The organism is Achromobacter sp. MUI-25009338, assembly GCF_057359325.1.
Genome location: NZ_CM170627.1, coordinates 3488283 through 3541985, shown reverse-complemented (window position 1 = coordinate 3541985; position 53703 = coordinate 3488283). Strand labels below are relative to the sequence as shown.

Sequence of the window (53703 nt, the reverse complement as noted above, 5' to 3'; positions counted from 1 at the left end):
GGCGGCCGGCTCGCGCTCGGCGATGATGCCGCGCACGCGCGCCAGCCCGGCCGCCGCGCTGTAGAGCCAGAACGCGGCCACCATCAGCAGCATCGCGGTGACCATGATGCCGGCCATGCTGGGCGCGGCGGTCAGGTTGATGGAAGCGCCCTGGTGCAGGGTGTTCCACCAGCGCACCGAGAAATAGATGATGGGCACGTTGATCACGCCGGCCAGCAGCAGGATGGCGCCGCCGCGGTCGGCGCGCTGGGCGTCGTCGCAGGCGGCCTGCAGCGCCATGAAGCCCAGGTACAGGAACAGCAGGATCAGCTCGGACGTGAGGCGCGCGTCCCAGACCCACCACGTGCCCCAGGTCGGCTTGCCCCACAGCGCGCCGGTCCACAGCGTCAGGAAGGTGAAGAGCGCGCCGGTGGGCGCCAGCGCCCGCATCATCATGAACGACAGGCGGGTGTTGAAGACCAGGCCCAGCGCCGCGTACAGCGCCATCACCAGGTACAGGAACATGGACATCCAGGCCGCCGCCACGTGGATGAACAGGATGCGGTAGACCTCGCCCTGCTGGCTGTCGGTGGGGGCCACGGCCAGGCCCACGACCAGCCCGGCGCCGCCCAGCAGCGCCGCGGCCAGCGCCAGCCACGGAATCAGCCGTCCGGCCAGTGGGTAGAACAGCGCCGGCGAGGCGTAGCGCAGCCAGGACGCGCCGGCGGCGGGATATGAGTTGAGGGGCGGATTCTGCATGGCGTCAGTCCAGCGCCACGCGCAGCGCCGCCGAGGCGCTCCAGGGGCACAGCAGTATGGCCAGGCACAGGCCCGCGCCCAGCAGCGACAGCTGCGGGCCGGCGCCCATGCCGTCATGGGCGGCCGACACCGCGCCGGCGCCGAAGATCAGCACCGGCACGTACAGGGGCAGCACCAGCAGGGGCAGCAGCGCGCCGCCGCGCAGGCCCAGCGTCAGCGCCGCGCCCAGTCCGCCCACCAGCGCCAGCGTGGGCGTGCCCAGCAGCAGCGACAGCGCCAGGATGCCGATGGCCTGTGGCGGCAGGCCGAACTGCAGGGCCAGTACCGGGCTGGCCAGGATCAGCGGCAGGCAGCTGCTGAACCAGTGCGCGGCCAGCTTGGCGCCCACCAGCAGCGGCAGCGGATGCGGCGACACCAGCAGCTGTTCCAGCGCGCCGTTCTCGTAATCCTGCGCGAAGGGACGGTTCAGGGTCAGCAGCACGCCGAGCAGCGCGCAGACCCACAGCACGCCCGGCCCGATGGCCGCCAGCAGCGCCGGGTCGGGTCCTACCGCCAGCGGGAACATCGAGCCCGCCACGACGAAAAACAGGGTGGCGCCCAGCGTATCCGCCGGCCGTCTCCAGGCCTGCCGGATCTCACGTAACGCCAACTGCGACAGCGTGCCCAGCATCCGCGTAGTCATCCATGTCCAGGGTTTGGGTTTGCGCCGCGGCCGTGCCCGGCTCGCGGTGCGAGGCCACCACGGCCGCGCCGCCGGCGGCCAGATGGGCTTGCAGCGCGGCGTGCAGCTGCGCCAGGCTGGGCGCGTCCAGGCCGGCGTCGGGCTCGTCCAGCAGCCACAGCGGCTTGGCGCCCAGCACGATGGCCGCGAGCGCCAGCCGCCGGCTCTGCCCCTGGGACAGGCGCCGGGCGGGCACGTCGGCGCAGCGCTCCAGGCGCCAGCCGCGCAGGGTCTCGGCAATGCGCGGCGCCGCCTGCGGCGTGCCGGCGACGTGCAGCGCGTAGCGCAGGTTCTCGGCCGCGGTCAGTTCGGCGCACAGGCCATTGCCATGCGCCAGGAACGCCATGCCGGCGTGGTACGCCGGCAGGTCGCGGCGCGCGTCGGCGCCACGCCACAGCACGCTGCCGGCCTGCGGGCGCAGCAGCCCGGCCAGGGTGCGCAGCAGGCTGGTCTTGCCGCTGCCGTTGGCGCCGCGCACGTGCAGCAGCTGGCCGGCGTACAGCTCGAAATCCACCGGCGCCGCGCCGCCGCGGCGGCCGACCAGGCCGCGCGCGCCCAGCATGGGCGGCGGCGCGTCAGCGGGACGCACGCGCGACCTCTTTGCCCGCCTCCGGGGCGGCCCCCATCGAAGCGCCGCCCGGCCCCATGTTGGGCAACTGGTGGGCGATGCCCTTGTGGCAGTCGATGCAGGTCTTGCTCTTGTCGGCCAGATAGGTGGAATGCATGTTCTGCGCGCGCACGCTCTGGCGCGTGAAGTCCATGTAGTCGTAGTTGTGGCAGTTGCGGCATTCCAGCGAATCGTTGGCCTTGAAGCGCGCCCATTCGTGCTGCGCCAGTTCGAGCCGCTTGTCGACGAACTTCTCGCGCGTGTCGATGGTGCCGAAGATCTTGCCCCACACCTCCTTGGAGGCCTGCATCTTGCGCGCGATCTTGTCGGTCCAGTTGTGCGGGACGTGGCAGTCCGAGCACAGCGCCCGCACGCCCGAGCGGTTGGTGAAGTGGATGGTGCCCTTGAGCTCGGCGTATACGTTGTCGCGCATCTCGTGGCAGCCGGTGCAGAACTTCTCGGTGTTGGTGAGCTCCATGGCGGTGTTGAAGGCGCCCCAGAACAGGATGCCGCCGATGAACCCGCCCACCGTCAGGAAGCCCAGGCTGAAATGCACGCTGGGCCGGCGGACGATGTTCCAGTAGCGCTTGATGAGTTTGACCATGGCAGCCTCCCGCGCCTTACTTCTTGTCGGACGCCGGAGCCGTCAGGCGCTTGAGGATCACGTCTATGTCCTGGTAGGTGTTGCTCACCAGCGGCTTGGCCTCGGCCTGCGGAACATGGCATTGCACACAGAAGTAGCGGCGCGGCGACACCTCGGCCAGCACGTTGCTGTCGCGGTCCATGTAGTGGGTCACGCTCAGCGGCGGCGCCTGGGTCTCCTCGGTGTTGACGCGCGCGTGACAGGCCAGGCAGCGGTTGAAGTTCTTGTCGATCTGGTAGCCGTCGATCTTGTGCGGGATGGTGGGCGGCTGCATCGAATACGTGCGCATCCGCTTGATGTCCTTGTTCTCGATCGGGCTGATGAGCGGCGGATCGGTCTCCTGGGCGACCGGCGTCGGCCCGCGCATCGGGTCTTCCAGTTCCAGCGGCGGCGCGGCCCAGGCGGCGGTGGCGAGGACGGCGCACAAGGTGAGGGTGAGGGCGCGTAGCTTCATGGCTGTCTCCGGTTCGCCTTTCAGACCTTGACGATCTTGACCGCGCACTTCTTGAAGTCGGTCTGGAACGAGATGGGGTCGGTGGCGTCCAGCGTGACCTTGTTGATCAGCTGGCTGGCGTCGAACCAGGGCACGAACACCAGGCCGCGCGGCGGCTTGTCGCGTCCGCGGGTCTCCAGGCGCGTGCGCATCTTGCCGCGGCGCGACACGATCTCGACCTCGACGCCGCGGCGCAGGCCCATCTCCTGGGCGTCGTCCGGATGCATGAAACAGACCGCGTTGGGAAAGGCCTTGTACAGCTCCGGCACGCGCCGCGTCATGGAGCCGGAATGCCAGTGCTCCAGCACCCGCCCGGTCGACAGCCAGAACGGATATTCCTTGTCGGGCGACTCCGCCGGCGGCTCATAGGGCAGGGCATAGATCACCGCGCGGCCGTCCGGATTGCCGTAGAACTCGAAGCCGGCGCCCGGCTTCACATAGGGGTCGCTGCCTTCGCGGTAGCGCCACAGGGTCTCCTTGCCCTTGACCACGGGCCAGCGCAGCCCGCGCACTTCGTGATAGGTGTCGAACGGCGCCAGGTCGTGGCCATGGCCGCGGCCGAATTCGGCGTATTCCTCGAACAGGCCCTTCTGCACATAGAAGCCGAAGGCGTCCGACTCCTGGTTGGCGTAGTCCTTGGCGCGCTCGGTGTTGGGGTAGCGGTTGACCTTGCCATTGGCGAACAGCACGTCGAACAGCGTCTTGTCGCGGTACTCGGGCTTCTTGGCCAGCAGGTCGGCGGGCCAGACCTCCTCGACCTTGAAGCGCTTGGAGAACTCCATCAGCTGCCACAGGTCGGAGCGCGCCTGGCCGGGCGCGTTGACCAGCTGGTGCCAGAACTGGGTGCGGCGCTCGGCGTTGCCATAGGCGCCTTCCTTCTCGACCCACATGGCCGCCGGCAGGATCAGGTCGGCGGAGATGGTCGTGACCGTGGGGTAGGCGTCCGACACCACGATGAAGTTCTCGGGGTTGCGGTAGCCCGGCAGGCCTTCGTTCATCAGGTTGGCGGCGGCCTGCATATTGTTGTTGACCATCACCCAGTAGGCGTTGATCTGGCCGTCCTTGAGCATGCGGTTCTGCAGCACCGCGTGCGCGCCCACCTTGCTGGGTATGGTGCCGTCGGGCAGCTGCCACAGTGCTTCGGCATGGGCCCGATGCTTGGGATTGGTCACCACCAGGTCGGCCGGCAGGCGGTGCGAGAAGGTGCCCACCTCGCGCGCCGTGCCACAGGCCGAGGGCTGGCCGGTCAGCGAGAACGGGCTGTTGCCCGGCGTGGAGATCTTGCCGGTCAGCAGGTGGATGTTGTAGACCATGTTGTTGGCCCACACGCCGCGCGTATGCTGGTTGAAGCCCATGGTCCAGAACGAGGTCACGCGCACCTTGGGATCGGCATAGAGCTCGGCCAGGTCCTGCAGCTGCTTCTTGGGCACGCCGCTCAGCTTGGAGGTGTAGTCCAGGTCGTACTTGGAGACGAACTTGGCGAATTCCTCGAAGGTGATGGGGTGCGAGCCACCGGCCTTGTCGGCGTTCTTGGCGGCTTTCTGCAGCGGATGGTCGGGGCGCAGCCCGTAGCCGATGTCCGCGTTGCCCTGGTGGAACACCGTGTGCTTGTCGACGAAGTCCCGGTTCACCCGCTTGGTCTCGATGATGTAGTTGGCGATGTAGTTCAGGATCGCCAGGTCGGTCTGCGGGGTGAAGGTCAGCGTCAGGTCGGCCAGCTCGTACGAGCGGTGCTCGAAGGTGGAGAGCACCGCCACCTTGGTCTTGGGCGCGGACAGGCGGCGGTCGGTGACGCGGGTCCACAGGATGGGGTGCATCTCCGCCATGTTCGAGCCCCACAGCACGAAGGCGTCGGCGTTCTCGATGTCGTCGTAGCAGCCCATGGGCTCGTCGGCGCCGAAGGTGCGCATGAAGCCCACCGCGGCCGAGGCCATGCAGTGGCGCGCGTTCGGGTCCAGGTTGTTGGAGCGAAAGCCCGCCTTCATCAGCTTGAGCGCGGCATAGCCTTCCCAGACGGTCCATTGCCCCGAGCCGAACATGCCCACGGCCTCCGGGCCTTTCTCCTTGAGCACGCGCTTGAACTGTTCGGCCATCACGTCGAAGGCCTGGTCCCAGGACACCGGCGCGAACTCGCCATCCTTGGCGTACTTGCCGTCCTTCATGCGCAACAGCGGCTGGGTCAGCCGGTCGTTGCCGTACATGATCTTGGACAGGAAGTAGCCCTTGACGCAGTTCAGGCCCTTGTTGACCTCGGCGTTGAAATCGCCGTGCGTGGCCACGACCTGGTTGTCCTTCACGGCGACGTTCACGCCGCAGCCGGTCCCGCAGAACCTACAGGGCGCCTTGGACCACTTGAGCTTGGCGGCCTCGGATTCGGTGACGATGTTCTGCGTGTAGCCGACGATGGGAATGCCGGCGACGGTGGCGGCCGCCGCGGCGGCGGATTGCTTGATGAAGTCCCTACGAGCCATTGCCATCGTCAATCTCCTCGTTCATCGCGTCCAGCGTGTCGGAATGCTGGTAGACCAGCGCCGAGGCCAGCACGCCATCGAGGCGCTGGATTTCCGATATCCGCGCCATCATGTCGTCGGTGGAGGGAGCTTCCAGCGTGACCACCAGTTTCCCGGTATCGGAAGCGGCATGGATTTCCGCGCTGGCGATCCCGAGGATCGCGGCACGGACTTCGTTGATGCGCGGGGGCGCCGCGTGCACCACCATGCTGGCGATATGCAGCTCTGGCGGCGCCGCAGGGGGCGCTGAATGGGGGAGCGCGGACATGGGAGCGGTGCCGTCGCGTCTGGTCAGCTGCCGGGCGGGCCGGCGAACAGCTGATAGAACCAGACGAGGAAACCGTAACCCGCCACGATAATGACCGACAGGACGGGGGCCATGACTGCCGTCAGGAACAGGAAACTGCGTAGCTCCTGCGGCTTTGTGTAGCCATCAGACTCGTTTTGCACACACCACCTCGCTACGACGTTGGGGCATTGCGTTTAACGTGCGGATGTCGCAGTTTTTAGCAGATGCCCTTGCGGGGCGTCAATGTTGCGCCGCGGTGTTGCGCGGGCGCCGGCGCGCGGCCGGCGCAGGGTATTCAGCCCAGTCGTCCGTAGATGCGGCGCGCGGCGGCCGCGTCGGCCAGCGGCCGGCCCAGCGCGCGCGCGCCTTCGGCGGCCTGCGCGACCAGCGCCGCGTTGCCGGGCGCCACGCTGCCGTCGCGCAGCTTCAGGTTGTTCTCGAAGCCCACGCGCATATGGCCGCCGAACGCCGCCGCCGTCGTGACGCAGGCGTTTTCCTCGGGGCCGAAGGCGCAGACGGCCCAGGGCAGGGAATGGTCGTACGCCGACAGGAACGGCAGCAGGTCGTAGGCCGATGAAGTCTGGCCCGCGCTGTAGCGGCCCAGCACGAACAGCACCGACCAGGCGCCGGGCGGCACCAGCCCGCGCTGGCGCAGGGCCAGCCAGCGCCGCACGTCGCCTTCGTCGTACAGGATGATCTGCGTCATGATGCGGCGCTCGGCCAGCCAGGCCAGGAAGGCCGCCAGCTCCGTTTCCGGAATGTCCGGCACGGCGATTTCGCGCAGCCCGATGGAAACCGCCTCGGGCTGCAGCTCGCGCACCACGGCGATCTGTTCGGCCGCCTTGTAGACGCCGGCGGCCTCGCTGGTCACCTGCACCAGCAGCTCGTCGCCGACCGCGCGCCGAACCGCCGCCAGCGCCTCGCGGTAGGCGTCGGCGCACAGCAGGTGGCTGCCGTCGGGCTTGCGCACGTGCATGTGCATCATGGCCGCGCCCGCGTCCAGGCAGGCGCGGGCCTCGCGCGCCAGGGCCTCGGCCGTCAACGGCACGGCGGGATGATCGGCGGCTTTCTTATAGGCGCCGTTGGGCGCCACGGTGATGATGGCCGGCGTATCGGCCAGCGCCGCGCGCGGCAGGGCGGCTGCGTTCATGGCTGGATCTCCGGCAGTTCGGGCGCCATCAGGTCCAGGCCGGCGCGCAGCAGGCGGTCGTAGCGCTCGCGCTCGGCCGCGATGGTCTCGGGCGTCCAGGCGTAGAAGCCCTGGCCGGCCTTCATGCCGTGGCGGCCGTCCTGGGCGCGCTCGGTCAGGCAGCGCGCGGGCCGGTCTGCGTTGCAGAACGTGGGGTACATGGTGGCGCCGGCCGCGGCGTGCACGTCGATGCCCGCGTGGTCGCGCTGCATCACCGGCCCGGCGGCCAGGAAGCGGAAGCCGAAGCCGAAGCGCACCGCCGCGTCCACGTCTTCCGGCGACGCGATGCCGCGGTCGATCAGGTCGAAGGCCTCGCGCGACAGCGCGTGCTGCAGCCGGTTGGCCAGAAAGCCCGGCAGGTCCTGGGCCACCTTCACCGGCACGCTGCCGCAACGCCGCATGAAGGCGATCAGCGCGTCCGCGCAAGCGCCGTCGCTGCCCGCGCCCAGCACCACCTCGACCAGCGGCACCAGGTGCGCCGGCATGAAAAAGTGCAGGCCCAGCATGCGGCCCTGGCTCGCCAGCCCCTGGCCGATCGCGCTGATCGGAAAGCTGGAACTGTTGCTGGCCAGGATGGCGTCCGGCCGCGCGCGCCGCTCCAGTTCCGCGAACAGGGCCTGCTTGATGTCCAGGCGCTCGGGGATGCACTCGATGACCAGGTCCACGCCGGACCAGTCCACCGCGTCCAGGTCCGGCGCCGTGGCCACCAGCGCCGCGTTCTGCTGGCGGCCGATGACTTCCAGATTCGCGGCCACGCGCGCCGGCACGCCGGCGGCGCGCTCCGCGTTCGATTCGATCACCGTCGTGCGGCACGAGGCGCGGGTCAGCACCACGGCGACGTCCGCGCCCATGGTCCCGCCGCCCACCACCACCGCGTGCGCCGCGCCCGGATTGGGCAGCGCTTTCGCGTCCGTCTGCATGCATAGCTCCTTGTTTCTAGGTTGGAGCCGAGTGTAGAGAAGCCGCTTTGATTGATGAATCAGATTTTTTGGATAGAATGATCTTTAAATCAGATCAATGTAGACCCATGCAGATCAATCTCTCGATGCGCGACATCGACACCACGCTGGTGCTGGGCCGCACGCTCAATTTCCGCCAGGCGGCGGCGCAGCTGCACCTGTCGCAGTCGGCCCTGTCCACGCAGATCCAGCGCATCGAGGACGCGCTCGGCGTGCGCCTGTTCGACCGCACCACGCGCACGGTCCGGCTCACCGCGGCCGGCGAAGTCTTCATGCAGCAGGCCGCCAGCCTGCAGGTGGCGTTTCGCGACGCCGTGGCCGCGGTCAGCGGCATCGTCAACGCCGAGCAAGGGCAGGTCTCGGTGGCCGCCTTGCCCTCGGTCGCCGCGCGCCTGCTGCCGCGGGTGCTCATGGCCTACCGCCAGGCCCACCCGCGGGTCGCCCTCAAGGTGCGCGACACGCTGTCGGGGCCGGCCTTCGACCTGGTGCGCGCCGGCGAAGTGGACTTCGCGCTGACGGCGGCCGATCCCCAGCACGCCGACCTGCACTACGAACCGCTGATGTCCGACAGCTTCCTGCTGCTGATCCCCGAGACCCATCCGCTGGCTCGCGCGCGCGGCCCGCTGCGCTGGGCCGACAGCGCCGACGCCGCCCACGTCTCCATGGTGCAGCCCAGCAGCGTGCGCCAGTACACCGAATGGGCTTTCCTGCAGAACCGCATCCGCTTCACGCCCGCGTTCGAGGCCGAACACCTGACCACCATCGTGGCCATGGTCGAATGCGGCTTCGGCGTCGCCGCGCTGCCCGAAATCGCCGCCGGCGCCGTGGCCCAGAACGGCATCGTGCAGCGCCCGCTCATCGGTCCGGTGGCGGAACGCTCCATCGGCCTGGTCACCTCGCGCAACCGCAGCCTGTCGCCCGCGGCCGCGGCGCTGGTGCGGGTGTTGAAGGATTATCTGGCGGGAGAGTGGCGGTAGCGGAATGGCTTAGCTGATGGCGCCGGGTTTTTCCTTGCTTGCAGCGCCGAAAAACTCGCCATCGAGTTTCAGCGTCGAAGAGATCCAGGCTGCAAGCGGATAGGAAAACAAGCCTATCAGCACGCCGCCGCTGAAGTCCGTGACGGTCAGCACCACGGGCGAGCCGATCCCCTGCGTCGTCTGTCCCAGCAAAAGCGCGATGGCCGACAGCAGCGCGCCGCGCAGGCCCGTCAGCGCGGTCACGAAGAGATTCCGAATCCATCGCTCGCGTACCCGGGGATTCTTGAGCAGGCGTTCCACCCAGACGAATATCGCCAGCAGCATGGCGCCGACCGCGCCGCCGATGAAGATGCTGATTTCGCTGGCCTGGACTGGAACCATAGGAAAAAATCGGAAATTCGGGGAACGTTTGCCGCTGGAAGCTTCTTTTTCGAGGGTGACATTTACCGACAGCCGAAGATTGGCGCTGAACAAGCGGTCGTACCAGGACGGGTAGATCCATCCGCCATCGGCTGGCGTCACGGGTTGAGCAACGCCTTTATCGTTGCCCTGCTGTTTTTTCACCACGGGAAATCGACAGCTTTGGCTGTATATTTCTCCAGGTTTTAGTGTTATTTCGCCGGTGCCATCGAGATCGCAGGGATCTTCCCCGTTGAAGCGGCTGTTTGCGGAGGCATCGATGGCTATGCTGGCGTTGGTAATTATCTGAAGACTGGAGCTTATGTTCTTGAATGTAAGGACTATGAGCACCGGGCTGCCAACCCGGTTCGTCGGATCGCCTGCGGCGCTGACTTCTAATGGTTGCTTCTCGATTTTTATCTCGGGCGGCTGGTTGTCGTTTTTGACTTCAGTCGGCTGCGTGTGATTCGGCTGCGAAGCGGGCTCAACGGCTTGCACCGGGATAGAGATCAAAAGAAAGGCCATTCCGGCGAGACGCGCACATATAGATGCATTAATCATTCAAGCATCCTCCGTCTGCGGTGAGACGCCGAAGGACGGCGATCTCCCTTCCTGTCTTGGAAGAAAAGAGTTGCGATTTCATTTCGTCCACGGATGCGAGGAAATCGGAGATTGTCTTCTGGCAGATCTGTCTGTCCTTGACGGCGCATAGGTTTACGTTTGGATCGCCATCGAATTTGTCGCAGGAAGACACCGCTTGCAGCCATGCGCGGACAGCTTCATGGTCAATAATATTTGTTGGCTTTTGGGAAAGGTATTCGGCTATTTCGGCGTACTTTTTTCTCTTTACATATGCTGTGGCCATGGCTGACAGATGCTTGACAGTGGCCCGCTGTAGCGATTCAGACTTTCGGGTCTCGTCATCCGCGGCAAGGACCTGCTCTATGAATTTCTCTCTTACGGCTATCTCTTTGTCCAGATAACTGTTGGCGATGGCAACATAGCCCTCTGCCAAGCGCTTAAGGTAAGCTTGCCTGTGGAGATCGGCCACTTCAAGGAAAAAGCTGATTAGCACTTGATCGGTTAGCGAAGGTTTATCGAAATTGATACCTTCTGCCCAGCCATATCCGCACTCTGCCCCTGCGGGAGCGCGACCGCTTTTTCCCAGGTCATTGATGACATTACGCACCTGCACCAGGCTCGCGTCTCCGTCCGGACAGGCTTCTGCCATGACGGCGAACGCCCAAAAGAACGAAAGCACAGCGGCAATCATCCGGCCGCCTGGCGAAAACACACGGATGAACCTTGGTCGATCCACACACTTTGGAATCTTCATGATCGCAACTCCGGTGTGATGCTGCACGGACGTCTCGGACGGGTAGCGCGCCGTCGGATTATGCGAGCGCTTCCCGCATTTCCGCATACCCAATTTGAGGTATGGCTGAACAACGGCTGAATCGGGGAAAGTTGCCGGCAGCGCTTCCGGGCAGCGGCGATGCCGCCACTGCGGCGAGGGCGCCGGACCAGTGAGGCCATCGTGAAACCCGATCAAGAATGGAATGCCCTCGTACCGCCGGACAACAGAATAAAAACGAACAATTCCAATGCGAGAAGACCCCGGGACAAGGTTCCCACCCATATCGTCATTCACGTCACGGGAACCAAGGATTTTTCTTCGGTCCGCAGGACGTTCACCGCGCCGAAATCGGTCAGCTCGCACTATCTGGTTCACAGCGACGGCGGGCTTTTCCAGTTCGTGCCCGATGCGGGCCGCGCCTACCATTCAGGCATAGATAAAAGCACCGCGTCCTTGTACAAAAAGGGCGGCAAGGAATGGCAGAAGTACCTGAAGTACTTCTCCTGGTACAAGAATTACCCGCCGGGGTCCATCTATCTGGATGGCGACCTGAATCCCGTCTGGGACAAGACCGAGGCGGTTTTCGTTGCGCAGCCGGACGGCGGCGCCTGGGACAGTTTCCGGTACTTCAACGAGCGCTGGGCGACCGACAAGCCGGTCAATTTCGAGAACGATCCGGACCCGAACAACTACTCCATCGGCATCGAAACCCTGGGCGTCGGCTCGGTGAACGCGGACCCTTCCGTCTATCCCGATGCCATGTACGCATCGTTGCGCAAGCTGGTCGTCCTGCTTTGCGGCAAGTACGGAATCCCCAACAAAAAGGGCTTCGTCGTCGGCCATGAAGACGTCAATCCGATCGGCCGATTCGGATGGGACCCGGCGCGGGGGTTCGATTGGTCGCGCATACACGATTGACCGAGAAAAGGGAGAATCCCGATGAGCGAGAATCCGCTGGCCCCATACCATCCCATCATCTATGTGCGGGGCTTTGCCGCTATGCAAAGCGAGATCGAAGATACGGTCGCCGACCCGTACATGGGCTTCAATATCGGTTCGACCAAATCCAGAATGGCATGGACCGGCGACGTCAAGCGCTACTACTTCGAGTCGCCGCTGGTGCGCCTGATGAGCGAGCACGGCTATCGCGACGTGTTCGAGGACGGCGAGGACATGGTCGCTTCCGAGCGGCCCGATTGCGAGATTCCGTACCGCAGCGTCGTCATCTACCGCTATTACGACGAGGCCAGCCAGGATTTCGGCACGGGCAAGACGCCTCCGATCGAGCATTTCGCGCAAGGCCTGGGCGAGCTGATACTGCGCCTGCGGGACAAGATCTGCGCCAATCCCAGGAGCGGGGTCGCCAAAGAGCACTTCCGCGTGCACCTGGTGGCGCATTCCATGGGCGGGCTGGTGTGCCGCGCCCTGTTGCAGAATCCGAAGCTGGGCAGCGCGCAGGCGCGCGCGGCGGTGGACAAGCTGTTCACCTACGCCACGCCGCACAACGGCATCGACATGCGCATCGTGCGCAACGTGCCCGGCTGGCTGTCGTTCGGCGACGCCAACAACTTCAATCGGGACCGCATGGCCGACTATCTGGGCCTGTCGTCGAGCGAGGACGTCTCGGTGGTGAAGAATTTCCCGCCCGAGCGCATCTTCAACCTGGTGGGCACCAATCCGCGCGACTATACGGTGGCCGCGGGGCTTTCCGCCTGGGGGGCGGGCGACGCGAGCGATGGCCTGGTCCGCATCGACAACGCCACCACGCACGGTCCCGGCGCGGACGGCAAGGACGTGAGTTCGCCGCGCGCCTTCGTGCACCGCAGCCACTCGGGCCACTATGGCATCGTGAATTCCGAGGAGGGTTACCAGAATCTGACGCGATTCCTGTTCGGCGCGCTGCGGGTCGACGGCATACTCGACGTCGACGACATCACGCTGCCGGCCGAAGTGCAGAAGGAGTTCGATGCGGGCAAGGAGGTGCAGGCTTCATATCAGTTCGAGGTCACCGTGAGCGTGCGCGGCTGCCAATGGCAGATGACCCGCCGCGAGGTGCGGGAATGTTCCGCCATATTCCGCACCTACGATGAGCTGTTCCCGGGCAAGAAAGGCACCATGCGTCCGCCGGACCGCGCCAGGAGCCCTTATCTGTTCTCGGTATTCCTCGATCCGTCCAAGAGCGTGAAGGCGTCGAAATCGGTGAGCTTCGCGTTCGACATCAAGGTGCTGGTTCCCGACTACAGCGTCGACGGCCTGCTTTTCATGAAGCGCCACTACGAAGGCGGCTACATCATGCGCGAGCTGATCCTGGTGGAAGCGTTCCCCGACGCGGCGGCGCTCGGGGGATGGCGCATCAAGTACGGCTATCAGGACGACAACCCCGGCAAGGCGACGCTAAGCGTCGAAACCCACGCGCTTGGCGACGGCACCGGCTTCGGTTTTGAGCTTGCCATCGCGCAGAAGACCCGCCCCGGCCTGAAAGGCACGTTGCGGATCGAAGCCCGGCCGGTATAGCCGGAAAAGCCTAGCCGTCCTCGTCGTCCCTGGGCTGCCAGGCGCCCGGCGGATGGTGCGCCAGCGTCAGCAGCGCGACCGTGGGCGCCTGCGCGTGCAGGCTGTGGGGTTCGTTGCCCTGCAACATCACCAGCTGTCCCTCGGCCAGCGTGCACTGGCGTTGCGGGGTTTCGACATCGACCCGCCCGACGAGGCACTGCAGCGTCAATACGCCCGGCACCTGGTGCCAGGGGAGCCGGTGCCCCGCCGGCAGCACCAGGCGGATCAGTTGCAGCTCCTTCGTGCGCAGCAGGCTGACGCTGGCCGGCGGGTCCGGCTCCAGGGACGGCCGCGGATGGAACAGGTCTATGACTTCCAAGGGCGTTGCGTGCTTGAGCGCCATGAGCGTCTCCGGTGTGGTGTGCGTGCACCTGATGATTGTATGTCCCGCTGCGATGCCCGACTTCAAGTATGGTTCGGGTTCTTCATTCGGGAGGCCCATGATCGATCCGTCCAAAACCTTGTCCGTCGGGGAGGTGGCCCGGCGCAGCGGCGTTTCCGCCGCCACGGTGCGCTTCTATGAGGAACTGGGGCTGATCGCATCGTCGCGCACCCAGGGCAACCAGCGGCGCTACACCAGGGAGGTGCTGCGCCACATCGCCATCATCAAGGTCGCCCAGCGCGTCGGCATTCCGCTGGAAGTCATCAAGCGGCACCTGGACAAGGTCCCGCGGGGGCGTCCCGTGACCGCCCCGGAATGGAGCGAAATGACGGCGGCATGGCGGCGCGAACTGGACGAACGCATCGAGCGCCTGATCCGCCTGCGCGACGAGCTGTCGAGCTGCATAGGTTGCGGCTGCCTGTCGCTGCAGGACTGCCCGTTGCGCAACCCCGGCGACGCCCTGGGCGTCGACGGCGCCGGCCCGCGCATCCTGGAGCGCGGCCTGTCGTCAGCATCGGAAGAGGATGCTTGACTTCAAGTTAACTTGAAGTCTTAGGCTACGCGATTTGCCTACTTCTGGAGCAAACCGCATGCGCAACATCGTCGATTCCATCCTGGCCAGCCGCGGATTCTGGCTGCTCGCCCGCATCCTGCTGGCGGTGGTGTTCGTTTCTTCCGGCCTGGCCAAGCTGCTGGACTTCGAGGGCGGCATGGCGGAAATGCGCAAGGCCGGCCTGGCTCCGGAAGCCTTGTTCAACGCCGCGACCATCGCGCTGCTGCTGGGCGGCTCCGCGCTACTGTTGCTGGACCGGGCGCTGTGGCTGGGCGCCGCCGCGCTGGCCGTATTCCTGGCGCTCACCATCGCCATCGTGCATCGTTTCTGGGCGCTACCCGAGCCGCAGGCCATGCTGGCGCTGTACGTGGCGCTGGAACATGTCTCGGTGATCGGCGGCCTGTTCGCGGCCGCCGTGGCCAGCCATCTGCGCACGCAGCTGCGGGCCGCCCGCGCCTGACCGGCGGCATGCCGCTTGCTGCCTGATTGCCGCGGCGCGCGCGGCCCGGCGCGCCGCGCAGCCTCTGCCGGGCCGCGAACCAGGAGCAATCATGGCGACACTCAAAGACCTGACCATCGCAATACTGGCCGTCGACGGCTTCGAACAGGTAGAACTGACCGGTCCGCGCGACCGCCTCCACGAGCAGGGCGCGCGCACCGTGCTGGTCTCGGCCCGCACCGACCCCATCCAGGGCGTGCACCACCAGAAGCCCGGCGACCGCTTTCCCGTGGACCTGACTTTCGCGCAGGCCGCGTCGGAGCCGGAAGTCTTCGACGGCCTCTTGCTGCCGGGCGGCGTGTTCAACGCCGACGACATCCGCATGCAGCCCAAGGCGCAGGAGCTGGCCCGGGCGCTGCTGGAGGCCGGCAAGCCCGTGGCCGTCATCTGCCACGGCCCCTGGCTGCTGGTGTCCGCCGGCCTGGTGCGGGGCCGCAGGATGACGAGCTGGCCTTCGTTGCAGGACGACCTGCGCAACGCCGGCGCCGAATGGGTGGACCAGGAAGTCGTGATCGACGCAAACCTGATATCGAGCCGCAAGCCCGACGATATTCCCGCGTTCAGCCGGGCGTTCATCGAGGCGCTGGAGCAGGGGCGCCGGTGACGGATCCGGCCCCGTGACCCCGTGATCCTTCGGTCCCTACTTGCCGGTCCCGATCAGCGCCAGCAGCCCGTCGGACAAGGTGCCGCGCCAGACCAGGTAGTCGTGGCCGCCGGCCACCTCGCGGTGTTCGACCCAATAGCCCTTGGCGCGCAGCACGTCGCGCAGATGGCGGTTGGTTTCGAGTATGCCCGGCTGGCTGCCGCGCCCGGATTCGAACAGGCCCGCTCCCAGGAAGAAGCGGACCGGCAGCTTGCGCACGGCGGCGAACTGCCGCGTCAGCCACTGGTCCTCTTCGCCGGCCGGCGACCACCAGTACGAGCCCGATTGGCTGAGCACGTTGCCGAACACGTCGGGATGGCGCAGCGCGGCGTAGGCCGAGGCCAGGCCGCCATAGCTCGATCCGCCGACGATGGTGCGCGCCGCCGGCGCGCCCAGGCCTTGCTTGCGCGCCCACGGCATGAGCTCGCGCGCCAGGAAGTCGGCGAACGCCGGGTTGGGCGGCAGTTCCTGGCTGCGCGAATCGGCCGTGGGATTGTCGATGAGCAGGGCCGCGGTCGGGGGGATGACGCCGGCGGCGATCATGTTGTCCAGTATGGTCGGCGTGGGCACGCGGCCCAGGTAGGCGCCGGCGTCGAACAGCACCAGCACGTGGTTTTGCGCGGCCTCAGGCCGCCAGCCCGCCGGACGGTACAGGTGGATCTTGCGCGTGTTGCCCAGGATGGCGCTGTGCAATTCCCGGGTTTCCACCGTGCCGGCCGGCACGTCCGCGCGCGCCTCGACCCAGGGCTGCGCCGGGGCGTCGGCCAGTTCCAGAACCGAGTAGGTCTGGAACGGGTCGATGCCGCGCCGGGGATAGGCGCGGGGATTGTACGGGTCGGCTTGCGCGGTCGCCAGGATGGCGCGGCGGCGCGCCATGCCGGAGCCCGGCAGTTCCGGTACGTCGGGCGCCAGGCGGTAGGACAGCCGCGTGGAGCGGGGCACGACGAAGCTGACGTACCAGACGTCGGAGTCGCCCAGCCGGGTCAGCTGCGCATGGTCCGAAGAGGGGCCGCCGAACAGGCGGACATTGCGTTCGGCGCCGCGCCACAGGAACGTGACGCGGTCGCGCGAGGCGTCCACCGGCTCGACCAGCGGGGCGCCGGTCTGCGCCACCTCGTCCCAGAAGGACGCCGTGGCGCCGCCCGAAGCCAGCGTCTGCGCCAGGGCGGCCAGGCGCGGGCTGTCTATCTTCGCGGCGGGCGCATGCTGCGCCGACAGCGGCAGGCGTTCGGTGACCGTCCACCGGTACGCGCCGCGCCCCTGGGCCCGCACCGTAAAGGTGCCGTCGGCCGGCGCCACCAGCATCAGCGTGCCGGCGGGTTTTTCATGGTCGCTCAGCCGGCGCACGTGGCGGCCGGCGGCGTCCAGCAGGTCCAGCGTCACGCCGCTGTCGGCGGCCCAGGTTCCGGCCAGGAACTCGCCTTTCTGCATGGAGATCCGTTCGTCGGAATAGGCCTGCGGCGTGACCGTGCCCTGAGCGGATTGCGCGGCGGCGACTTGCGGCGCCGCCGCCGCCAATGCGCCCGCGAGCGCCGCTGCCGATGCGCGTGCGCGCCATTCCAAACCTTTTTGTTTATGCATGTCCATCCATTTCATCGGCATGGCGCCGATAAGTCATCGAGAGAAAATCTGAGCGCCGCGGCGGCTATTCGGTGCTGGCAAGCGGCAGCCTGGGCGCCCATACGCTGTCGGGCTCGCCGCGCGCGATGCGGCGCGCGCTGGCCTGCGCCAGCCAGGCGAACCCCAGGGCCATCGCCAGCGCCGTGGCGTCCACGGCCAGGGTCGCCGCCGACGCGTGCGCCCAAAGGCCGGACGCGGGAAACAGGGCGCCCAGCAGCGAGGTCGCCGGGATCGCCAGGGCCAGCGCCGCGGCCAGCCTAAGCAGATGCACGCCCGCCGCCGCGCCGCCGCGCAGGAAGGCCCAGGCGATGCACGCGAAGAAAGCCAGGTAGTACAGCGCTTGCAGCCAGGCGTCCAGGTCGCCCACGCGCCCATGAAGCCACTTGGACGCAAGCATCATCAGCGAAATCCCGCATACGCTTCCCAGGCAGACGCCGACGGTGGCCGAGGCCATCAGGCGCGTGTCCAGCCGTTGCGCGGGTATTGCGCCGGTCCGCCGGTCGGCGCGCTTGCGGCGTGTTTCGATCCACAGCAGGTTGCCGCTGTAGAACAGCCAGGCGCCCGCCAGCCCGAGCAGGAAGTACAGCCATTTCACGGCCGCTCCGCCGAAGGACGCCATATGCAGGGCGAAGAAGCTGCCGATCCAGAGATTGGGCGTGTCCTGCCCGCCCGGCAGGTAGTCGGTGCTGAGGACCTTGCCGGAATACGGATCGAGCGCCAGGAAGCCGCCCATTGCCCTGGGCGAAACGGCGCGCTCGTTCTTGCCCCATACGCGCACCAGGGCGCGAGGGCCGGCGATGCGCTGGTATTGCAGCGTTTCGGGTTCGAAGCCGGGCGCGAACTCGCGCGCCCGGGCCACCAGCTCCCGGGGCGTGAGCAGGGCCGCCGGATCGCGCGGGCCGGCGGTTTCGGGCGGACCCGCGCGCTGGAACACCGCCGCCAGCTTGCCCTCGTACATCAGCTTGTCCTGCAGGTCGTAGATGCCGTCGTGAAACGCGAACACGACCGAGCTGAGCGCCATGACGATATGGAAGGGCAGGGAAACGATGCCCACCACGTTGTGCGCGTCCAGCCACATGCGTTTGAGGTTGCGGCCGGTGCGCAGGGCAAAGAAGTCCTTCACCAGCGACGGCAGCAGCACGATGACGCCGGAGACCAGCGCAAGCGCGTACAGCGACGCGACCACGCCCATGAACCAGCGGGCGGGATCGCTGTCGACGGGCAGGCCCACCACGCGGTGCAGCACGTCCACGAAGGACGCCAGCCCGCTGGGCCTGGATTGCTCCACTTGCAGCCCGCCCGCATCCAGGTAGGCGATGTAATGGCGCTTCGACGCTTCGTCGCCCTCATTCCCGTCGGCCTCATCCCAGCCCATGCGGGCCGGCACGTGCTCGGCGTTGCGCAGATGAATGGCGAAGCCGTCGGCCACCTCGGGCCGCGCCGCCAGGACGCTGGCGATCAGGCCGGGGGTCTCGTCCAGCGGCAGGTACGAGACGGTCGGATTCGGGGTGGCCCAGCGGACGATGGGCTCTTTGAAGACCGTCAGCGCGCCCGCGTAGAACGCGATGAACAACGCCATGCCCGTCAGAATGCCGGTCCAGGTATGGACGGATTTGTAGATGCGTATCAGGTCGGCTTTCATGGCGTGTCTCCGTCAAAGCGCGCCGGTCAGGAACAGCGCGGCATACAGCGCCAGGCATGCCCCGCCCAGCCAGGCCCAGGCGCGCGCGCCGCTGGTGAAGAAATAGACGGTGCCGAGCACGCCGAGCCAGACGGGCGGCACCAGCCACATGACGAGCTGCGAGCGCGTCACCAGCGGGATGCCGGCGGTCAGCGCGGCCAGCGCGGCGCTGGCGCCGATGGCAAGCGCGAACCCCAGCAGCGCGCCCGCCAGGCTCTTGGATATCCAGTCGCGCCGGATGGCGGCGGGCTTACCGGGTTTCATGCCGGGTTTCATGGGTATCGCTCCCGTGCGATCCCGCGAGAGCGCCGAGGTAGGGGATGAGGCTGAAGAACAGCATCAGGGCCGTGCAGAACACGAACACGGCCGCGACGCGCGTATGGGTGTACAGGCAGCCCCAGCCGCCAAGCGCCAGCAGGACGAGGCCCGCCGTGCGCGCCGGCAGCGTGGGCCAGGGCAGGGGCCGCCAGCGCTGGTTGGGCGAGGCGCGATAGATGCAGAAGCAGCCCAGGAATATGGCGGCCAGGCTGAGGGCGATCAGCGTTTGGATAATCATCTTGGCAAGGTTTCCGCTGGCGCTCAGAAGGTGATGCTGGCGGAGGCTGTGACGGTGCGCGCCGGGCCCAGCGTGGCGATCGGGGTGGTGTCGCTGAAGCTTCCGGCGTAATAGTGCTTGTCGAACACGTTGTTGACGTTCAGGCGCAGCACCACGTCGCGGCCGTTGACCTGCATGGCGTAGCGCGCGCCCAGGTCCAGCTGGCCCCAGCCCGGCAGCCGCAGCTTGTTGGCGGCGTCGGCGTACTGGCTGGAGGTGGCCTGCACGCGGCCGCTCAGGGTCAGGCCGGGCACCCACGGGGCGTCCCATTCCAGCCCGGTATTGGCCTGCCACCGCGGCGCGCCGACCGCGGTATTGCCGTCGTAGCGGCCGAAAGCGGTCTTGACCTGCTTGCCCTGGGAATAGGTGACGCCGCCCAGCACGCGCAGCCCGGGCGCGAGTTCGCCGAAGGTGTTCCATTCCACGCCGCGCACGCGCTTTTCGCCGCCGTCGGCATACGTGGGGCTGGAGGCCGACCCTTGGGCGACCAGCATGGGCTTGTCGATCTGGAAGACGGCCAGCGTATTGACGAACGCGCCCGCGTTCCACTTGACGCCCAGTTCCTTCTGCTCGGTCTTGTAGGGCGCGAACACCTGCCCGTAGTTGCTGGCGGTGGTGTCGGTGACGCTGTCGCCCTTGCTCAGGCCCTGCACGTAGTTGGCGTAGAGCGAGACGTCCGGCCCCCACGGTTTGACGACGATGGCGGCCGCGGGCGTCACGGCGTCCTTGTCGTAGCGGGTCGTCGTCTTGCCGGCGCTGTCGAAGTTCGTGGTCTTGACGCGCTGGTTGCGCAAGCCGGCGGTCACCCGCAGCTTGTCGTCGAGAAAGGACATGGTGTCCACCAGCGCCAGGCTGGACAGGGTGTTCTCCGCCGTCTTGGGCGCGCTGCCCGGCATGGCCGGCATGACCGGCGTGACCGGATCGTAGATGTTGGACTTGAAGGTGGAGCGCGCGCCTATGGACGAACCGTCTTCCAGGTCGAGCCGGGAGGCCTGCAGCACCAGTTCGTGGCCGACGCCGCCCGTTTCGAAGCGCGTGCGCAGGCCGGCCTCGGCCGACCTGGCGTCGGTGTAGGCGCGCTGGCCGACGATGACGCCCGTGAAATTGCCCTCGGCGTCGATCTGCCGCGCGTGGGTGCCGTTGATCAGCCCCGATTGGTGGCTGGCGCGCCAGCCCACGCCGGCGAAGGCCGACACATGGTCGTTGAAACGGTATTCGGCCCGCCCGATGACGGCGTTGCTCTGTATGTTGCCGTAGCCGGTGCTGAACAGGTTGGTGCGGGGATCGGGGGCTTCGGGAACGACCGAGCCGCCGAACCAGAACATGGCCGGCGTGCCGCCGCTGAACGATTCCTGGCTATGGTAGGCGTCTATGGATGCGGTGAGCGCGCTGCCGCGATAGTCCAGGCCGGCGGAGAAGAATTCGCGCTTGCGGGATTGGCCGTCCAGCGTGGTGGCGCCGTCGCTGAACGAGCCGTTGACGCGCGCGCCCCAGGCGTTGCCCGCGCCGAAGCGCCGGCCGGCGTCGATGGTGGCGCCCAGCTGGCCGTCGGCCTGCCAGTTCACGCCGTAGGTGGCGGCGGGCGTGTCGCCGGCGCGCTTGGGCACCAGGTTGACGCTGCCGCCGACCGCGCCGCTGGGCGCCATGCCGCTGAACAGGGCGTTCGGCCCCTTGAGCACCTCGACCCGCTCGACGAATTCGAGCGGAGTGCGTCCCATGGGTGCCAGGCCGTACATGCCGTTGATGGCCACGTCGTTCTGGTTGACGTCGAAGCCGCGGATGCGGAAGTTTTCGTACGCGTGCCCGCTGGACGTGGTGAAGCGGATCGACGGGTCGTTGGCCATGACATCGGCCAGCGTGCGCGCCTGCTGGTTCTGGATGAGTTCGGCGGTGTAGCTCGTGACGTTGAAGGGCGTGTCCATGACGCTCTGGTTGCCCATGAGACCCAGGCGCGCGCCTTCGGCCACCTGGCCGCCGGCATAGGGCGGGGGCAGGTCCTCGTCGCCCAGCGAACCCGCGGTGACCGTGACCGGCTGCAGCATGGCCGGCGGCGGCGCGGTCTGCGCCCAGGCGTTGGGCAGCGGCAGAAGCATGCTTAGCGCGAGGCCGGGCGCGAGCCGCAGTGTTCGCGAGTCGAGTTGGTGTAGCCGCTGGTTGGACAATTTCCGCTCCATTTCAAAATGCAAATGAGAATGATATCGAATAAATATCTTTTAAGACTAGCCCTGTTTGCCAATCTGGGACGCTTGCCGCAACGCCGGCTTGATCCATGACAAGCCGTGCTAGAGTCGATTTCCCCACTGCCAGGCGACCGACATGTCCTCAGACCTCGATTCCGATTCCGCCATCGCGCCCGCGCGCACCGCGCTGCTGGTCATGCATTACCAGACGGACATCATGGCGTTGTTTCCTTCGGCCGCGCCGGCGCTGCTGGCCAACACCCGCGCGCTGTGCGATGCCGCGCGGCGCCGGGGCGTCGCGGTGTATTTCGTGCGCATCGGATTCAGCGCGGGCTACCCGGAGGTCAGCGCGCTGAACAAGAACGGGCAGGGGATCAGGCGGATGGGGCTGTTCGTCGACGACGAGATCGCGCCGCAACTGGGCCGGCGCGAGGACGAGCCCTTGATCGTGGCGCACCGGGCCAGCGCATTCTTCGGCACCGGGCTGCAGGAGCGGTTGTCGGCGGCGGGCGTGGATACCTTGATGATGGCCGGCATCGCGTCCACCGGGGTGATGCTGTCGTCCATCGCCTATGCCAGCGATGCGGACTTCCGGCTGTTCACGGTCAAGGATTGCTGCTACGACCCGGACCCGGTGGTGCACGAACGCCTGTTCGCGACGGCGTTCGAGTCCCGCAGCACGGTGTTGTCCCTGGAGCAGGCCCTGGCGCTGCTCGCCTAGCCGCCCAGGCGCGCCTGCAGCGAGGCCAGGTAGGCGTCGCGCGAGGGCTGAAGATGGTTGCGGCACACGGTCATCAGCGTGTCGCGGTCGCCGTCGCGCAATGCGTGGATCAGCGCCCAGTGTTCCTGGCGCGAGCGTTCGCGGCTGGCGGCCGAGGTCAGCGTGCCGAAGCGGATGGGATGGGTGCGGCGGGCGTATTCCTCGATGGCCTGGGCCAGCACCGTGTTGTCCGGCAGGCTGAAGAATTCGCGGTGAAAGAACTGGTTGCTGCGGAACACGCGGCGCGCGTCGCCGTCGGCGACGGCCGCGTCATGTTCGCGCTGCACCGCCACCAGCGCGGCCAGCCTGGCCGGCGGCACGGGCAGCGGGATCAGGCTGGCGGCCTGCACCTCCAGCATTTCGCGCAGCGCGTAGAGTTCGCGGACTTCGCGCGCCGGGAAGGCGCGCACCACGGCGCCGACGTTGCGCTTTTTTTCGACCGCGCCCAGCAGTTCCAGCCCGGCCAGCACCTGGCGCACGGCATGGCGCTTCATGGAAAAGCGCGCCATGAGTTCGTCTTCGGTGAGCCGTTCGCGCGGGTGCAGCCGGCCGAAGACGATGTCTTCTTCCAGCGCCTCCATGGCGGCCTGGACGGCGTCGGGGGCCTGCGCTTGCAGGCTGTCGGGCGCGATCGCGTTCATGGGCCGGCTTACTTCCCGGGCACGGTGTCGCGCGTGACGGCGGCGCGCAGGAAGTCGAAGTCCACGCCCTGGTCGGCCTGCGTGACCGTCTGCAGGAACAGCTTGCGGTAGCCGCGCTCGGCGACCGGGCGGCTGACCGGCCGGGCCGCGGCGCGGCGCGCCAGTTCGGCCTCGTCGACCAGCAGCGAGATCTCGCGGCGCGACACCGACAGGCGGATGCGGTCGCCGTTCTCGACATAGGCCAGCGGCCCGCCGATGGCGGCTTCGGGCGTGACGTGCAGCACGATGGTGCCGGCCGCGGTGCCGCTCATGCGGCCGTCGGAGATGCGCACCATGTCCTTGACGCCGGCGCGCGCCAGCTTCTTGGGAATGGGCATGTAGCCGGCTTCCGGCATGCCGGGCGCGCCGGTGGGGCCGATGCGCTTGAGCACCAGGATGTCGTCGGCGGTCACGTCGAGCGCCTCGTCGTCGATGCGCCGGGCCATGTCCTCGGCGTCTTCGAACACCACGGCGCGGCCCTCGTGCTCCATGAGCTGGGCGTTGGCGGCCGACTGCTTGATGATGGCGCCGCCGGGGGCCAGGTTGCCGCGCAGCACGGCCAGGCCGCCCACGGGATAGATGGGCGAGGCGGCGCTGCGGATCACGTCCTGCGCGAAGGCGGGCGGCGCGTCGTCCAGCTCTTCGCCCAGCGTGCGGCCGGACACGGTCAGCGCGTCCAGATGCAGGTAGGGGCGCAGTTCGCGCAGCAGCGCGGGCATGCCGCCGGCGTGGTGGAAGTCTTCCATATAGTGCTGGCCGGAGGGCTTCAGATCCACCAGCACCGGCGTCTCGCGGCTGATGCGGTCCAGGCCGGCCAGGTCGATGTCGATTCCCAGGCGTCCGGCGATCGCCGTCAGGTGCACGATGCCGTTGGTGGAGCCGCCGATGGCCAGCAGCACCCGCAGGGCGTTTTCGATGGACTTGCCGGTCAGGATGCGGTCGGGCGTGAGCCGCGCGGCGGCCATGGCCACGGCGGTGGCGCCGGTTTTCTCGGCCACGCGCACGCGGTCGGCGGTGACGGCCGGCGCCGAGGCGCCGCCGGCGACCATCATGCCCAGGGCTTCGGTGATGCAGGCCATGGTGCTGGCCGTGCCCATCACGGAACAGGTGCCCACGCTGGCCACCAGCTGGTTGTTGACGTCCGCGATCTCCTGCGCGTCGATCTCTTCGGCGCGGTAGCGGCCCCAGTAGCGGCGGCAGTCGGTGCAGGCGCCCACGCGCTCGCCGCGGTGCGAGCCGGTCAGCATGGAGCCGGTGACCAGCTGGATCGCCGGCACGCCGGCCGAGGCCGCGCCCATCAGCTGGGCGGGCACGGTCTTGTCGCAGCCGCCGATCAGCACCACGGCGTCCATGGGCTGCGCGCGGATCATTTCCTCGGTGTCCATGGACATGAGGTTGCGCAGGTACATGCTGGTGGGCTGCGAGAAACTTTCGTGGACCGAAATGGTGGGGAAGTCCATCGGCAGGCCGCCGGCCAGCATCACGCCGCGCTTGACCGCTTCGATCAGCTGCGGGGCGTTGCCGTGGCACGGGTTGTAGCTGCTGCCGGTGTTGACGATGCCGATGATGGGACGCGACAGCGCGTCGTCGGTGTAGCCGGCGCCCTTGATGAAGGCCTTGCGCAGGAACAGCGAAAAGCCGGTGTCGCCGTAGTTGGTGAGCCCGCGCGCCACGCCGCGGGCGGCTGCGCCGGCGCTGTCGAAGGGGCCGGGGGCCGGCTTGTCGTTGTGGGTCTCGTCCGTCATCTTGATCTCGATAATATTATTGATAATTTGATGGCGGCATCATAGCGAGCCTTTGTACGCAGCCGCAAGCGCTTTGTACGGCGATTTCTATTGATCTCAATATAAGATCAGTCGATAGAAAAATTCTGCTTCTTCAATCAAGTGGCCCACCCTAAACTGGCGCCGTTGACGAGCCGGGCGTTGCTCCAATTCCTATACCCATCCCGGCAGGAGACCTACATGTCAGACCTGCGCCTGCGGCCGCGCCGCGCCGTCCTGTTTTCCCTGCTGGCGCTGTGCGCCGGCGTTTCCGCTCCGGCGCTGGCCGCCGACAGCTATCCCGACAAGCCGATCCGCATGATCGTGCCCTATCCGCCGGGCGGCGCCACCGACGTGATCGGCCGCGTGCTGGCGCAGGAACTCACCGGCGCGCTGGGCCAGTCGGTGGTGGTGGAGAACCGCGCGGGCGCGGCCGGCAACATCGGCGCCGACCAGGTCGCCAAGGCGCCGGCCGACGGCTACACGCTGCTGATGGGCGCGCTGACCAGCCATTCGATCAACGCCGCGCTGTACCGCGGCCGCGTCACCTACGACGTGGAAAAGAGCTTCGCGCCGGTTTCCATTGTCGGCACGGTGCCGCTGGTGTTCGTGGTGAACCCGTCGGTGAAGGCCAACACGCTGGCGGAATTCATCGCGCTGGCCAAGTCCAAGCCGGGCTTCATCACCATGGCCTCGGCCGGCAACGGCTCGCCGCAGCATCTGGCCGGCGAAATGTTCAAGCGCACGGCGGGCGTGGACGTGCTGCACGTGCCCTACAAGGGCAGCGGCCCGGCCATGACCGACCTGATGGGCGGCCAGGTATTGAGCATGATCGAGACGGTGCCGGCGGCCCAGGCCAACATCAAGGCCGGCAAGCTGCGCGCGCTGGCGGTGACTTCGCCGCAGCGTGTGGACGCGCTGCCCGACGTGCCCACCGCCGAGCAGGCCGGCCTGAAGGGCTTCGAGGTCAGCTCCATGTTCGGCATCGTGGCGCCGGCCAACACGCCCGCGCCGGTGATCGAGCGCCTGAACGGCGAACTGAAGAAGATCCTGGCCAAGCCCGACGTCCAGGCCTCCCTGCTCAAGCAGGGCGCGATCGCCACCTGGACCACGCCGGCCGACGCCAGCGCCCGCGTGTCGGCCGAAGTGGCGCGCTGGACCAAGGTGATCGACGAGGCCGGCGTCAAGGGAGAGTGACGATACGCCCGCGTCGAGGTTGCGCCGTTACGTCACTTGCGGACGTTCCGGCGCGGCTGTGTCGGGCGCGCAACAAGGCTTGCGTGAAAATGCAAGCGCGCGCATCAAACGGTTTGCGGCCCCTGGGGATTGTTGCGGCAAGACGCCGCGACGCCCCTGGGACCGGCCGCAATATTCCGCAATAATCCCCGGCGGCCCCTCTGGGGGAGGTTGACCCTGAATTGACTAAGCCGTAATGTACTTTGCGGGCCGCTCTAGGGCGGCAGGGGGATACAAACGTGACAGACAGCCAGGACGAAAGATCGATCCTGTATACGCATTTCGGCACGCATAGCCCGTACTGGCGCCTTGCCGCCGATAGCGATGCATTCGAGCTGGCCGCGGTCAAGGGCGCGGCGAACATCGCCACGGCCCTGCGTCCCGAGCAGGCGGCGGCGATACGCGCGCTGACCGGCATTACCTCCAGCCTCCAGATCGACATCACGCTGTACGGAGACCCGGTGCGTCTGCACCTGGTGGGCCGCAAGATCAACCCCAACGAATGGGCCGGCACCGCGTCCGCCCATTCCGATACCGCATCCGTCGCCAAGGACCTGGTCGAGGGCCTGTCCTTCGCCGAGACCGTGGTGTCCGAGGCCAACTCGGTCATCGTCATCGTCGACCAGCACGGCCGGGTGCAGCGCTTCAACAAGCTGAGCGAGGAATACACCGGCAAGCGCGAACAGGACATCGTCGGGCGCAGCGTGTTCGACATGTTCATGACGCGCGAAGAGGCCATCGCGTCGCGGCGCAACATCGCCGAGTTCTACAAGCACGGCCAGTCCTACGAAGCCGAGCGGGTGATCAACACGGTCAAGGGCCCGCGCCTGTTCCTGTTCCGCAACAAGTTCGTCACCAGCGGCAGCGGCGAGAAACGCACCTACCTGATCTGTTCGGGCACCGACATCACGGAAGAACGCCAGGCCCAGGAACGCCTGCGCGTGCTGGCCAATACCGACATGCTGACCAACCTGCCGAACCGCCACGCGATCACGACGCGGCTGAAGACGGCGCTGGCGGCCGGCGCGGACGCGCGCGGCGGCGTGCTGTTCCTGGACCTGGACAATTTCAAGCGCATCAACGACCACTACGGCCACGGCTTCGGCGACCACCTGCTCAAGGCGGTGGCGGTGGCCATCTCGTCCTGCCTGTCCGAAGGCCAGACGCTGGCGCGGCTGGGCGGCGACGAATTCATCGTGCTGCAGGAAGAAGCCCAGCCCTGGGAACTGGAAGCCACCGCCCAGCGCATCATCGAGCGCCTGCGCGAACCGTTCCGCCAGGGGCTGATCGAGGTCTACACCAGCTGCTCCATCGGCATCGCCATGTACCCCGACCACGGCGACGACCTCGACAGCGTGGTGCGCAGCGCCGACATCGCCATGTACGTGGCCAAGGAAGCCGGACGCCATACCTACCGCGTGTTCCAGCCCGAGATGGACCGCCGCAACGCGGACTACGTGTGGCTCGACACCAACCTGCGCAAGGCCCTGACCGAAGGCCACCTGATGCTGTACTACCAGCCCAAGCTGGCCGGACGCACGGGCGAGGTCACCAGCGTCGAGGCGCTGCTGCGCTGGCGTTCGCCCGAGCGCGGCATGGTCTGTCCGAGCGCCTTCATTCCCTATGCCGAGGAATCGGGCCTGATCTCGCCGCTGGGCGTCTGGGTCATGCGCGAGGCCGCGCGCCAGGCGGCCGCCTGGAAGCAGGACGGCCTGAACATCCGGATCGCCGTCAACATCTCGGCGCGCCAGCTGAACGACAAGGGCGTGGTCAGCGAGTTCATGCGCGCGACCAGCGACGCCGGCCTGGATCCGTGCCTGCTGGACATCGAACTCACCGAAAGCTGCCTGATCGAAGACGAAAACGCGGCCATAGAACTGATCAAGCAGTTCCGCCAGCTGGGCGCGCGGGTGCACCTGGACGACTTCGGCACCGGCTATTCCTCGCTGTCGCAGCTGGCCCGGATTCCGCTGGACGCGATCAAGCTCGACGCCAGCTTCGTGCGCGGGGTCAACGAGAATCCGGTGTCGCAGGCGCTGGCGCGCGCCATCGTCGCCGTGGCGCGCACGCTGGAACTGAAGGTGATAGCCGAGGGCGTGGAAACCCTGGAGGAAGCGGTGTTCGTGGACTCGCTCGGGGTGGACGCCAAGCAGGGCTATCTGTACGCCAAGCCCATGCCGGCGGCCGAATTCTCGGCCTGGCTGGCCCAGCGCCGCCGGCTGCACCTGATCGCCTGATCGCTTGCAGCAGCCGGCCCGGCGCGCCGGGGATCAATGCATGGTGGCTTCCGTGCCCGACTCGGACGTGACGGCGCTGCGCCGGTTCTGCGCCATCACCAGGCGTTCCATGTAGGCGCGGTCCTTGGGATCGATCGAGAACGCGGCCTCGACCCAATCCTCGGTGATGTCCATCAGCTCGGAGCGCGGCAGGCTCAGCACGCGCTGGCGCGCGCGCAGCATGGCGCGCATGCCGTTGAGCTTGGGCCGCATCACGTCGATGAAGGTGCGCGTGGCCTTGTAGGCGTCGCCCGGCTCGAACAGCACGTCCACCAGGCCGCGCGCATGGAACCATTCGGCGGTATGGGATTCGCCCGTGCCGATCAGTTCCTCGGCCAGCTTCATGCCCGAACGGCGCGCCACCAGCGAGTACCCGCCCATGCCCGGGAACAGGTTGAACGCCATTTCCGGGAAGCCCATGCGGGCGGTGTTCTGGGCCAGCACGAAGTGGTGCGCCAGCGCCGCCTCGAAGCCGCCGCCCAGCGCGGTGCCCTCGATCATGGCCAGCGAGATCGCGCCGGTGTCGAAGCCGCGGGTGGCGGCGTGCACGCAATCCACGCAGGCCCGGGCGTAGGCCCGCAGGGCCTCGCGGCGGCCGGTGCGGATCGCCTCGGCAAAGAAGTTGAGATCGCCGCCGACGTTGTAGATCTGCGGCACCAGCGAGCCCGTGACCCAGAAGTCGATGGGCAGGCCGGAATCCTTGGCGGCGCGCGCCAGGGTCATGATCTCGTCGATCAATTCATGGTTGAAGCACGGCCGCGGGTGTGCCCGCAGCATCATCCACATGACTCGACGTCCCTCCTCGTAAAACGCGGAGATCTGCTTCAGATTGCCGGCGGCGGTGAAGGGGTGGCAGTCCGGATGAATGAGCTGATTCATTTACTTTCGTCCAATCGATCAAGGTGAGTCGGAGTACTGCGGCTTCAGCCTAATACAGACCTTCGGCCTTCCGTCTCATGCAAAACTCATGCGACTGGCCAGAGTTCTCCGTAATGCAAAGGCCGGAGTGATCGTTGGAGAAAAAATGCGGGCGCGGCGCGGCGCTCAACCCCTCAGCCGAGGCGCGCATACGGAGAAGGGATGAGGGGGCGAGCAAATCCGCGGCTCTCCGGGCGGCGCCCGGCGAGCCGGGCAGGGTGGCCCGGCTCATGCTTAGGAACGAGGGGGGAGAGGGCGACGGCCGCCGCCTTCAGACGATGCCGGTCAGGTAATAGACGGCGATCGTCACGAAAACCGACAGCGTCGAGATCAGCGTGATGGCGAAAATATCGCCGTAGGACTGGCGGTGGGTCAGGCCGGTCACGGCCAGCAGCGTGATCACCGCGCCGTTGTGCGGCAGCGTGTCCATGCCGCCGCTGGCCATGGCGGCGATCCGGTGCAGCACCTCCATCGGGATGCCGGCGGCGTTGGCGCTGTCGATGAAGGTCTGCGCCATGGCGGCCAGCGCAATGCTCATTCCGCCCGAGGCCGAACCGGTGATGCCGGCCAGCGAAGTCACGGCCACCGCCTCGCCGACCAGCGGGTCGGGTATGGCCTTGAGCGCGTCGGCCACCAGCAGAAAACCCGGAAGCGCGGCGATCACGCCGCCGAACCCGTACTCGGCGGCGGTGTTCATGGAGGCCAGCAGCGCGCCCGACACCGCGCTCTTGCTGCCTTCGGCGAAATGCGCCCGGATGGCCGAGAACGAGAACAGCAGGATGGTGGCGATGCCCGCGATCAGCGCGCCCATGACCGCCCACAGCGCGACCTGGTCCTGCGCGTTGACCGGCAGCGGCCGGGGCAGGCCGGGCAGCGCCACTTCGGAGCCGGCCGGATACCAGCCCGGAATCCAGCGCGTCAGCAGATAGTTGGCCACGCCCACCACCACCAGCGGCAGCAGCGCGATCAGCGGATGGTGCTGGCGCTCGCCGGGCGGGGTGGCGGGCTCGTTGCGCAGGTCGGTGCCGTAGGTTTCGCCGGCCGCCGCCGCGCGCTTGCGCCGCCATTCCAGGTAGGCGATGCCGGCCGTCAGCGTGCAGGCCGCGCCGATCAGGCCCAGCCACGGCGCCGCCCAGGTCGTGGTCTCGAAGAACGTGGTGGGGATGATGTTCTGGATCTGCGGCGTGCCGGGCAGGGCGGTCATGGTGAAGGTGAACGCGCCCAGCGCGATCGCGCCCGGCATCAGCCGCTTGGGGATGCCGCCCTGGCGGAACATCTCGGCGGCGAAGGGGTACACCGCGAACACCACCACGAACAGCGACACGCCGCCGTAGGTCAGCACCGCGCAGACCAGCACGATGGCCATGATGGCGCGCTCGGCGCCGATCAGGCGCAGCACCGCCTGCACGATGGCGCGCGAAAAGCCCGACAGCTCGATCAGCTTGCCGAACACGGCGCCCAGCAGAAAGACGGGGAAATAGAGCTTGGCGAAGCCCGCCATGCGCTCCATGAAAATGCCCGAGAACACCGGCGCCAGCGCCGATGGGTCCGTCAGCAGCACCGCGCCCATGGCCGCGATGGGCGCGCAGAGAATCACGCTATAGCCGCGATACGCCGCCAGCATCAGGAACGCCAGCGCCGCCACCACGATGATCAATCCGGTCATTCGGTACTCCAGGAATGAAGAGACGAGGGGTGAGGGGCCTCCACCTTACCGCAACAAACCGGATTGCTTATTGCGCGATCAGCGCGCCAGCAGCGCCTGCGCCTGGGCCGCGATGTTCAGGTCGATGGCGGCGTCGTCGCCATCGTTCAGGTACCAGGCGGCGGACAGCCCGCACCAGGCCACCACCCATTGCAGCAGCCGGCGGCGCTCCAGGCCGGCTTGCCCGGCCACGATCTCCAGGCGCCGCTCGAAGCGGCCGGGCACGATGGCCACCGGCGGTTCGGGGTCCGACAGGTCCGGGTTGCAGAAGATGTTTGCGTAGTCGAACGCGCGCTCGCCATACAGGCGCTTGGGATCGATGACCAGCCAGCCGCGAGCGCCGAAGTCCAGGATGTTGTCGTGGTGCGCGTCGCCATGCAGCACCGCCAGGTCCCGCTGGCTGTCGAGCAGGACGCGGGCATGGCGGGCGCTCTCGGCCAGGATGCCGCCGCGCGCGCGGGCGGCGGGCCAGAGATCGGCGAACCAGGACTCCAGCGGGCGCAGTTCGGGCAAGGGCTTGGCCCGCGGCGCATGCAGGTCCTGAAGCACGCCGCAGATGATGCGCGTCGCCTCGTCGTCGCGGCCGTTGCGCGCATACTCCGCCAGCGAGCGGCCGCCGGTGGCGCGCTCCAGCACAATGGCCTCGTCGTCGTGCGCGAGCACGCGCGCCGCGCCGTGCCCGTCCCACCAGCGCATCAGCACGCCGCCCTGTTTTTCATCTTCCTCGTGGGAGACCTTGAGCATGGCGGGCTGGCCGCGATGCAGCACCGGCAGCAGCCGCGCCGCATGGGTGACGATGGGGGCGCCGTCGGGCGTCAGATTCCAGCGGGAGAGGTAGGCGTCGAACATGGCAGCCGTGGCGGTCTTGATCGGAAGGCCTATGGTAGTGGAAGTGGCGCTCGGCTCCGGCTCAGCGCGCGCCGCGACCCGGCAGCAGCCCGGTGAGCGCCGCGGCCAGCAGATTGACCGCGGCGCTGATGGCGATGGGCAGCGCGTAGCCGCCGCGCAGGTCATAGGCGTAGCCGGCCGCAACCGGGCCGATCAGGGTGCCGAACGCCACGCTGGTGTACAGCACGCCGATGATGCCGCTGACATGGCGGCCGCCGAAGTAGTCCATGACCACGGCAGGCAGCAGCGCGACCCAGCCGCCGTAGAACAGACCGAAGGCCAGCGCGAACAGCGCCAGCGTCCAGAACTGGCCGCAGGCGCCCCATAACGCCAGCGTCGCCGCCATGCCGGCATACATGGCGGCCAGCGACGCGCGCCGGCCCAGGCGGTCGGCCAGCGCGCCCAGCAGATAGCGGCCGGCCGTGCTGCCCGCGCCTATCGAGCCCAGCAGCAGTACGGCGAGCGCCGGCTCGATGCCCCGGTCCAGGGCGTAAGGAACCAGATGCACGAAGGGGACGAATACGCCGAAGGCGCCGGCCAGGCAGGCCAGGTACAACAGGACGAAAGCCTTGCTGCGCACCGCCGTCCGCACCGGCAGGCCGGGCGCCGCCGCGCGCGTCGCGTCGGCGGGCCGCGGACCGGCTGCGCCGTCGGGCAGCAGGCCGCGGTCCGCGGGAGAATTCTCGATCCAGCGCGCCGCCGCGCAGCCGGCCAGCGCCACGCCCGCGGCCAGTATCAGATACGCGCCGCGCCAGCCCCAGTGGTCGATCAGGACGGCCGCCAGCGCCGGCACCAGCAGCGTGCCCACTCCGATGCCGCTGACCGCCAGTCCCGACGCCATTGCGCGGCGGCGTTCGAACCAGCGCTGCACCGCGCCGACCACCGGCACGTAAGAGCAGCCTATGCCCAGTCCGACGCCCAGGCCATACGCCGCGTAGACCTGCGTCATGTTGCGCGCCGCGCCCGCCAGCGCGAGGCCCGTCGCCAGCAGCAGCATCCCGGCCACGGCCAGCCGTCGTGAACCGTAGCGGTCGGCCAGCGGACCGCTGATGGCGCCGAAGCCGAAATACAGAAACCCCGCCAGCGAGAACACCAGCGATACTGCGCCGCGGGTGGCGGAGAACTCCTGTTGCAGCGCCTCGACGAACGCGCTGAAAGAATACGCGCTGCCAAAGCCGAGCAAGGTAATCGCAAAGGCGGCGGCCACCACCCGCCATCCGCGGAAGATCGGTGCGGCGCGGCTGCGGCCGCCCAGCGGTTGCGCGGGGGTGGTCATTCGGCGTACTCCCGCGGGCGGCTCAGGTGCCAGCGCGTCGCCGCCTGGAAGGCGGCGCCCAGGCGCAACAGCGTGGCCTCGTTCAAATGAGCCGCCACGAGTTGCACGCCCATGGGCATGCCTGCTTCGCACAGTCCGGCGGGCAGCGTCAGGCAGGGATGGCCGGTCATGTCGAACACGCAGGTATAGCGCTGCAACGCGGCCACCAGCCCTGGCTGGCGGCCCAGCGTGCTGACGGTGGCCAGCGTCAGCGGGGCCATCGGCTGCACCGGCGTCAGCAGCGCATCGACGCCGCCGAACAACGCGTCCACCTTGCCGCGCAAGGCCATGCGCCGCAGCAGGATGCGCTGGTAGTCCGTGCCGGACAGCGCCAGCCCCGCGTCCAGCACGGACGCCAGGACCGGGCCGTAGTCGGCGCTGCGCGCGGGATAGCTGGACGCGTGCGCCACGGCCGCTTCCACCGCGCAGTTCGGCGCCCAATCGCGTACGGCCTGTTCCGCGTCCGCGGCCGGAAAGCGCAGCGGCACCAGCGTCGCGCCCAGTTCCTGGAACACCTGCGCCGCGGCGGCCGTCATGGCCAGCGTCTGTGCGTCCGCGCCGTCGCCGTTCCAGTCCGCGTCGATGCCGATCCGCAGTCCTTGCGCCGGCTCCCCGGCCAGCCGGACGTAAGGCGGCACGGGCGCCTGCAACGCGGTCGGGTCCAGCGGGTCGGGGCCGGCGATAGCCTGCAGCAGCACCGCGGCGTCGCGCGCGCTGCGGGCCATGACGCCCATGTGATCCAGCGACGGCGCCAGTTCGAAGGCGCCGTGGCGGCTGACGCGGCCCCAGGTCGGCTTGATGCCCGTCAGCCCGGCGGCGGCGCTCGGCCAGCGGATCGAGCCGCCGGTGTCGGAGGCCGTCGCGCCGAAACACAGGCCCGCCGCCGTCGCCACCGCCGATCCGCTGGACGAGATCCCGGTCCAGTAGGCGGCGTTCCATGGGTTGCGCGGCGGCGCGATGTCGGGATGGTGATCCGAATAGGCGCCCTCGGTCATCTGCAACTGTCCCAGCAGCACCGCGCCCGCCTCGCGCAGCCGGCGCGTCACGGTAGCGTCGTAGTCCGCCGGCTTGTCACGGTGAAGCACGCCGCCGGCGGCCGTCGGCACGCCTTTGCGCCGGAACAGATCCTTCAACGCGATGGGCACGCCGTGCAGCGGACCGCGATAGCGGCCGGCGCGGATCTCGGCATCGGCCGCCTCGGCCTCGCGCAGCGCCGACGCCGCCGTAACGCGGGCATAGCTGCGCAAGACGCCGTCCAGTTTTTCGATTCGCTGCAATTGGGCGCGCGTGACCTCGACCGGCGACGCGTCGCCCGACCGGATCAGCGCGGCCAGCTCGGTCAGTTCCAGATAATGGAGGGCAGCGCCCGGCTTGATGGCTGGTAGGGAGTTCATCTATGATTTATCTAACGTGTACAAGGGCAAGGACTGCAAGTTAATCCCTGGAAACAAGCCCGTACAAGCCATGATTTCTATGCTTTTCGCATTAGAAAAACTAAACATTGTGTCGCCATCCAGATTGCCTCCGCTAAACGCTTTGCGCGCCTTCGAGGCCGCGGCCCGCCACCTGTCGGTAAAGGCCGCGGCCGAGGAACTGTGCGTGACGCCCGGCGCGGTCAGCCAGATGGTCAAGACGCTAGAGCAGCATCTGGGCGTGGCGCTGTTTCTGCGCATGAACCGCCGCATCCAGCTCACCGACGCGGGCCGCGATTTCCTGCCGCCGGTGCGCAACGCCTTCCGCCAGATACTCGCGGCCTCGGCGCGCGTCGCCTCGCCGCCGGCCAGCCGCGTTCTCGTGGTCGGCACCACCGCGTTCTTCGCCTCGGCCTGGCTGATCCCGCGGCTGGCCGATTTTCATGCCCGCCATCCCGAAATCGATTTGCAGATCGTCACGGGCAACGCCCTGGCGGCGTTCGGTCGCGACGGCGCGGACATCGCGATCCGCCACGGACTGGGCCGCTATCCGGGCTTGCAGAGCGAACACCTGTTGACCGTGGCGGTCGTGCCCGTGGCCGCGGCCGGACTCGTCGCCACCCTGGGCATGCCGCGCAGCGCGCGCGACCTGCTGGACTGGCCGCGCGTGCACGATCAGGCGCGCAGCGGCTGGCAGCTATGGTTCGCGGCCCAGGGCGTCGAAGACGCGGGTATGCCGAGAGGTCCGGCCTTCGACGACGGCGGCCTGCTTCTGAAAGCGGTCGCCGCGGGGCAGGGTGCGGGCCTGTTGCCGGCCGCGATGGTGGCCGACGAACTGGCCTCGGGCCGCCTCGTGCAACTGGCGGACCAGGCCAGGCTGGAAGAGTTTGCGTACTACCTGGTCTGGCCGGGCAGGGCCGCGCTGCCGGACAAGGCGCGCGCGTTTCGCGACTGGCTGCGGGAATCGGGCGCCCGATGAGCGCGCCTCAGGCGCTGCCCGCCGCGGTCAGCGCCGCAGCCCGCCGCGCCAGTTCCGCCACGCCCAGGCTGGTGGCCAGCGTATGCCGTTCCAGCTCGTGCAGCGGCACCCAGCGGGCCTCGCTGGCGTCGTCGCCGGCGACGGGCTCGCCCGACCGCCAGCGGCACAGCACCGCGATCAGGATGAAATGGCGGCGCAGCGCGCCCGACTCGTCGCGGTCGAACACGTCCACCGCGTCGAACACCTGCACCGGCTCGGCGCGCACACCGGTTTCCTCCAGCAGTTCGCGCGCGGCGGCGTCCTCGATGCGCTCGCCGGCCTCGATCTTGCCGCCGGGAAACGCCCAGCGGCCCGCATCGGGAGGATTGGCGCGGCGAACCAGCAGCACCTGGCCGTCGCGCACCACGGCCGCGATCGTGGCGGGAATGGGATGTGTGGTCATTATCGAGAGTTCATGGCGCCGGGCCAGGATATGTTCCGGCGGACCTGGGTGTCATTCTGGCGCGTTCATCATATGCCAGGGTTTTGCGATACTCGATCTGGTTTTTCCGAGCGGGGAAAGATCTGAATAACTGAATCCCTCGGGCAGCGACAATGTTCTAAGAATGCTAAATTGGCCTTCCACGATGACGGAGGTTGGATGTCTGAACGAGCCATTATCCGAAAAGGGGATCGGACCTCACACGGTGGGACAGTAGCTGAAGGCCACCCCACCGCGATGCTTCTTGGGCGGGAAATTGCCCTGGTGGGCCATAAGGTTGTATGTCCGAAATGCAAGGGCGCATTTCCCATTCTGCCCGATCTGGGGCGTAATCATTCCTTCATGGGAAGCGACACCGCAGTGGAAGGAATGCGTACCGCATGCGGTGCGGTATTGATTGCATCTCAAATGGTGGCGCGTATTGGCGAGGCCGAAGGATTGGCTACCCCAGTGAGCGACGCGCCACCACAAAGTGAGACGCTGTGTCAGGAATGCTTGGCGTCTGCTGCGCGCAATGCCGCCACGACCGTGGCGCGAGGGTAGCGGAGTGAAGACTCCAGCAGAGGCATACCTGACCAATCGTCAAGGGCAAACGAGTTTTCCTTTACGGCTGTACGGCCTAGTCGACGGACTGCTGTATGAAAACGTCGTGGTCGGCCAGCCCTTGTTTCGCTCCGCGTCCTGCGCCGCATTGTTCGATGGGACTCCTGATCAGGCGCTAGCTCATGCTGGTCCTTGGTTGCTGGATTGCACGGCGGAACGAGATCGTCACATTGCTTCGCTACAACGGCTGGGCGATAGTGGGCTGGGGTGTGTCTGGATTATCAGCGGTTATTCCCTGGAGGATCTCGCCGTGGCGTTGCGTGCGCGATTAAACGTGCGCCTGCCTAATGGATCTACCGCTCTGTTACGTTATTACGACGCGAGAATCACAGGCGATATCACCGCATTGCTGACAGCAGTTCAACGCGCCGCATTTTTTTCTCCCGTTCAGGACTGGCTAGTGCAACGCAACGGACAACTCATCAGGATTCACCCGTCCCATGGAGCTTGAACTTACTCCACAGCAGGTCGCAGGCCTATGCTCGATAGATGCGAGGGGCTTTGTCCAAAGCGTCAAAGAAGACATTCTGAGGGACTACCCTCGGCTTGACCGATCCGGTCTGACCATAAGGCTGGAAGGCGCGTTGGCGCAGGCACGAGCCTGGGGCATCGAGGAAGATGCAAATCTGGTTGATTTCCTAAGATCCGAAGCGCTGGTTCCGGACTTTTACAAGCAACCGGGCCTGCGTCGCTGGATGAAAAAGCCGGGACGTCCGGCGGATCGGCGATTTCATGATTTCATACAGGTGATGCGCTGGCGAGCGCGCCAGGGCGCGGGCCGACAGGATATGGAGTGATGCAACATGCCAGGACCATTGGCAATTCCCGTGGCGGGTTGGATTGTAGAAGCCGTTGCCGCGGCACTTGCTCGGGCCGCAGCGAGCGCCGCAGCGGGCGCGGTGCTGGGCGGCGTTGCCACTTTGCCGGGTGACACACCTCGCGACGATAGTGAAGCCAAGCCTACCGACCGCACTCTGCCCAGAACCGGAGAACCGTGCAAGAAGTGCCCGCCTGATTTGGGAATGAAGGTCCGGCGCAGACACGGCCCAAATTGGAACGCCTACGAATACCAGGCCAGGATTACTGGGTACGACTACGACACTGAGTATTGCTTGTGGAGTGACGAGTGGAATTGGAAAGGCGTTGCATTAGACAAAGAGTTTGACATCGACTTCGATGGTTTCCTGTCCTCGGAGTGTCTGCTGCAGGAGACAAAAGGCGATTATGACCAGTTCATACTGGACAACGGAAGACCCAAAAAATGGTTTGGCGGTTTTGCGGAAATGGAAGAAACCATCCGACGACAAGCACGTGCCGTGAGAGCTAATCCACCGGCCAAATTGATGTGGTATTTCCAAACTCCTAAGACAAAAGCGATGATGGCGCCGGCAATGGAAATGAACGGCGTTGCGTCCATATACTTTCCCTAAGAGTCGTTCTATGGAAATAAAATCTCAATTTCGAGACCAGTTACTCAAGCCGGACGATTTCTATGAAATCCTTCGTCGTCTACAGATTATTACCTCAGAGATGGCTGACAAGAGTGCAGATCTGGGGTCGTGGTATTTGCAAGGAAACAGCGTGGATGAGGCGTTTCTCTATTCCGCGTTTGAAAACGACGCGGCATCCTCCGCGCTGGTAGCCGCACTGAAGCAAAAATATCGGAACGACGCTGCCGAAACCCACGTTTCGCTCTGGGACGGCAATGAAGATGAAAACAAGGGCGCGTCAATAGCTTGTTACATCGGCGACAAGCTTCTGCCCGACTCCTTGGGCATTACGCTTTATGACGACAAGTTGTTGGGCACGGCGGCTTCTGTCAAAGACGTAATCATTGCTATCGTCGACGTATTCCGCCCGTATTACGTTTCCGTATTCCCAACCGGGTATGCCGAACATAAGGTCTTCGATGACAAGCCTGGTGTTGGCTGGATGTTGTACCTTCCGCAAGTGATTACCGCCCAACAAGTGCCGGAGGCCCAGGCGCTGATTCCCGTTTATGCCGCCGGAAAGAAGCAGACCGGCTCCATCATCGTCAGCGTAGTCGATGAGGTTTTTTCGCTCGATGACCCCCGCCACATCGAGTTGGCGAACCATATCGAGATGCGCCTGGTGGATCAGGATCTGTTGCCGCGCTACGCGGACCTATAGCTCCTGTTTTTTCCCGCCGTCCTACCGCTTCACCAGCGGACAGCTGGACTTCGACAGCGGCATGAAGGCCTGGTCGCCCGGCAGGGTGGCCACCAGCTTGTAGTAGTCCCAGGGGCGCTTGGATTCCGACGGCTGCTTGACCTCGAACAGGTACATGTCGTGCACCATGCGGCCGTCTTCGCGGATGCGGCCGTTGGCGGCGAAGAAGTCGTTGATCGGCATGGACTTCATCTGCTTCATGACGGCGGCGGTTTCGTCGGTGCCGGCGGCCTGCACGGCCTTCAGATAGTGCATCACGGACGAATACGTGCCGGCCTGGCTCATGTTGGGCATTTTCCCGAGCTTGTCGTAGTAGCGCTGGGACCAGGCGCGCGTCTGGTCGTTCATGTCCCAGTAGAAGGCCTCGGTCAGGGTCAGGCCGGCGGCGGCCTGCAGGCCGATGGCGTGGATGTCGTTGATGTAGAGCAGCAGCCCGGCCATTTTCTGGCCGCCCTTGGTCAGGCCGAATTCGCTGGCCGCCTTGATGGCGTTGACGGTGTCGCCGCCGGCGTTGGCCAGGCCCACGATCTGCGCGCGGCTGGCCTGGGCCTGCAGCAGGTAGGAGGCGAAGTCGCTGGAGCCCAGCGGGTGGCGCGACGCGCCCAGCACGGTGCCGCCGTTGGCCTTCACCACTTCGGTCGCCGAGGCCTGCAAGGTGTGGCCGAAGGCATAGTCGGCGGTCAGGAAGTACCAGCTCTTGCCGCCCTGTTCGACGGTGGCGCGCGCCGTGGTGTTGGCCAGCGACCAGGTGTCGTAGGTGTAGTGCACGGAGTAGGGCGAGCACAGGTCGTTGGTGATGCGCTCGGTGCCCGGCCCGCTGTAGACCACGATCTTCTTCTTTTCGCGCGCGACTTCCAGCACCGCCAGCGCGGGCGCCGAGCCGGCCACGTCCATGATGGCGTCCACCTGTTCGGTGTCGTACCACTGACGCGCCTTGGCCGCGGCGATGTCGGCCTTGTTCTGGTGGTCCACCACCAGCAGGTCGATCTTCCTGCCCAGCACCGTGCCGCCGAAATCGTCGATCGCCATTTGCGCCGCGGTGGCGCTGCCCTTGCCGGTCACGTCGGCGTACACGCCGCTCATGTCCAGGATCAGCCCCAGGCGGACGATGTCGTCGGAAATCGCGCCCGGCGGGGCCGCCGCGGCCCCGGCGGTGACGGCGGAGCTGGCGAAAACCAGGGCGAGGGCGCTGCGCAACTGCGGGAAAATCCGTGGCGTTCCAGGGCGTTTCATGGCGGTCTCCGTTGCGGATGCTGCGGGAAAGGAAGGGCGCGGTCAGCGGCTGCCAAGCAGGTCGAATTCCATGCGCACCTTGCGGAAAGGGAATTCCAGCCGCGCGAAATACACCACGCGGCCGTCGATGCAGACATAGCGCCGCAGTTCGGCGACAGGGGAGGACACGGGGATCTGCAGGGACTCGGCCGATTCCTGGCCGGCCTCGATCACGTTGAGCACCTGCCGCGCCTCGTCGATGCGCGCGCCGTAGTACTGGTCCAGCACCGGCGCCACGGTGCTCTTGCGGATGCGGGCGCGGTGCTTGCGGAACAGCCCGCTGTCGAGGAACACCTCGCTGTAGCAGAATGGGCCGGCGTCGGTGGTGTGGACCCGGCGCAGGTACTGGAAGCTGCCGCCGCGTTCGGCCTCGCAAGGCATGCCCAGCGAATCGGGCAGCGGCGAGTCGGCGCTGGACTCCACCAGCGACACCGTGCCCAGCTGATTGCTCAGCTCGACGGTTTCGGCCCAGGTCTTGGGTATCAGCAGCGTGGGGACTTCGGGCAGTTCGGCGTTGACGAAGGTGCCCGAGCCGCGCGAGCGCCGGATCAGGCCGTCCTCCTCCAGCAGGCCGAAGGCCTGGCGGATGGTGGCGCGCGAAATGCCGTAGGTGGCCATCAGCGCGTCCAGCGGCGGGATCTGCTGGCCGGGCCGCCAGGTGCGGTTCTGGATATGGCTGCGAAACAGCGCGGCCGCCTGCAGATAGAGCGGCTGCGGGCTGTGCGAGAAAAGTTTGCGCGCGGCCATGGTCAGGGCGAGGAAGCGGAAAGGAGCGCGTCGGCCATTTCGCGCAGCCGGTGCTTCTGGATCTTGACCGAGTTGGCGCTTTCCACCGAAGGGAAGGCGTCGAGCACGGTAAAGCCCGCCGGCACCTTGAAGCCGGCCATGGCCGCCTTGCAGGCCGCGGTCCAGCCGGCCGGGTCGGCCTGCGCGCCCGCGCGCAGCAGCACGAAGGCGTAGGGCACGATCTTGCCGGCGCGGGTGGCCCCGACCACCTGGCAGGCGCGCACGCCGGGCAGGGTCTCGACGAGCTGTTCGATCTCCACCGGGTTGACCAGGAAGCCGGACAGCCGCAGGGAATCGCCCATGCGGGTCTGGAACACGAACTGGCGCGGCGTCAGCGTATAGCCCAGGTCGCCCGTCTTGAAATAGCCATCGTCCGTGACGGCGGCGGCGCTGGCCTCGGGGTTGTCGAGGTAGCCCCGCATCAGGCTGGGCGAGAGGATTTCGAGTTCGCCGGACTGGCCGTGCGGCAGGATCTCGCCGCTGGCCGGGTCGCGGGCGCGCACCCGGGCCTCGGGATAGATCAGCGTACCGCCCGGCTGGTGGCGCGCGGAGACGTCGCCTTCGGCCGGGTCGCGCGGCTGGCCGGCCACCAGCGCCACCAGTTCGCTGGAACCGTACAGGCCGGTAAGCGGGACGCCGGCCTCGCGCGCGAGGTCCAGCATGTGATCCAGCGCCGGCGTGAAGCTGGCGAAGCCGAACAGCCGGGCCGAGGCGAAGTCGCCCGGCGCGCCGGCCTGCATCATGCCGACCAGCGCTTCGTTGTTGGCGTAGGTGTGCGTGACGGCGTAGCGGCGCACGGCGGCGGCCGATTCGGCGGCGTCGAAGACCGGCGCGCAGACCACCGGCACGCCCCGGGCCAGTCCGCCGGCCAGCGTGGCGAAACCGAAGGCGCCGCAAAACGGCGCGCTGGCCAGCACGCAGCTATGCGCGTCGTAGCCGTAGGCCGCGGCCACCGTCGCGCCGTGGCGCAGCAGCGTGGCCTGGTCGTGCAGCACGAATTTGGGCTTGGACGTGGTGCCGGAAGTGGTGAAGCACAACACGCCGGCGTTGCCGTGCGCAGCCGGCGCGGGATCGGGGCAGGCCTGCAGGTCTGCGTAGCGGTGCGCGGGCCGGCCGTGTACCGCCGGCGATTCGCCGGGCTGCGCCAGCGCGACGGCGCCGGCCAGCCGGGCCAGGTGCTGCGGCGCGACCTGGTCCAGGATGCCCTGGAAGTCGATGCCCTTGAACCCCGGCCAGTAGATCAGCCAGTCGGCCTGGCCGCGGCCCAGGATGTCGGCCACTTCCAGCGCCCGGAAGCGGGTGTTGACCGCCAGCACCAGCGCGCCCAGGTGCGCGCAGGCCAGGAACGATTCCACCCAGGCCGAGCAGTTCGGCAGCCACACCGCCACGCGCTGGCCGGGCCGCACGCCCAGCCGCGCCAGGCCCGCGGCCAGCGCCCGGCTGCGCGCGCGCAGCGCGGCGGCGCTGACGGGCGTGTCGCGGTCGATCAGCAGCGGGCTGTCGGGCTGGCGCTCGGCCAGCGCGTCCAGGTGGGCGGAGAAAGTCGAGTCGGGCAGGTCCATGATTCACACCGTGGCGATGGGTGTCACGGGCGAACCCACCGCGCCCGGCATGCGCAGGGGCGGGGCCGTCAGCAGGAAGCGGTTGCGCCCCTCGGCATGCAGCCAGTCGGCCAGGTCCTTCAGGTACCAGAGTTCGGCCAGCGGCACGCCCAGCTTGAAGAGGCAGTGGTGGTGCAGCGGCAGGATGGAATGGCCCGGCCCCGAGCTGCGGGCCGGATAGGCCTCGACCGCGTAGTTGTCGGCGCACAGCGCCGCGATGCCGGATCGCGTGATCCAGTCCAGCAACGCCGGGTCGGAGCCGTCGAGCACCGCGCCGGTCTGCTCCAGCGCGTGCGCGTCGGGCTGGCCGTCCATGGCCACGACCGCTTCGGCGAAGCCGGTGCGCAGTACCAGCATGTCGCCGCTTTCGACCGAGACGTTCTGGGCCAGCATGGCCGCCTGCAGTTCGGCGTGGCCGACCAGCTTGCGGCCGGGGCCGAAGGCGCGCTCCAGGTCCACCAGCACGCCGCGGCCCTGCATGCCTTTCTCGGCGTAGCGGCTGACGCTGAGCTTGCGCGCGTACGAGCCGCCGGGCGGGCAGCAGGCGTCGGCGTCGGCGCCGCCGAACACGTCCACGCCGGCGGCGTAGCCGTTGTAGTAGACGCGGCGCGGCTCGCCGTCGCCGTGGATGTCGAACATCGCGCCCACGTGGCACAGGCCGTCCCATTGCGTCGAGTACTGCATCGACAGCGTGACCTGGTCGTCGGACAGCACGTCCACCGCTTCCGGCTGCACCTGCGACATCTGGAAATTGAGGTAGGGCGTGCCCTCGCGGAAAGTGGGCCTGAGCTGCGGCGCGTGGCGCCGCGGGTTCAGGACGTTTCCGCCGGGCAGGTCCAGCGGCAGGGACAGGCAGAACACCTTGCCGGCGCGCACCTCGCGCACCGCCTGCAGCACTTTTTCTTCGGTCAGCAGGTTCAGGCGGCCGAGCTCGTCGTCGGCGCCGAAGTCGCCCCAGGTCGATCCTTCCGGGCGTCGGTTCCAGCGTTTCATCTACTTGTCTCCCATCGGTTTTCTATGCTTTTATGCATATAGTACGTATTTACGTACTTTTAAAAAAGTACCAGAAAAAGCCCGCGACCAGCGGGTTCGAGAGGAGACCACAGCATGACGCAATTCCTGCCTCTGCGCACCGGCTGGCGCCGCTGCGCGATCGCCGCGCTGACCGTGCTGGCGCTGCCGGCGGCCCAGGCCGCGGGCTATCCCGACCATCCCGTGACGGTCGTGGTCCCTTACCCGCCGGGCGGCGGCGCGGACCTGTTCGGCCGCGCCATCGCGCACGCGCTGGAGCCGGGCCTGAAGCAGACCGTGCTGGTCGAGAACCGGCCCGGCGCGGGCGGCAATATCGGCATGGCCTACGTGGCCCGCGCCAAGGCCGACGGCTATACGCTGGGCCTGGGCACCATCGGCACGCAGACCATCAACCAGTTCCTGTACCGCAACATGCCGTTCGATCCCGAACGCGACCTGGTGCCGATCGCGCTCGTGTCCACCACGCCCAACGTCATCGCGGTGAGCGCGAAGTCGCCCTACAAGACCGTGGCCGACGTGATCCAGGCGGCCAAGCAGTCCAAGGACAAGAAGCTGACCTACGCCTCGCCCGGCGTCGGTTCCTCGGTGCACCTGACCGGGGCGTACTTCGAGGCGATGGCGGGCGTGACCATGCTGCACGTGCCGTTCAAGGGAACCTCCGCTTCGCTGCCGGCCGTGGCCGGCGGCCAGGTCGACCTGCTGTTCGATAACCTGCCCGGCTCGCTGGCGCAGATCAAGGACGGCAGCCTGGTGCGCGGCGTGGCCGTGACCTCGGCGACCCGCGATCCTTCGGCGCCGGAACTGCCGACCGTGGCGGAGTCGGGCCTGCCGGGCTTCGACGTCACGGCCTGGTTCGCGCTGTACGCGCCGCGCGGCACGCCCGAGCCGGTGGTCAAGCAACTGATCGAAGCGGCGCGCAGCGGCCTGCAAAGCCCGGCCATCGCCAAGAACTTCGCCGGCATGGGGGCCAAGCCCGGCACGCGCTTCGGCGCGGACCTGGCGGCTTTCGAAACCGAGGAGCGCAAGAAGTGGGGCGGCCTCATCAAGGACAAGGGAATCACCGCGCAATGAGCAAGCCCACCGCACTGGTCACCGGCGGCAGCCGGGGCATCGGCCGCGCCATCGTGGCGCGCCTGGTCGAGGACGGCTACGAGGTCGTCAACTTCAGCCGCGGCGCGCCCGAGGCGCTGCTGCCGGGCGAAACCTTCCGCTCGGTGGACCTGGGCGACGCCGCCGCCACCGTCGCCGCCGCGCGCGAACTGGCGGCTGAATGCCCGGTGCTGAACCTGGTGAACAACGCCGGCATGATCCAGGTCGCCCGCCTCGAAGACGTGACCCAGGAGCAGCTGGCGCGCACGCTCGCGCTGAACATGACGGCGCCGCTGTTGCTGATGCAGGCGCTGTTGCCCGGCATGCGCGCGGCGCGCTACGGGCGCGTGGTCAACATAGGCAGCCGCGCCGGACTGGGCAAGGGCGGGCGCACGGCCTACGGCGCGTCCAAGGCCGGTCTGGCCGGCATGACGCGGACCTGGGCGCTGGAGCTGGCCGCCGACGGCGTCACGGTCAACACCGTGGCGCCGGGTCCGGTGGCCACCGAGCTGTTCAACGAGTCGAATCCGCCGGGCGCGCCGCAGACCGTGGCGCTGGAAGCCTCGATCCCGATGGGCCGCGTGGGCCAGCCCCAGGAAGTGGCGCATGCCGTCGCCATGCTGCTGGACCCGCGCGCCGGCTACATCACCGGCCAGCTGCTGTACGTGTGCGGCGGGGTGTCGGTGGGGTTGGCGGGCTGAAGCTTCATTTGGGCGCCGAGCGCAGCGCGAACTGCCGCGCCAGTTCCTTGCGCGGCAGCTTGCCGGTCGCGGCCAGCGCGGCGGCGCGTTCCTCGCGCAGGCGCTTGAGCGCCTCGCTGGGCGGCACGCCGAAATGCGCGGCGAACTTGCGCTGGAAGCTGCGCCGCGACATGCCGCAGGCCTCGGCCATGTCGTCCACCGACCAGCGCGCCGAGAGGCGCGCTTCCATTTTTTCGAGCAGCTCGCGAAACGGCGCGGCCATCCGGTCCTGCAGGCGCAGCGTCTGGCTGTACTGGCGCTGGTCGCCGTTGCGCCGCATGAAGACCACCAGCCGGCGGGCCACCTGCTGCGACAGGCCCGCGCCGAAATCGCGTTCGATCAGCGCCAGCGCCAGGTCGATGCCCGCGGTCACGCCGGCCGAGGTCCAGTACTTGCCGCTTTCGATATAGATGCGGTCGTCCTGCACCCGCAGCGCGGGGTGCTGCGCCTGCAGGCGCGCGGCCGAGCGCCAGTGGGTGGTGACGGACAGCCCGTCCAGCAGGCCGGTGGCCGCCAGCACGAAGGCGCCGGTGCACACGCTGCAGACGCGCCGTGCGCGCGGTTCGCGGCGGCGCAGCCAGGCCTGGATTCCGGCGTCGGCGCTGGCGAGGTCCGCGCCGGGGCCGCCGGGCACGACGATCGTGTCGACGGGCGCATCGCCGTCCTGCGCATAGACGCCGTCGGCCTGCATGCGCAGTCCCTGGTCCCAGGTCGCGGCCAGCGGCGCGGCGGCGACGGTGCGCAGCCGGTACAGCGGGCGGCCGGCTTCGTCGTTGGCCGAGCTGAAGGCCTGCCAGGGCCCGGCCAGGTCCAGCGGCTGGAAACCGTCGTACAGCGCGAACACGATCTCCCGTGGCGCATCCGCGCCCGCAATTGGCGCGCCGCGATGCGCGCCTGCGCCTATGCTGCAAGCCGGCGTTTCTGAAGGAGCATCGTCATGCATGTGAATTTTCTCTTGTTCGAGGGGCTGACCCAGCTGGATATGACCGGACCGTACGAAGTGCTGGCCAACGCGCCGGGCTTCACCGTGGATTTTGTCGCAAAAACGCGCGATCCGGTGCGCTGCGACCGCGGGCTGCGGTTCGTGCCCACGCAGACCCTGGCGTCGGCGCCGCCCTGCGATCTGCTGGTGGCGCCGGGCGGGCCGGGCACCGACGACGCCATCGTCGATCCGGAGTGGGTGGACTTCACCCGCAGGCAGGGGCTGGCCGCCGGTTACGTGTTCGGCATCTGCACCGGTTCGCTGCTGTTGGGCGCGGCGGGGCTGCTGCGCGGCAAGCGCGCCTCCAGCCACTGGCGCGCGCGCGAACTGCTGGCGCGTTTCGGGGCCACGCCCAGCGGCGAGCGGCTGTGCGTGGACGGCCGGCTGTTCACCGCCGGCGGCGTGACCTCGGGCATAGACATGGCGCTGCTGGTGGTGGCGCAGCTGTGCGGCGAGGACGTGGCCAAGCTGATCCAGCTGCAGATCGAGTACGACCCCAAGCCGCCGTTTCCCGGCGGCACGCCCGAGACCTCGGAAGCGGCCGTGGTGCAGCGCTATCTGGCGCAATCGCAGGCCCGCTTCGAGCGCCGTACGCAGGCGGTGGAGCGGGCCGCGGCGGCGATGCCGGCGTAGGCGCGCCTACCTGGCCAGGTGGTCCAGGGGCAGGGGGCTTTGCGGCTTGACCGTCTGGATCGCGAAATTGCTGCGTATGTCTTTCACGCCCGGCAGCTTCAGCAGCGTGTCGAGCAGGAAACGTTCGTAGCCGCGCAGGTCCGGCACCACCACCTGCAGCAGGAAATCCGATTCGCCCGACACCAGGTGCGCGGCGATGACTTCCGGCAGCGCGCTGACTTCCTTGCGGAACTCGGCCGCGTCGCGCTCGTGGTGGCGCTCGACCTTGATGCCGACGAAGACGGTCAGGCCCAGCCCGACCTCGTCGGGGGCCAGCCGCGCCTCGTAGCCCTGGATCACGCCGGCTTCTTCCAGCAGGCGCACCCGGCGCAGGCAGGGCGAGGGCGACAGCCCGATCTGCTCGGCCAGTTCGACGTTGGTGAGGCGGCCGTTCTGCTGCAGGGCCTCCAGGATGCGGCGGTCGTAGCCGTCCAGTTCGCGTTTTGGCATGGATTTATGTTGGTGGATCAGTTATTGGTGAGATATGCCAATAATGATAGGCCAGGTGGCAGTAATAGCAAGCACATGCCAGCCCGTTTTTTCTAGAATGATCGCCTTCTTCTGGACGGATTGGAGCGGGGCGATGGCGGATATGGCGATGTTTCTGGGGGCCTTGCTGATCGTCTATGTGGTGCCCGGCCCCGACATGATCCTGCTGCTGGAAACCGGGGTGCTGCGCGGACGCGGGCAGGCGCTGGCGGTAGCCGCCGGGCTGGCGATCGCGCGGGCGGCCCACGTGACGCTGGCCGCGCTGGGCCTGGCGGCGCTGTTCAAGACCCACCCGTGGGCGTTCGACATTGCGCGCACGTTGGGCGGCGGATATCTGGTGTGGCTGGGCATGCGGCTGCTGCGCGCCGGGCCGGTGTCGTACGACGCCGTGAGCGGGGCGGCGCCGCGCCGCGCCGGCTGGGGGCCGGCGCTGCTGAGCGGCGTGCTGACCAATGTGCTCAATCCCAAGGCCCTGCTGTTCTGCTCGGTGCTGCTGCCGCAGTTCGTGTCGCCGGCCTACGGGCCGATCGGCCGCCAGTTCGCCGTGCTGGGCGCGATCGTGGTCGGCCTGGGGCTGGCGTTCGACGTGATGTGCGCGCTGGCCGGCGGCGCGGTGGGGCGCTGGATGTCGGCCAGTCCGCGCGCCCGGAAAATCCAGGGCTGGATTTTCGGGCTGACGCTGATCGGCTTCGGCCTGCGCCTGACGCTGGCGCAGCGCCCCGCATGATGCGGGACGCTGCGCGCCGGCGCGGGCCTTACTTGGCGTAGGCGTAGGCGTCCTCGCCGGCTTCCGTGTCCGTCTCCGGATCGCGCACCCGCGGCGGCGCCGCGCCGTCTTCCAGCAATTCGTCCGGCTTGAAGCCCTTGGTCAGTTCCAGGGCCTGGCGCTCGAACAGGCGGCGGTACAGCCCGTGCTTGAGCTGGATCAGCGCTTCGTGGCTGCCTTCCTCGATGATGCGGCCGTGGTCCATCACCAGCAGACGGTCCAGCGCGCGCACGGTCGACAGGCGGTGCGCCACCACCAGCGTCGTGCGGCCCTCCATCAGGCGGTCCATCGCCCGCTGGATCAGCACTTCGCTTTCGCTGTCCAGGCTGGAGGTGGCCTCGTCCAGGATCAGGATGGGCGCGTCGGCCAGGAACGCCCGCGCGATCGCGACGCGCTGGCGTTCTCCGCCCGACAGCTTCACGCCCCGCTCGCCGACCAGCGTGGCGTAGCCCTTGGGCAGCGCCATGATGAAATCATGGGCGCTGGCCAGGCGCGCGGCCTGCTCGATCTCGGCCTGCGTGGCGTCGGGGCGCGCATAGGCGATGTTCTCCGCCAGGGTGCGGTGAAACAGCACCGGCTCCTGCTGCACGATCGCGATCTGGCTGCGCAGCGAAGCCTGCTTAGCCTGGGCGATGTCCTGCCCGTCGATGGTGATGCGTCCGCCGTTGACGTCGTAGAGGCGCTGGATCAGCTTGATGAACGTGGTCTTGCCCGATCCGGAATGCCCCACCAGCCCGACGCGCTCGCCCGGCGCGATGCGCACCGAGAACCCGTCGTACAGGGCCGTGTCATGCGCGCCGTAGCGGAAGCTCACGTCCTCGAAGCGGATCTCGCCGGCGGTCACGCGCAGCTCGCCCGCGCCGGGACGGTCGTCCACGCCCAGCGGCTGGCGGCCCAGCGCGACCAGTTCTTCCATGTCGTTGACCGAGCGCTGCAGGTTGCGGATGTGCATGCCCACGTCGCGCAGGTGGCCCTGCAGCATGAAGAACATCGTCAGCGCGAAGGTGATGTCGCCCACGCTGGCCTCGTTGCGCGACCACAGCAGCAGGGCCATGCCCAGGATGCCGGCCTGCATCGCCACCAGCATCGCGCCCTGCACGCCGCCGTTGATCGTGCCGCGCACCCAGGTGCGGCGCGTGCGGTTGCGCCATTTGTCGACCACGCGGCCGAGCCGGACCTCTTCGCGGGTCTCGGCGCCGAAGGCCTTGACCACCGCGTTGCAGGTGACGGCGTCGGCCAGCGCGCCACCCATGCGCGTGTCCCAGGCGTTGCCCAGGCGCGCGGCCGGCGCCACGTAGCGCAGCGACAGCGTGGTCGTGACGGCGATATACAGCACCGAGCCGGCGCCCACCACCAGACCCATCATGGGCCAGTGCGCGCCCAGCAGCGCGGTGGCGCCGACCAGCATGACGACCGAGGGCAGCAGCGCGATCAGCAGCGTGTCGTTGAGGATGTCCACCGCCCACATGCCGCGCGTGACCTTGCGCACCGTCGAGCCGGCGAAGCTGTTGGCATGCCAGTCGGTGGAAAAGCGCTGCACGCGGTAGAAGGCGTTGGAGACGATGGCGTTCATCATCTTCAGCGTGAAGGTGATGATGTTCTGGAACACCGCCTGGCGCAGCAGCGTGCTGCCCACGCCCAGCGCGATCAGCAGCCAGAACGAGGTCACCGCGGCGCTCCAGACCAGCTCGTCGCCGGCGGCGCCGGAGGCCACCGCGTCGACCAGGCGGCCGGCGTACAGCGGCGTCAGCACGTCGGCCAGCGACGACAAGAGCGCCAGCGCCACGATCAGCGCCGTGCGCCAGGGCTGCTCGCGCCAGTGGCGGAAGGTAAAACCGAGAACGTCCTTGAAGGCCTGTCCTCGCAGATCGAGTTTTTTTCTAGCCATTGCAATGGCCCGGCGTCACCAGGACGCCGGGAGTCCTTGTGTGGAAAGAGGAAGGAACGGCCCGCGCGGTCGGCGCAGGCATTGCGTTTACGGGTTTGGGGCGGGCACGGGGGACCGGTCGCCAGATAAGCATCCGGCGACGGGCCCGCGCGGGCGACGACTTAATTGCGTCGCGGGGATACGCGCGGGAAGGCGGTTTGTGCGTACATCATTGCGCCTCCCTGAGGTGTGTTGAAGTGAAAATAGGACGGATCATGCCAACCATGGGCAATGTCCCGAATTGAAGATTCTATAGAAGTGATGTAGTCGAATCAACGGGCCTTGCGCGCGGTGTCGGTTTTTTTCAACTGGGGAGTCGCGTGGGAATGCGGCGCGGACTCGGATGGGCCTGGGACTACAGCGTCCCGCAAAAATCTCGATAAAAATTATTGACGCCGAGATTTTTGATGCTTATCGTAGAAAAAAATAGCGCCGCCAACCCGAGCCGGACCGCGCGACCCGCGCAACACCGGCCACAGGCGCGAGGAGACAGGCAGTGATACGGCTACACGACATCCGGTACGTCCGGCTGGGCACGCGCGACCTCGATGCGGCGGTGCGCTATGCGACCACCGTGCTGGGGCTGGAACTGGCCCGCAAGGAGCACGGCGCGGTCTATTTCAAATCCGATTCGCGCGACCACACGCTTTGCTATTTCGAGGGCGATCCGCGCGACCATACCTCGGCCTTCGAGGTCGACACCGCCGAAGAACTGGAGCAGGCCGGCGCCGTGCTGGAACGCAGCGGCTACACGGTGCAGGCCGGCAGCCGCGAAGCGGCCGAGCAGCGCTACGTGCGCGACTTCCTCAGCTTCATCGACCCTTCCGGCAACCGCATCGAACTGGTGCACGCGCCGCAGCACAGCGGCCGGCGCTACTTTCCCGGCCGCGACGCCGGCATCACGGGGTTTTCGCACATCGGCCTGCGCACGCTGGACGCGCGCCGCGACGAGGCCTTCTGGACCGGCCTGCTGTCGGCCCGCGTCAGCGACCGCATCGGCGAGGCGCCGCTGCTGCGCATCGACGAGGTGCACCACAAGATCGCGCTGTTCCCGTCCAGCTATCCGGGCGTGCAGCACATCAATCACCAGGTCGAGAGCATCGACGACATCATGCGCGCCTGGTATCAGCTGCGCGAGTGGAACGTGCCGATCCGCTTCGGCCCCGGCCGGCATCCGACCTCGGGCGCCATGTTCCTGTATTTCGACGGACCCGACGGCATGATCTACGAATACTCCACCGGCGTGCGCCTGATCAGCGCCGAAGACGAAAAAACCTACCGGCCGCGCAGCTTCCCCGCGATACCGTCCTCGTTCTGCATGTGGGGCGCCAAGCCCGATATCCCGGAGTTCAAGTCGTGAGCGCCGCGCCGGATTCCGGCCAGCAGGCGCTGGTGCGCGTCGCGGCCCGCGCGCTGGCCCGCGCCAACCTGGTCCATGCCTACGGCCATTGCAGCGCCCGCATCGACGCCGGCCATTTCCTGGTGTGCGCGGCCCGGCCCATGGGCCTGATCGAACCGGGCGAGCCCGGCACGGTGGTGCCGGTGCATGGCGAGCTGCCCGAGGGAGTGCTGGGCGAAGTGCGCATCCACCAGCACATCTACCGGCTGCGCCCGGACGTGGGCGGGGTGGTGCGGTCCATGCCGCCCACCGTCATGACGCTGTCCACGGCCCGGGTCACGCCGCAGCCGCGCCACGGCATGGGTTCGTATTTTTCCCCGGCCGTGCCGCTCTGGGACGATCCGCAGCTGGTGCGCAGCGACGCGCAGGCGCGCGGCGTGGCCGAGACGCTGGGCGCGGCCCGCGCGGTGGCCATGCGCGGCAACGGCGCGGTGGTGGCGGCCGAGTCCCTCATGCATGCCGTCGTGCTGACCTGGTATCTGGAAGACGCGGCCCGTATCGAATTGCAGCTGCGTTCGGCCGGCCTGGCCAATGAGGGCCCGACGCTGGCCCTCGAAGAAGCGGCCCGGCGCGCCGTCGGCACCGGCCGCATCTACGAACGCATGTGGGAATACCTGAGCGCCGGCGACCCCGAAGCGGCGCTGGCCGACCTGTCACAACCGAGGAAGCAATGACCGATTTCCGCAACTTCATCAACGGCCAGTGGGTCGCCACCGGCAACACCTTCGACAACCGCGACCCGGTCGACAACCGCCTGGTCGGGCGCGTGCACGAGGCCGGCGACGCCGAGATCGACGCCGCGGTGCGGGCGGCCAAGGCCGCGCTGCGCGGCCCCTGGGGCCAGTTGAAGACCCAGCAGCGCGTCGAACTGCTGCACGCGGTGGCCGATGGCATCAACCGCCGCTTCGACGACTTCGTCGACGCCGAGATCGCCGACACCGGCAAGCCCTATGCGCTGGCCAGCCACCTGGACATCCCGCGCGGCGCGGCCAACTTCAAGATCTTCGCCGACCTGATCCGCAACGTTCCCAACGAGACCTTCGACCTGGAAACCCCGGACAACGGCCACGCGCTCAACTACGGGGTGCGCGTGCCGCGCGGAGTGATCGGCGTGATCTGTCCGTGGAACCTGCCGCTGCTGCTGATGACCTGGAAGGTCGGTCCGGCGCTGGCCTGCGGCAACACGGTGGTGGTCAAGCCTTCCGAGGACACGCCGGGCACGGCCACGCTGCTGGGCGAAGTGATGAACGAGGTCGGCGTGCCGGCCGGCGTCTATAACGTGGTGCACGGGCGCGGCCCGGGCTCCGCCGGAGAAAAGCTCACCCGCCATCCGCTGGTCGACGGCATCACCTTCACCGGCGAGACCCGCACGGGCGAGGCCATCATGCAGGCCGCCGCCGTGGGCGTGCGGCCGGTGTCGTTCGAGCTGGGCGGCAAGAACGCCGGCATCGTGTTCGCCGACGCCGACTTCGACAAGGCGGTCGCCGGCATCGCGCGCGCGGCGTTCGACAACACCGGGCAGGTCTGCCTGGGCACCGAGCGCGTCTACGTGCAGCGCCCGATCTTCGAACGCTTCGTGGCGGCGCTGGGCGAGCGTGCGCGCGGCTTCACGCTGGGCCGTCCCAAGGACCCGGGCGTCAACCTGGGCCCGCTGATTTCGCAACGCCACCGCGACAAGGTGCTGGGCTACTACAACCGCGCCCGCGAAGAAGGGGCCACGGTGGTGGCCGGCGGCGGCGTGCCCGACATGCCCGGCGAACTGGCCGCCGGCGCCTGGGTGCAGCCCACCGTCTGGACCGGGCTGCCCGAGACCTCGGCCGTCATCCAGCACGAGATCTTCGGGCCGTGCTGCCACGTCGCGCCTTTCGACACCGAGGAAGAGGCGATCGCGCTGGCCAACGCCACGCCCTACGGCCTGGCCGCCAGCGTATGGACCACCAACGTGGGCACCGCGCACCGCATGGGCCGGGCGCTGGAGGTGGGCATCTGTTGGATCAATTCCTGGTTCCTGCGCGACCTGCGCACGGCCTTCGGCGGCTCGAAGCAATCGGGCATCGGCCGCGAGGGCGGCGTGCATTCGCTGGAGTTCTATACGGAGCTGCGCAATGTCTGCGTGAAGCTCTGAACCCCCCCGGCAGGCGCCGCAAAGAACGG

General features: G+C 67.7%; 55 protein-coding genes (1 of these 55 cut by a window edge). 22 read left to right on the top strand and 33 right to left on the bottom strand.

Annotated elements, in window-relative coordinates; translation table 11 throughout:
• The 10 genes from ccmC to AC1IQ6_RS16745 form a co-directional block, all read right to left on the bottom strand.
• Nucleotides 1–738: the 5' portion of a heme ABC transporter permease CcmC gene (gene ccmC, locus AC1IQ6_RS16790; RefSeq protein ID WP_102771508.1), read on the bottom strand. It extends 30 nt beyond the left edge of the window; 738 of the gene's 768 nt are visible here — the first part of the coding sequence; the start codon lies at nt 736–738; its stop codon lies off the left edge, out of view.
• 4 nt (nt 739–742) lie between these two features.
• On the bottom strand, nt 743–1408 hold the full coding sequence (gene ccmB / locus AC1IQ6_RS16785; RefSeq protein ID WP_102771507.1) for a heme exporter protein CcmB: 666 nt from the start codon (nt 1406–1408) through the stop codon (nt 743–745).
• Entirely contained in the window at nt 1374–2048 is a 675-nt protein-coding gene (ccmA, locus tag AC1IQ6_RS16780; RefSeq protein WP_102771506.1) for a heme ABC exporter ATP-binding protein CcmA, read from the bottom strand. The genes ccmB and ccmA overlap by 35 nt, the downstream gene beginning before the upstream one ends.
• Nucleotides 2035–2670 (bottom strand): cytochrome c3 family protein, encoded by a 636-nt coding sequence (locus tag AC1IQ6_RS16775; protein WP_479730023.1) that lies wholly within the window; start codon nt 2668–2670, stop codon nt 2035–2037. The genes ccmA and AC1IQ6_RS16775 overlap by 14 nt, the downstream gene beginning before the upstream one ends.
• A 16-nt stretch (nt 2671–2686) precedes the next feature.
• A complete protein-coding gene (locus AC1IQ6_RS16770; RefSeq protein ID WP_102771504.1) occupies nt 2687–3163 on the bottom strand; it encodes a nitrate reductase cytochrome c-type subunit in 477 nt (158 codons plus the stop codon).
• 20 nt (nt 3164–3183) lie between these two features.
• A complete protein-coding gene (napA, locus tag AC1IQ6_RS16765; RefSeq protein ID WP_485864982.1) occupies nt 3184–5679 on the bottom strand; it encodes a periplasmic nitrate reductase subunit alpha in 2496 nt (831 codons plus the stop codon).
• Entirely contained in the window at nt 5663–5980 is a 318-nt protein-coding gene (locus AC1IQ6_RS16760) for a chaperone NapD (protein ID WP_485864981.1), read from the bottom strand. Before AC1IQ6_RS16760 ends, napA begins: the two co-directional genes overlap by 17 nt.
• Before the next feature lie 23 nt (nt 5981–6003).
• Complete coding sequence (napE, locus tag AC1IQ6_RS16755; RefSeq protein ID WP_042793085.1) at nt 6004–6162, bottom strand: periplasmic nitrate reductase, NapE protein; 159 nt, start codon at nt 6160–6162, stop codon at nt 6004–6006.
• Nucleotides 6163–6296: 134 nt separating this feature from the next.
• Entirely contained in the window at nt 6297–7151 is an 855-nt protein-coding gene (locus tag AC1IQ6_RS16750) for a beta-keto acid cleavage family enzyme (protein WP_485864980.1), read from the bottom strand.
• Entirely contained in the window at nt 7148–8110 is a 963-nt protein-coding gene (locus AC1IQ6_RS16745; protein WP_485864979.1) for a 3-hydroxyacyl-CoA dehydrogenase family protein, read from the bottom strand. Before AC1IQ6_RS16745 ends, AC1IQ6_RS16750 begins: the two co-directional genes overlap by 4 nt.
• Nucleotides 8111–8217: 107 nt before the next feature.
• Between AC1IQ6_RS16745 and AC1IQ6_RS16740 the strand changes: the two genes are divergently transcribed.
• Complete coding sequence (locus tag AC1IQ6_RS16740) at nt 8218–9126, top strand: LysR family transcriptional regulator (protein WP_102771499.1); 909 nt, start codon at nt 8218–8220, stop codon at nt 9124–9126.
• A gap of 9 nt (nt 9127–9135) precedes the next feature.
• Here AC1IQ6_RS16740 and AC1IQ6_RS16735 read toward each other — a convergent pair whose 3' ends face one another.
• A complete protein-coding gene (locus AC1IQ6_RS16735; protein ID WP_485864978.1) occupies nt 9136–10086 on the bottom strand; it encodes a hypothetical protein in 951 nt (316 codons plus the stop codon).
• The gene (locus tag AC1IQ6_RS16730; protein WP_479730017.1) at nt 10079–10861 is read right to left on the bottom strand and encodes a hypothetical protein; all 783 of its coding nucleotides are present in this window, start codon (nt 10859–10861) and stop codon (nt 10079–10081) included. Before AC1IQ6_RS16730 ends, AC1IQ6_RS16735 begins: the two co-directional genes overlap by 8 nt.
• Before the next feature lie 201 nt (nt 10862–11062).
• On the opposite strand from AC1IQ6_RS16730, the gene AC1IQ6_RS16725 reads away from it, so the two are divergent.
• Complete coding sequence (locus AC1IQ6_RS16725) at nt 11063–11800, top strand: N-acetylmuramoyl-L-alanine amidase (protein ID WP_168202132.1); 738 nt, start codon at nt 11063–11065, stop codon at nt 11798–11800.
• A 21-nt stretch (nt 11801–11821) separates the two neighbouring features.
• On the top strand, nt 11822–13396 hold the full coding sequence (locus AC1IQ6_RS16720) for an esterase/lipase family protein (RefSeq protein WP_485864977.1): 1575 nt from the start codon (nt 11822–11824) through the stop codon (nt 13394–13396).
• A 10-nt stretch (nt 13397–13406) separates the two neighbouring features.
• Here AC1IQ6_RS16720 and AC1IQ6_RS16715 read toward each other — a convergent pair whose 3' ends face one another.
• Complete coding sequence (locus AC1IQ6_RS16715; protein WP_102771494.1) at nt 13407–13778, bottom strand: cupin domain-containing protein; 372 nt, start codon at nt 13776–13778, stop codon at nt 13407–13409.
• 97 nt (nt 13779–13875) lie between these two features.
• Between AC1IQ6_RS16715 and soxR the strand changes: the two genes are divergently transcribed.
• The 3 genes from soxR to AC1IQ6_RS16700 all read left to right on the top strand — a co-directional run bounded on the left by soxR (nt 13876) and on the right by AC1IQ6_RS16700 (nt 15473).
• On the top strand, nt 13876–14349 hold the full coding sequence (soxR, locus tag AC1IQ6_RS16710; RefSeq protein ID WP_479730016.1) for a redox-sensitive transcriptional activator SoxR: 474 nt from the start codon (nt 13876–13878) through the stop codon (nt 14347–14349).
• Nucleotides 14350–14407: 58 nt separating this feature from the next.
• Entirely contained in the window at nt 14408–14830 is a 423-nt protein-coding gene (locus tag AC1IQ6_RS16705; RefSeq protein WP_485864976.1) for a DoxX family membrane protein, read from the top strand.
• 91 nt (nt 14831–14921) lie between these two features.
• Nucleotides 14922–15473 (top strand): type 1 glutamine amidotransferase domain-containing protein, encoded by a 552-nt coding sequence (locus AC1IQ6_RS16700; RefSeq protein WP_485864975.1) that lies wholly within the window; start codon nt 14922–14924, stop codon nt 15471–15473.
• A 36-nt stretch (nt 15474–15509) separates the two neighbouring features.
• On the opposite strand, the gene fes is transcribed toward AC1IQ6_RS16700, so the two are convergent.
• The 5 genes from fes to AC1IQ6_RS16675 form a co-directional block, all read right to left on the bottom strand.
• Nucleotides 15510–17093: an enterochelin esterase gene (gene fes, locus AC1IQ6_RS16695; RefSeq protein ID WP_485864974.1), complete on the bottom strand. Its 1584-nt coding sequence runs from the start codon at nt 17091–17093 to the stop codon at nt 15510–15512.
• Nucleotides 17094–17157: 64 nt separating this feature from the next.
• Nucleotides 17158–18774: a PepSY-associated TM helix domain-containing protein gene (locus AC1IQ6_RS16690; RefSeq protein ID WP_485864973.1), complete on the bottom strand. Its 1617-nt coding sequence runs from the start codon at nt 18772–18774 to the stop codon at nt 17158–17160.
• A gap of 12 nt (nt 18775–18786) precedes the next feature.
• The gene (locus AC1IQ6_RS16685; RefSeq protein WP_102771482.1) at nt 18787–19077 is read right to left on the bottom strand and encodes a hypothetical protein; all 291 of its coding nucleotides are present in this window, start codon (nt 19075–19077) and stop codon (nt 18787–18789) included.
• A complete protein-coding gene (locus AC1IQ6_RS16680; protein WP_247747603.1) occupies nt 19064–19369 on the bottom strand; it encodes a hypothetical protein in 306 nt (101 codons plus the stop codon). Before AC1IQ6_RS16680 ends, AC1IQ6_RS16685 begins: the two co-directional genes overlap by 14 nt.
• A 23-nt stretch (nt 19370–19392) precedes the next feature.
• On the bottom strand, nt 19393–21501 hold the full coding sequence (locus AC1IQ6_RS16675; protein ID WP_485864972.1) for a TonB-dependent receptor: 2109 nt from the start codon (nt 21499–21501) through the stop codon (nt 19393–19395).
• Between the two features lie 223 nt (nt 21502–21724).
• Between AC1IQ6_RS16675 and AC1IQ6_RS16670 the strand changes: the two genes are divergently transcribed.
• Nucleotides 21725–22309, top strand: coding sequence for a cysteine hydrolase family protein (locus AC1IQ6_RS16670; protein WP_111825401.1), 585 nt, complete (start codon nt 21725–21727; stop codon nt 22307–22309).
• Here the strand turns inward: AC1IQ6_RS16670 and AC1IQ6_RS16665 are convergent.
• Nucleotides 22306–22989, bottom strand: a complete 684-nt coding sequence (locus tag AC1IQ6_RS16665; protein ID WP_485864971.1) for a GntR family transcriptional regulator — start codon at nt 22987–22989, stop codon at nt 22306–22308. The two genes, AC1IQ6_RS16670 and AC1IQ6_RS16665, sit on opposite strands and share 4 nt — an antisense overlap.
• An 8-nt stretch (nt 22990–22997) precedes the next feature.
• The gene (locus AC1IQ6_RS16660; RefSeq protein ID WP_485864970.1) at nt 22998–24773 is read right to left on the bottom strand and encodes an IlvD/Edd family dehydratase; all 1776 of its coding nucleotides are present in this window, start codon (nt 24771–24773) and stop codon (nt 22998–23000) included.
• Between the two features lie 219 nt (nt 24774–24992).
• On the opposite strand from AC1IQ6_RS16660, the gene AC1IQ6_RS16655 reads away from it, so the two are divergent.
• Nucleotides 24993–25988, top strand: a complete 996-nt coding sequence (locus tag AC1IQ6_RS16655) for a Bug family tripartite tricarboxylate transporter substrate binding protein (protein WP_102771478.1) — start codon at nt 24993–24995, stop codon at nt 25986–25988.
• A 278-nt stretch (nt 25989–26266) separates the two neighbouring features.
• On the top strand, nt 26267–28264 hold the full coding sequence (gene pdeR, locus AC1IQ6_RS16650) for a cyclic di-GMP phosphodiesterase (protein WP_111825399.1): 1998 nt from the start codon (nt 26267–26269) through the stop codon (nt 28262–28264).
• A 33-nt stretch (nt 28265–28297) separates the two neighbouring features.
• On the opposite strand, the gene AC1IQ6_RS16645 is transcribed toward pdeR, so the two are convergent.
• From AC1IQ6_RS16645 to AC1IQ6_RS16625, 5 genes are all read right to left on the bottom strand, one after another.
• Nucleotides 28298–29182: a crotonase/enoyl-CoA hydratase family protein gene (locus AC1IQ6_RS16645; RefSeq protein WP_102771476.1), complete on the bottom strand. Its 885-nt coding sequence runs from the start codon at nt 29180–29182 to the stop codon at nt 28298–28300.
• Between the two features lie 310 nt (nt 29183–29492).
• Entirely contained in the window at nt 29493–30887 is a 1395-nt protein-coding gene (locus AC1IQ6_RS16640; protein WP_485864969.1) for a GntP family permease, read from the bottom strand.
• 78 nt (nt 30888–30965) lie between these two features.
• Nucleotides 30966–31775, bottom strand: coding sequence for an aminoglycoside phosphotransferase family protein (locus AC1IQ6_RS16635; RefSeq protein ID WP_485864968.1), 810 nt, complete (start codon nt 31773–31775; stop codon nt 30966–30968).
• A 61-nt stretch (nt 31776–31836) separates the two neighbouring features.
• Nucleotides 31837–33090: an MFS transporter gene (locus tag AC1IQ6_RS16630; protein ID WP_485864967.1), complete on the bottom strand. Its 1254-nt coding sequence runs from the start codon at nt 33088–33090 to the stop codon at nt 31837–31839.
• Nucleotides 33087–34523, bottom strand: coding sequence for an amidase (locus AC1IQ6_RS16625; RefSeq protein WP_485864966.1), 1437 nt, complete (start codon nt 34521–34523; stop codon nt 33087–33089). The genes AC1IQ6_RS16630 and AC1IQ6_RS16625 overlap by 4 nt, the downstream gene beginning before the upstream one ends.
• 109 nt (nt 34524–34632) lie before the next feature.
• Between AC1IQ6_RS16625 and gcvA the strand changes: the two genes are divergently transcribed.
• Entirely contained in the window at nt 34633–35520 is an 888-nt protein-coding gene (gene gcvA / locus AC1IQ6_RS16620) for a transcriptional regulator GcvA (protein WP_102771466.1), read from the top strand.
• Nucleotides 35521–35527: 7 nt separating this feature from the next.
• On the opposite strand, the gene AC1IQ6_RS16615 is transcribed toward gcvA, so the two are convergent.
• A complete protein-coding gene (locus tag AC1IQ6_RS16615) occupies nt 35528–35962 on the bottom strand; it encodes an NUDIX hydrolase (protein ID WP_102771465.1) in 435 nt (144 codons plus the stop codon).
• Nucleotides 35963–36160: 198 nt separating this feature from the next.
• Between AC1IQ6_RS16615 and AC1IQ6_RS16610 the strand changes: the two genes are divergently transcribed.
• The 5 genes from AC1IQ6_RS16610 to AC1IQ6_RS16590 are packed head-to-tail and all read left to right on the top strand — an operon-like array spanning nt 36161 to nt 38755.
• The gene (locus AC1IQ6_RS16610; RefSeq protein WP_485864965.1) at nt 36161–36544 is read left to right on the top strand and encodes a PAAR domain-containing protein; all 384 of its coding nucleotides are present in this window, start codon (nt 36161–36163) and stop codon (nt 36542–36544) included.
• 4 nt (nt 36545–36548) lie between these two features.
• On the top strand, nt 36549–37055 hold the full coding sequence (locus AC1IQ6_RS16605) for a DUF4123 domain-containing protein (protein ID WP_485864964.1): 507 nt from the start codon (nt 36549–36551) through the stop codon (nt 37053–37055).
• The gene (locus AC1IQ6_RS16600) at nt 37045–37401 is read left to right on the top strand and encodes a hypothetical protein (protein WP_209164893.1); all 357 of its coding nucleotides are present in this window, start codon (nt 37045–37047) and stop codon (nt 37399–37401) included. Before AC1IQ6_RS16605 ends, AC1IQ6_RS16600 begins: the two co-directional genes overlap by 11 nt.
• Before the next feature lie 6 nt (nt 37402–37407).
• Nucleotides 37408–38034 (top strand): restriction endonuclease fold toxin 5 domain-containing protein, encoded by a 627-nt coding sequence (locus tag AC1IQ6_RS16595; RefSeq protein WP_485864963.1) that lies wholly within the window; start codon nt 37408–37410, stop codon nt 38032–38034.
• Between the two features lie 10 nt (nt 38035–38044).
• Complete coding sequence (locus AC1IQ6_RS16590; RefSeq protein WP_485864962.1) at nt 38045–38755, top strand: immunity 52 family protein; 711 nt, start codon at nt 38045–38047, stop codon at nt 38753–38755.
• Between the two features lie 21 nt (nt 38756–38776).
• Here the strand turns inward: AC1IQ6_RS16590 and AC1IQ6_RS16585 are convergent, their stop codons facing one another.
• The 4 genes from AC1IQ6_RS16585 to AC1IQ6_RS16570 are packed head-to-tail and all read right to left on the bottom strand — an operon-like array spanning nt 38777 to nt 43446.
• Nucleotides 38777–40027 (bottom strand): ABC transporter substrate-binding protein, encoded by a 1251-nt coding sequence (locus AC1IQ6_RS16585; RefSeq protein WP_485864961.1) that lies wholly within the window; start codon nt 40025–40027, stop codon nt 38777–38779.
• Between the two features lie 42 nt (nt 40028–40069).
• Nucleotides 40070–40813: a GntR family transcriptional regulator gene (locus AC1IQ6_RS16580; RefSeq protein WP_485864960.1), complete on the bottom strand. Its 744-nt coding sequence runs from the start codon at nt 40811–40813 to the stop codon at nt 40070–40072.
• Between the two features lie 2 nt (nt 40814–40815).
• The gene (locus AC1IQ6_RS16575; protein WP_485864959.1) at nt 40816–42414 is read right to left on the bottom strand and encodes an AMP-binding protein; all 1599 of its coding nucleotides are present in this window, start codon (nt 42412–42414) and stop codon (nt 40816–40818) included.
• Nucleotides 42415–42417: 3 nt separating this feature from the next.
• Nucleotides 42418–43446: a cyclase family protein gene (locus tag AC1IQ6_RS16570; RefSeq protein WP_102771448.1), complete on the bottom strand. Its 1029-nt coding sequence runs from the start codon at nt 43444–43446 to the stop codon at nt 42418–42420.
• A gap of 114 nt (nt 43447–43560) precedes the next feature.
• On the opposite strand from AC1IQ6_RS16570, the gene AC1IQ6_RS16565 reads away from it, so the two are divergent.
• Entirely contained in the window at nt 43561–44556 is a 996-nt protein-coding gene (locus tag AC1IQ6_RS16565) for a Bug family tripartite tricarboxylate transporter substrate binding protein (protein ID WP_111825382.1), read from the top strand.
• Nucleotides 44553–45275, top strand: coding sequence for an SDR family oxidoreductase (locus tag AC1IQ6_RS16560; protein ID WP_485864958.1), 723 nt, complete (start codon nt 44553–44555; stop codon nt 45273–45275). The genes AC1IQ6_RS16565 and AC1IQ6_RS16560 overlap by 4 nt, the downstream gene beginning before the upstream one ends.
• A gap of 4 nt (nt 45276–45279) precedes the next feature.
• Here AC1IQ6_RS16560 and AC1IQ6_RS16555 read toward each other — a convergent pair whose 3' ends face one another.
• Nucleotides 45280–46161: a GlxA family transcriptional regulator gene (locus tag AC1IQ6_RS16555; RefSeq protein ID WP_479731809.1), complete on the bottom strand. Its 882-nt coding sequence runs from the start codon at nt 46159–46161 to the stop codon at nt 45280–45282.
• A gap of 90 nt (nt 46162–46251) precedes the next feature.
• Here AC1IQ6_RS16555 and AC1IQ6_RS16550 point away from each other — a divergent pair, with 90 nt between their 5' ends.
• Complete coding sequence (locus AC1IQ6_RS16550) at nt 46252–46929, top strand: DJ-1/PfpI family protein (protein ID WP_111825379.1); 678 nt, start codon at nt 46252–46254, stop codon at nt 46927–46929.
• Between the two features lie 6 nt (nt 46930–46935).
• On the opposite strand, the gene AC1IQ6_RS16545 is transcribed toward AC1IQ6_RS16550, so the two are convergent.
• Complete coding sequence (locus tag AC1IQ6_RS16545) at nt 46936–47418, bottom strand: Lrp/AsnC family transcriptional regulator (RefSeq protein ID WP_102771443.1); 483 nt, start codon at nt 47416–47418, stop codon at nt 46936–46938.
• Nucleotides 47419–47560: 142 nt separating this feature from the next.
• On the opposite strand from AC1IQ6_RS16545, the gene AC1IQ6_RS16540 reads away from it, so the two are divergent.
• On the top strand, nt 47561–48184 hold the full coding sequence (locus tag AC1IQ6_RS16540; protein WP_246842396.1) for a LysE family translocator: 624 nt from the start codon (nt 47561–47563) through the stop codon (nt 48182–48184).
• A gap of 28 nt (nt 48185–48212) precedes the next feature.
• Here AC1IQ6_RS16540 and AC1IQ6_RS16535 read toward each other — a convergent pair whose 3' ends face one another.
• Nucleotides 48213–50111 carry an ABC transporter ATP-binding protein gene (locus AC1IQ6_RS16535; protein WP_111825377.1) on the bottom strand — a complete coding sequence of 633 codons (1899 nt, stop codon included), beginning with the start codon at nt 50109–50111 and terminating at the stop codon, nt 48213–48215.
• Between the two features lie 535 nt (nt 50112–50646).
• On the opposite strand from AC1IQ6_RS16535, the gene AC1IQ6_RS16530 reads away from it, so the two are divergent.
• Genes AC1IQ6_RS16530 through AC1IQ6_RS16520 form a run of 3 tightly spaced genes read left to right on the top strand, consistent with a single transcriptional unit; the run spans nt 50647 to nt 53674 of the window.
• Entirely contained in the window at nt 50647–51510 is an 864-nt protein-coding gene (locus AC1IQ6_RS16530; protein WP_102771440.1) for a VOC family protein, read from the top strand.
• Nucleotides 51507–52223, top strand: a complete 717-nt coding sequence (locus tag AC1IQ6_RS16525; protein WP_485864957.1) for a class II aldolase/adducin family protein — start codon at nt 51507–51509, stop codon at nt 52221–52223. Before AC1IQ6_RS16530 ends, AC1IQ6_RS16525 begins: the two co-directional genes overlap by 4 nt.
• Entirely contained in the window at nt 52220–53674 is a 1455-nt protein-coding gene (locus AC1IQ6_RS16520) for a 2-hydroxymuconic semialdehyde dehydrogenase (RefSeq protein ID WP_485864956.1), read from the top strand. Before AC1IQ6_RS16525 ends, AC1IQ6_RS16520 begins: the two co-directional genes overlap by 4 nt.
• The last annotated feature ends 29 nt before the right edge of the window (nt 53675–53703 follow it).

What these genes read in the sequence shown, in the direction of transcription:
- AC1IQ6_RS16645 (WP_102771476.1), bottom strand. Translation starts at nt 29,182, where the DNA reads ATGAATCAGCTCATTCATCCGGACTGCCACCCCTTCACCGCCGCCGGC.
- AC1IQ6_RS16575 (WP_485864959.1), bottom strand. Translation starts at nt 42,414, where the DNA reads ATGGACCTGCCCGACTCGACTTTCTCCGCCCACCTGGACGCGCTGGCC.
- AC1IQ6_RS16720 (WP_485864977.1), top strand. Translation starts at nt 11,822, where the DNA reads ATGAGCGAGAATCCGCTGGCCCCATACCATCCCATCATCTATGTGCGG.
- AC1IQ6_RS16560 (WP_485864958.1), top strand. Translation starts at nt 44,553, where the DNA reads ATGAGCAAGCCCACCGCACTGGTCACCGGCGGCAGCCGGGGCATCGGC.
- AC1IQ6_RS16570 (WP_102771448.1), bottom strand. Translation starts at nt 43,446, where the DNA reads ATGAAACGCTGGAACCGACGCCCGGAAGGATCGACCTGGGGCGACTTC.
- AC1IQ6_RS16545 (WP_102771443.1), bottom strand. Translation starts at nt 47,418, where the DNA reads ATGCCAAAACGCGAACTGGACGGCTACGACCGCCGCATCCTGGAGGCC.
- AC1IQ6_RS16705 (WP_485864976.1), top strand. Translation starts at nt 14,408, where the DNA reads ATGCGCAACATCGTCGATTCCATCCTGGCCAGCCGCGGATTCTGGCTG.
- napA (WP_485864982.1), bottom strand. Translation starts at nt 5,679, where the DNA reads ATGGCAATGGCTCGTAGGGACTTCATCAAGCAATCCGCCGCCGCGGCG.
- AC1IQ6_RS16685 (WP_102771482.1), bottom strand. Translation starts at nt 19,077, where the DNA reads ATGAAACCCGGTAAGCCCGCCGCCATCCGGCGCGACTGGATATCCAAG.
- AC1IQ6_RS16745 (WP_485864979.1), bottom strand. Translation starts at nt 8,110, where the DNA reads ATGCAGACGGACGCGAAAGCGCTGCCCAATCCGGGCGCGGCGCACGCG.
- AC1IQ6_RS16660 (WP_485864970.1), bottom strand. Translation starts at nt 24,773, where the DNA reads ATGACGGACGAGACCCACAACGACAAGCCGGCCCCCGGCCCCTTCGAC.
- AC1IQ6_RS16610 (WP_485864965.1), top strand. Translation starts at nt 36,161, where the DNA reads ATGTCTGAACGAGCCATTATCCGAAAAGGGGATCGGACCTCACACGGT.
- AC1IQ6_RS16735 (WP_485864978.1), bottom strand. Translation starts at nt 10,086, where the DNA reads ATGATTAATGCATCTATATGTGCGCGTCTCGCCGGAATGGCCTTTCTT.
- AC1IQ6_RS16750 (WP_485864980.1), bottom strand. Translation starts at nt 7,151, where the DNA reads ATGAACGCAGCCGCCCTGCCGCGCGCGGCGCTGGCCGATACGCCGGCC.
- AC1IQ6_RS16550 (WP_111825379.1), top strand. Translation starts at nt 46,252, where the DNA reads ATGCATGTGAATTTTCTCTTGTTCGAGGGGCTGACCCAGCTGGATATG.
- AC1IQ6_RS16670 (WP_111825401.1), top strand. Translation starts at nt 21,725, where the DNA reads ATGTCCTCAGACCTCGATTCCGATTCCGCCATCGCGCCCGCGCGCACC.
- AC1IQ6_RS16775 (WP_479730023.1), bottom strand. Translation starts at nt 2,670, where the DNA reads ATGGTCAAACTCATCAAGCGCTACTGGAACATCGTCCGCCGGCCCAGC.
- AC1IQ6_RS16635 (WP_485864968.1), bottom strand. Translation starts at nt 31,775, where the DNA reads ATGTTCGACGCCTACCTCTCCCGCTGGAATCTGACGCCCGACGGCGCC.
- AC1IQ6_RS16640 (WP_485864969.1), bottom strand. Translation starts at nt 30,887, where the DNA reads ATGACCGGATTGATCATCGTGGTGGCGGCGCTGGCGTTCCTGATGCTG.
- AC1IQ6_RS16655 (WP_102771478.1), top strand. Translation starts at nt 24,993, where the DNA reads ATGTCAGACCTGCGCCTGCGGCCGCGCCGCGCCGTCCTGTTTTCCCTG.
- AC1IQ6_RS16630 (WP_485864967.1), bottom strand. Translation starts at nt 33,090, where the DNA reads ATGACCACCCCCGCGCAACCGCTGGGCGGCCGCAGCCGCGCCGCACCG.
- AC1IQ6_RS16770 (WP_102771504.1), bottom strand. Translation starts at nt 3,163, where the DNA reads ATGAAGCTACGCGCCCTCACCCTCACCTTGTGCGCCGTCCTCGCCACC.
- soxR (WP_479730016.1), top strand. Translation starts at nt 13,876, where the DNA reads ATGATCGATCCGTCCAAAACCTTGTCCGTCGGGGAGGTGGCCCGGCGC.
- AC1IQ6_RS16585 (WP_485864961.1), bottom strand. Translation starts at nt 40,027, where the DNA reads ATGAAACGCCCTGGAACGCCACGGATTTTCCCGCAGTTGCGCAGCGCC.
- AC1IQ6_RS16600 (WP_209164893.1), top strand. Translation starts at nt 37,045, where the DNA reads ATGGAGCTTGAACTTACTCCACAGCAGGTCGCAGGCCTATGCTCGATA.
- AC1IQ6_RS16680 (WP_247747603.1), bottom strand. Translation starts at nt 19,369, where the DNA reads ATGATTATCCAAACGCTGATCGCCCTCAGCCTGGCCGCCATATTCCTG.
- AC1IQ6_RS16760 (WP_485864981.1), bottom strand. Translation starts at nt 5,980, where the DNA reads ATGTCCGCGCTCCCCCATTCAGCGCCCCCTGCGGCGCCGCCAGAGCTG.
- AC1IQ6_RS16700 (WP_485864975.1), top strand. Translation starts at nt 14,922, where the DNA reads ATGGCGACACTCAAAGACCTGACCATCGCAATACTGGCCGTCGACGGC.
- AC1IQ6_RS16520 (WP_485864956.1), top strand. Translation starts at nt 52,220, where the DNA reads ATGACCGATTTCCGCAACTTCATCAACGGCCAGTGGGTCGCCACCGGC.
- AC1IQ6_RS16580 (WP_485864960.1), bottom strand. Translation starts at nt 40,813, where the DNA reads ATGGCCGCGCGCAAACTTTTCTCGCACAGCCCGCAGCCGCTCTATCTG.
- AC1IQ6_RS16565 (WP_111825382.1), top strand. Translation starts at nt 43,561, where the DNA reads ATGACGCAATTCCTGCCTCTGCGCACCGGCTGGCGCCGCTGCGCGATC.
- AC1IQ6_RS16535 (WP_111825377.1), bottom strand. Translation starts at nt 50,111, where the DNA reads ATGGCTAGAAAAAAACTCGATCTGCGAGGACAGGCCTTCAAGGACGTT.
- AC1IQ6_RS16675 (WP_485864972.1), bottom strand. Translation starts at nt 21,501, where the DNA reads ATGCTTCTGCCGCTGCCCAACGCCTGGGCGCAGACCGCGCCGCCGCCG.
- AC1IQ6_RS16590 (WP_485864962.1), top strand. Translation starts at nt 38,045, where the DNA reads ATGGAAATAAAATCTCAATTTCGAGACCAGTTACTCAAGCCGGACGAT.
- AC1IQ6_RS16715 (WP_102771494.1), bottom strand. Translation starts at nt 13,778, where the DNA reads ATGGCGCTCAAGCACGCAACGCCCTTGGAAGTCATAGACCTGTTCCAT.
- fes (WP_485864974.1), bottom strand. Translation starts at nt 17,093, where the DNA reads ATGCATAAACAAAAAGGTTTGGAATGGCGCGCACGCGCATCGGCAGCG.
- AC1IQ6_RS16665 (WP_485864971.1), bottom strand. Translation starts at nt 22,989, where the DNA reads ATGAACGCGATCGCGCCCGACAGCCTGCAAGCGCAGGCCCCCGACGCC.
- AC1IQ6_RS16625 (WP_485864966.1), bottom strand. Translation starts at nt 34,523, where the DNA reads ATGAACTCCCTACCAGCCATCAAGCCGGGCGCTGCCCTCCATTATCTG.
- AC1IQ6_RS16595 (WP_485864963.1), top strand. Translation starts at nt 37,408, where the DNA reads ATGCCAGGACCATTGGCAATTCCCGTGGCGGGTTGGATTGTAGAAGCC.
- AC1IQ6_RS16615 (WP_102771465.1), bottom strand. Translation starts at nt 35,962, where the DNA reads ATGACCACACATCCCATTCCCGCCACGATCGCGGCCGTGGTGCGCGAC.
- AC1IQ6_RS16690 (WP_485864973.1), bottom strand. Translation starts at nt 18,774, where the DNA reads ATGAAAGCCGACCTGATACGCATCTACAAATCCGTCCATACCTGGACC.
- AC1IQ6_RS16540 (WP_246842396.1), top strand. Translation starts at nt 47,561, where the DNA reads ATGGCGATGTTTCTGGGGGCCTTGCTGATCGTCTATGTGGTGCCCGGC.
- AC1IQ6_RS16730 (WP_479730017.1), bottom strand. Translation starts at nt 10,861, where the DNA reads ATGAAGATTCCAAAGTGTGTGGATCGACCAAGGTTCATCCGTGTGTTT.
- AC1IQ6_RS16740 (WP_102771499.1), top strand. Translation starts at nt 8,218, where the DNA reads ATGCAGATCAATCTCTCGATGCGCGACATCGACACCACGCTGGTGCTG.
- ccmB (WP_102771507.1), bottom strand. Translation starts at nt 1,408, where the DNA reads ATGCTGGGCACGCTGTCGCAGTTGGCGTTACGTGAGATCCGGCAGGCC.